The 57,671-nt window shown below is 69.0% G+C and carries 45 protein-coding genes, 1 tRNA gene and 1 pseudogene (2 of these 47 cut by a window edge); 26 read left to right on the plus strand and 21 right to left on the minus strand.

What is annotated here, in order from left to right; genetic code table 11:
• On the plus strand, nt 1-385 hold the end of the coding sequence (locus KEG57_RS25790; RefSeq protein WP_272427706.1) for a hypothetical protein. Its footprint begins 1,598 nt before the window's first position; the window shows 385 of its 1,983 coding nt (coding positions 1,599-1,983); the start codon falls outside the window, past its left edge; it ends in the stop codon at nt 383-385.
• On the opposite strand, the gene KEG57_RS25795 is transcribed toward KEG57_RS25790, so the two are convergent.
• From KEG57_RS25795 to KEG57_RS25805, 3 genes are all read right to left on the minus strand, one after another.
• The gene (locus tag KEG57_RS25795; RefSeq protein ID WP_272427705.1) at nt 386-550 is read right to left on the minus strand and encodes a hypothetical protein; all 165 of its coding nucleotides are present in this window, start codon (nt 548-550) and stop codon (nt 386-388) included. It abuts the gene before it with no gap.
• A gap of 899 nt (nt 551-1,449) precedes the next feature.
• A complete protein-coding gene (locus KEG57_RS25800; protein ID WP_272427704.1) occupies nt 1,450-2,571 on the minus strand; it encodes a hypothetical protein in 1,122 nt (373 codons plus the stop codon).
• 19 nt (nt 2,572-2,590) lie between these two features.
• Nucleotides 2,591-3,715 (minus strand): PEGA domain-containing protein, encoded by a 1,125-nt coding sequence (locus tag KEG57_RS25805; protein ID WP_272427703.1) that lies wholly within the window; start codon nt 3,713-3,715, stop codon nt 2,591-2,593.
• 199 nt (nt 3,716-3,914) lie between these two features.
• Here KEG57_RS25805 and KEG57_RS25810 point away from each other — a divergent pair, with 199 nt between their 5' ends.
• From KEG57_RS25810 to KEG57_RS25830, 5 genes are read left to right on the plus strand one after another with little or no spacing between them, the layout of a single operon-like run.
• Entirely contained in the window at nt 3,915-4,835 is a 921-nt protein-coding gene (locus tag KEG57_RS25810; protein WP_272427702.1) for a hypothetical protein, read from the plus strand.
• 43 nt (nt 4,836-4,878) lie between these two features.
• Nucleotides 4,879-5,424 carry a hypothetical protein gene (locus KEG57_RS25815; RefSeq protein WP_272427701.1) on the plus strand — a complete coding sequence of 182 codons (546 nt, stop codon included), beginning with the start codon at nt 4,879-4,881 and terminating at the stop codon, nt 5,422-5,424.
• A gap of 8 nt (nt 5,425-5,432) precedes the next feature.
• On the plus strand, nt 5,433-7,310 hold the full coding sequence (locus KEG57_RS25820) for a hypothetical protein (protein ID WP_272427700.1): 1,878 nt from the start codon (nt 5,433-5,435) through the stop codon (nt 7,308-7,310).
• Between the two features lie 39 nt (nt 7,311-7,349).
• Complete coding sequence (locus KEG57_RS25825; RefSeq protein WP_272427699.1) at nt 7,350-8,822, plus strand: sigma-54-dependent transcriptional regulator; 1,473 nt, start codon at nt 7,350-7,352, stop codon at nt 8,820-8,822.
• A 52-nt stretch (nt 8,823-8,874) separates the two neighbouring features.
• Nucleotides 8,875-10,239 carry a TolC family protein gene (locus KEG57_RS25830; RefSeq protein WP_272427698.1) on the plus strand — a complete coding sequence of 455 codons (1,365 nt, stop codon included), beginning with the start codon at nt 8,875-8,877 and terminating at the stop codon, nt 10,237-10,239.
• A 331-nt stretch (nt 10,240-10,570) separates the two neighbouring features.
• Here KEG57_RS25830 and KEG57_RS25835 read toward each other — a convergent pair whose 3' ends face one another.
• The 3 genes from KEG57_RS25835 to KEG57_RS25845 form a co-directional block, all read right to left on the minus strand.
• Nucleotides 10,571-12,196 (minus strand): putative metal-binding motif-containing protein, encoded by a 1,626-nt coding sequence (locus KEG57_RS25835; RefSeq protein WP_272458865.1) that lies wholly within the window; start codon nt 12,194-12,196, stop codon nt 10,571-10,573.
• Complete coding sequence (locus tag KEG57_RS25840) at nt 12,187-12,738, minus strand: hypothetical protein (protein WP_272424686.1); 552 nt, start codon at nt 12,736-12,738, stop codon at nt 12,187-12,189. The genes KEG57_RS25835 and KEG57_RS25840 overlap by 10 nt, the downstream gene beginning before the upstream one ends.
• 66 nt (nt 12,739-12,804) lie before the next feature.
• A complete protein-coding gene (locus KEG57_RS25845) occupies nt 12,805-13,629 on the minus strand; it encodes a peptidylprolyl isomerase (protein WP_272424684.1) in 825 nt (274 codons plus the stop codon).
• A 77-nt stretch (nt 13,630-13,706) separates the two neighbouring features.
• Between KEG57_RS25845 and KEG57_RS25850 the strand changes: the two genes are divergently transcribed.
• Nucleotides 13,707-14,339 carry a DUF192 domain-containing protein gene (locus tag KEG57_RS25850; protein WP_272424683.1) on the plus strand — a complete coding sequence of 211 codons (633 nt, stop codon included), beginning with the start codon at nt 13,707-13,709 and terminating at the stop codon, nt 14,337-14,339.
• On the opposite strand, the gene KEG57_RS25855 is transcribed toward KEG57_RS25850, so the two are convergent.
• The gene (locus tag KEG57_RS25855; RefSeq protein WP_272424682.1) at nt 14,336-14,824 is read right to left on the minus strand and encodes a hypothetical protein; all 489 of its coding nucleotides are present in this window, start codon (nt 14,822-14,824) and stop codon (nt 14,336-14,338) included. The genes KEG57_RS25850 and KEG57_RS25855 overlap by 4 nt on opposite strands.
• Before the next feature lie 167 nt (nt 14,825-14,991).
• Here KEG57_RS25855 and KEG57_RS25860 point away from each other — a divergent pair, with 167 nt between their 5' ends.
• The 4 genes and pseudogenes from KEG57_RS25860 to KEG57_RS25875 all read left to right on the plus strand — a co-directional run bounded on the left by KEG57_RS25860 (nt 14,992) and on the right by KEG57_RS25875 (nt 19,202).
• A complete protein-coding gene (locus KEG57_RS25860; protein ID WP_272424681.1) occupies nt 14,992-15,897 on the plus strand; it encodes a lysophospholipid acyltransferase family protein in 906 nt (301 codons plus the stop codon).
• A complete protein-coding gene (locus tag KEG57_RS25865; protein ID WP_272424680.1) occupies nt 15,894-17,273 on the plus strand; it encodes a hypothetical protein in 1,380 nt (459 codons plus the stop codon). Before KEG57_RS25860 ends, KEG57_RS25865 begins: the two co-directional genes overlap by 4 nt.
• Nucleotides 17,274-17,377: 104 nt before the next feature.
• A pseudogene (locus tag KEG57_RS25870) lies at nt 17,378-17,563 on the plus strand (Rdx family protein); the annotation flags it as partial.
• A 64-nt stretch (nt 17,564-17,627) separates the two neighbouring features.
• Nucleotides 17,628-19,202: a hypothetical protein gene (locus KEG57_RS25875; protein ID WP_272424678.1), complete on the plus strand. Its 1,575-nt coding sequence runs from the start codon at nt 17,628-17,630 to the stop codon at nt 19,200-19,202.
• A 121-nt stretch (nt 19,203-19,323) separates the two neighbouring features.
• Here the strand turns inward: KEG57_RS25875 and KEG57_RS25880 are convergent, their stop codons facing one another.
• Together KEG57_RS25880 and KEG57_RS25885 are read right to left on the minus strand one after the other, a co-directional pair.
• Nucleotides 19,324-21,834, minus strand: coding sequence for a DUF5916 domain-containing protein (locus KEG57_RS25880; protein WP_272424677.1), 2,511 nt, complete (start codon nt 21,832-21,834; stop codon nt 19,324-19,326).
• A gap of 77 nt (nt 21,835-21,911) precedes the next feature.
• A complete protein-coding gene (locus KEG57_RS25885) occupies nt 21,912-22,964 on the minus strand; it encodes an NAD-dependent epimerase/dehydratase family protein (protein WP_272424675.1) in 1,053 nt (350 codons plus the stop codon).
• A gap of 98 nt (nt 22,965-23,062) precedes the next feature.
• Here KEG57_RS25885 and KEG57_RS25890 point away from each other — a divergent pair, with 98 nt between their 5' ends.
• Nucleotides 23,063-23,995, plus strand: coding sequence for a lysophospholipid acyltransferase family protein (locus KEG57_RS25890; RefSeq protein ID WP_272424674.1), 933 nt, complete (start codon nt 23,063-23,065; stop codon nt 23,993-23,995).
• 33 nt (nt 23,996-24,028) lie between these two features.
• Here the strand turns inward: KEG57_RS25890 and KEG57_RS25895 are convergent, their stop codons facing one another.
• The 4 genes from KEG57_RS25895 to KEG57_RS25910 form a co-directional block, all read right to left on the minus strand.
• A complete protein-coding gene (locus KEG57_RS25895; protein ID WP_272458866.1) occupies nt 24,029-29,098 on the minus strand; it encodes a tetratricopeptide repeat protein in 5,070 nt (1,689 codons plus the stop codon).
• A gap of 28 nt (nt 29,099-29,126) precedes the next feature.
• On the minus strand, nt 29,127-30,146 hold the full coding sequence (locus tag KEG57_RS25900; RefSeq protein WP_272424671.1) for a serine/threonine-protein kinase: 1,020 nt from the start codon (nt 30,144-30,146) through the stop codon (nt 29,127-29,129).
• Between the two features lie 92 nt (nt 30,147-30,238).
• Nucleotides 30,239-30,514: a hypothetical protein gene (locus tag KEG57_RS25905; protein WP_272424669.1), complete on the minus strand. Its 276-nt coding sequence runs from the start codon at nt 30,512-30,514 to the stop codon at nt 30,239-30,241.
• A 67-nt stretch (nt 30,515-30,581) separates the two neighbouring features.
• Nucleotides 30,582-31,520, minus strand: a complete 939-nt coding sequence (locus tag KEG57_RS25910) for a DUF4190 domain-containing protein (RefSeq protein ID WP_272424667.1) — start codon at nt 31,518-31,520, stop codon at nt 30,582-30,584.
• A gap of 127 nt (nt 31,521-31,647) precedes the next feature.
• Here KEG57_RS25910 and KEG57_RS25915 point away from each other — a divergent pair, with 127 nt between their 5' ends.
• A complete protein-coding gene (locus KEG57_RS25915; RefSeq protein WP_272424666.1) occupies nt 31,648-32,826 on the plus strand; it encodes an AAA family ATPase in 1,179 nt (392 codons plus the stop codon).
• A gap of 92 nt (nt 32,827-32,918) precedes the next feature.
• Here KEG57_RS25915 and KEG57_RS25920 read toward each other — a convergent pair whose 3' ends face one another.
• Together KEG57_RS25920 and KEG57_RS25925 are read right to left on the minus strand one after the other, a co-directional pair.
• A complete protein-coding gene (locus KEG57_RS25920) occupies nt 32,919-34,280 on the minus strand; it encodes a hypothetical protein (protein WP_272424665.1) in 1,362 nt (453 codons plus the stop codon).
• Between the two features lie 140 nt (nt 34,281-34,420).
• Nucleotides 34,421-34,504, minus strand: a tRNA-Leu gene (locus KEG57_RS25925).
• A 358-nt stretch (nt 34,505-34,862) separates the two neighbouring features.
• Here KEG57_RS25925 and KEG57_RS25930 point away from each other — a divergent pair.
• The 9 genes from KEG57_RS25930 (at nt 34,863) to KEG57_RS25970 (ending at nt 45,928) form a co-directional block, all read left to right on the plus strand.
• Nucleotides 34,863-35,240 (plus strand): response regulator, encoded by a 378-nt coding sequence (locus KEG57_RS25930; RefSeq protein ID WP_272424664.1) that lies wholly within the window; start codon nt 34,863-34,865, stop codon nt 35,238-35,240.
• A complete protein-coding gene (locus tag KEG57_RS25935) occupies nt 35,240-37,525 on the plus strand; it encodes an amylo-alpha-1,6-glucosidase (protein ID WP_272424663.1) in 2,286 nt (761 codons plus the stop codon). Before KEG57_RS25930 ends, KEG57_RS25935 begins: the two co-directional genes overlap by 1 nt.
• Before the next feature lie 139 nt (nt 37,526-37,664).
• Nucleotides 37,665-38,492, plus strand: a complete 828-nt coding sequence (locus KEG57_RS25940) for a hypothetical protein (RefSeq protein WP_272424662.1) — start codon at nt 37,665-37,667, stop codon at nt 38,490-38,492.
• Between the two features lie 62 nt (nt 38,493-38,554).
• On the plus strand, nt 38,555-39,241 hold the full coding sequence (locus KEG57_RS25945) for a tetratricopeptide repeat protein (RefSeq protein WP_272424661.1): 687 nt from the start codon (nt 38,555-38,557) through the stop codon (nt 39,239-39,241).
• A 55-nt stretch (nt 39,242-39,296) separates the two neighbouring features.
• Nucleotides 39,297-41,669 (plus strand): efflux RND transporter permease subunit, encoded by a 2,373-nt coding sequence (locus tag KEG57_RS25950; RefSeq protein ID WP_272424659.1) that lies wholly within the window; start codon nt 39,297-39,299, stop codon nt 41,667-41,669.
• Between the two features lie 28 nt (nt 41,670-41,697).
• Entirely contained in the window at nt 41,698-42,402 is a 705-nt protein-coding gene (locus tag KEG57_RS25955) for a dienelactone hydrolase family protein (RefSeq protein WP_272424657.1), read from the plus strand.
• A gap of 1,024 nt (nt 42,403-43,426) precedes the next feature.
• Nucleotides 43,427-44,485, plus strand: a complete 1,059-nt coding sequence (locus KEG57_RS25960; RefSeq protein WP_272424656.1) for a type III polyketide synthase — start codon at nt 43,427-43,429, stop codon at nt 44,483-44,485.
• 55 nt (nt 44,486-44,540) lie between these two features.
• Nucleotides 44,541-45,494: an aldo/keto reductase gene (locus KEG57_RS25965; RefSeq protein WP_272424655.1), complete on the plus strand. Its 954-nt coding sequence runs from the start codon at nt 44,541-44,543 to the stop codon at nt 45,492-45,494.
• Entirely contained in the window at nt 45,491-45,928 is a 438-nt protein-coding gene (locus KEG57_RS25970; protein ID WP_272424654.1) for a nuclear transport factor 2 family protein, read from the plus strand. The genes KEG57_RS25965 and KEG57_RS25970 overlap by 4 nt, the downstream gene beginning before the upstream one ends.
• A 34-nt stretch (nt 45,929-45,962) precedes the next feature.
• On the opposite strand, the gene KEG57_RS25975 is transcribed toward KEG57_RS25970, so the two are convergent.
• On the minus strand, nt 45,963-46,658 hold the full coding sequence (locus KEG57_RS25975) for a hypothetical protein (protein WP_272424653.1): 696 nt from the start codon (nt 46,656-46,658) through the stop codon (nt 45,963-45,965).
• Between the two features lie 146 nt (nt 46,659-46,804).
• Here KEG57_RS25975 and KEG57_RS25980 point away from each other — a divergent pair, with 146 nt between their 5' ends.
• Entirely contained in the window at nt 46,805-48,091 is a 1,287-nt protein-coding gene (locus KEG57_RS25980; RefSeq protein WP_272424651.1) for a hypothetical protein, read from the plus strand.
• Here KEG57_RS25980 and KEG57_RS25985 read toward each other — a convergent pair.
• The 3 genes from KEG57_RS25985 to KEG57_RS25995 are packed head-to-tail and all read right to left on the minus strand — an operon-like array spanning nt 48,081 to nt 51,204.
• The gene (locus KEG57_RS25985) at nt 48,081-49,211 is read right to left on the minus strand and encodes a dipeptide epimerase (RefSeq protein ID WP_272424650.1); all 1,131 of its coding nucleotides are present in this window, start codon (nt 49,209-49,211) and stop codon (nt 48,081-48,083) included. The genes KEG57_RS25980 and KEG57_RS25985 overlap by 11 nt on opposite strands.
• A gap of 23 nt (nt 49,212-49,234) precedes the next feature.
• On the minus strand, nt 49,235-50,521 hold the full coding sequence (locus KEG57_RS25990; RefSeq protein ID WP_272424647.1) for a HAMP domain-containing sensor histidine kinase: 1,287 nt from the start codon (nt 50,519-50,521) through the stop codon (nt 49,235-49,237).
• Nucleotides 50,518-51,204 carry a response regulator gene (locus tag KEG57_RS25995; protein ID WP_272424645.1) on the minus strand — a complete coding sequence of 229 codons (687 nt, stop codon included), beginning with the start codon at nt 51,202-51,204 and terminating at the stop codon, nt 50,518-50,520. Before KEG57_RS25995 ends, KEG57_RS25990 begins: the two co-directional genes overlap by 4 nt.
• 401 nt (nt 51,205-51,605) lie before the next feature.
• Here KEG57_RS25995 and KEG57_RS26000 point away from each other — a divergent pair, with 401 nt between their 5' ends.
• The 3 genes from KEG57_RS26000 (at nt 51,606) to KEG57_RS26010 (ending at nt 54,392) form a co-directional block, all read left to right on the plus strand.
• On the plus strand, nt 51,606-52,181 hold the full coding sequence (locus KEG57_RS26000) for a hypothetical protein (RefSeq protein ID WP_272424643.1): 576 nt from the start codon (nt 51,606-51,608) through the stop codon (nt 52,179-52,181).
• A 136-nt stretch (nt 52,182-52,317) separates the two neighbouring features.
• On the plus strand, nt 52,318-52,833 hold the full coding sequence (locus tag KEG57_RS26005) for a hypothetical protein (protein ID WP_272424642.1): 516 nt from the start codon (nt 52,318-52,320) through the stop codon (nt 52,831-52,833).
• Nucleotides 52,830-54,392: a GMC family oxidoreductase N-terminal domain-containing protein gene (locus tag KEG57_RS26010; protein WP_272424640.1), complete on the plus strand. Its 1,563-nt coding sequence runs from the start codon at nt 52,830-52,832 to the stop codon at nt 54,390-54,392. Before KEG57_RS26005 ends, KEG57_RS26010 begins: the two co-directional genes overlap by 4 nt.
• On the opposite strand, the gene KEG57_RS26015 is transcribed toward KEG57_RS26010, so the two are convergent.
• Both KEG57_RS26015 and KEG57_RS26020 read right to left on the minus strand, forming a co-directional pair.
• The gene (locus KEG57_RS26015; protein ID WP_272424639.1) at nt 54,393-55,355 is read right to left on the minus strand and encodes an alpha/beta fold hydrolase; all 963 of its coding nucleotides are present in this window, start codon (nt 55,353-55,355) and stop codon (nt 54,393-54,395) included.
• 100 nt (nt 55,356-55,455) lie between these two features.
• Nucleotides 55,456-57,671, minus strand: the 3' portion of a protein-coding gene (locus KEG57_RS26020) for a hypothetical protein (protein WP_272424637.1). It continues 88 nt past the right edge of the window; only the last 2,216 of its 2,304 coding nucleotides appear in the window; its start codon lies beyond the right edge, outside the window; the stop codon is at nt 55,456-55,458.

The following is a 57,671-nucleotide window of genomic DNA, read 5'->3' on the forward strand; positions in this document are numbered from 1 at the left end:
GAATGGATACGCGCCGTACATCCGGGAGAACATGCTGCCGGGGACGCCGGCGCATGATCTTTTGATTCACGTGGCGATCGGGGACTACCAGGTGTCGCCGCTCGGAGCGCACATCCTGGCGCGGACGGTGGGCGCGAAGAACCTGGCCCCGGTGAATCGAACGATCTGGGGTGTGGACGAGGCGCCGGCGCCGCTGTCAGGGGCGGCGATCGTGGAGTACGATTTCGGTTTGCCAGAGGCGCCGAAGACGAATACGCCGCCGAAGGGGGAGGATGATCCGCACGGGAAGGTGAGGGCGCTCGATGCGGCTTATTCGCAGAGCGATGCGTTTTTCCGGACGGGGGTGATCAAGCCGTTCTGCGAGGGGGCGTGTAATCCGGAGTGATCAGGGGGCGCAGAGGCCGCTCTCGCATTTCTTGTTGTAACACTCGATGAGCTGGGTACACGGGTCGCCCGGCCCCTTGACGCAGGTTTTCTGACCATCGCCATCCGGATCTGCACATTGATTGCTTGCGCAGTTGCCGTTGACGGAGCACGGAAGGCCCAGCATGCTCTCGCAGCCTCCGCCTCCGTTGCACGCAAGGTTGTCGGCGTGCAGGCAAGATTCCCCGTTGCCGAAGGAGGGATCCTCTTCGTATTTAGGTGTCCATTCACAAAGGCCAAGCGTTCCGGGCCGATTGCAGCTTTTACAAGGGGCGTCGCACGCATTCGAGCAGCAGACCCCCTCCGCGCAGTAGCCGGTTAGGCAGTCGCTTGGACCGGCGCAGTATTGGCCCTGCGCACACCTGGGACAAAAGTTACCGCCGCAGTCGACATCCGTTTCGTCGCCATTCTTCTTGCCGTCGCTGCAGCGAAAGCAGCTCTTTGTATCGGGATCGCAGAAGCTGCCGCTCGGACCGCAATCGGCATGCGTCAGGCACTGGACGCATGCCCCTTCCGCGTCGCAGAGCTTACCGCTGTTCATGGTGCAAGGAGTGCCCTGCGCCTCGACGACAGAGACTTCCCCGCCCTTCCCATCACATTGCGCCTGCTTACAGTCCCCTTCGGGCTGAGGGGTTACCGATGTTCCTGCCGCAGCGAGGGTGCGCGTGCATATCCTTGCGGCACACGTCCACTTCTCGCATGCCGTGGAGGTTCCACAGTCGTCGACGCTGATGCAACCTACACACTGGCCGTCGCCGTCGCAGACGCCAAGGGGACACACTGCGTGCCCTGCAGAGGGGCGCTGCGTGCAGACGTTCGCCTCACAGGTCCAGAAGAAGCAAAGCGGTGATTCACCGCAGTCGGAAGGCACGACGCAGGCCCGGCAGTTTGCGTCCTCGCATACCTTCTCGTACTCGTCGATGCCAAGGGCGAGGCCGCATCCGACGATCATGCCGGCGAGAAGAATGGCCAGCGGGATCCGGATGGAGCGCATCGGGGCACCCTTCAGGGCAAGGGCTCACGCTCTCAAGGAGCGCATACGCCGTTCGTGCATGTATTATTGAAGCATTCACCAGGCTGATTGCACGAATCGCCGGGGGCCTTCACGCAGGTCTTTTGGCCGTTACCGTCAGGATCGGCGCAGCGGAGACTTGCGCAATCACCGTTACCGGTGCAGCTGGTATTGAGTGCCTGCAAGCAACTCGCCGCTGCGCTGCAAGCCAGACCATCAGCGTTCAAACAGGACATCCCGTTCCCGTAGGAGGGGTCCTCGCCATATTTGTCGATGGGGTTGCACTCGCCAATAAAGTCAGGCAGATCACACGCAAGACAGGGACCACTGCAAGGAGAACTGCAGCATACCCCATCTGCACAATTGGCAGTCGTGCAGTCTCCTGCGATATTGCAAGTTTTGCCCTGCGTGCATTTGGCGCATCGATCGCCCCCGCAATCGATATCACCCTCGTCCCCGTTCTTGATCCCATCCATGCAACTGAAGCATGTATTGGACTTCGTATCGCAATAGACCCCGGCGACCCCACAATCCGCATCCGTATTACACTCGACGCAATTCCCCTCGCCGTCGCAGCTCTTCCCACCCCCCACGCTGCAAGGCGTCCCCTGCGCGGCAGGCATGCTCATCGGCGTCCCGCCCACGCACGACGAAAGCTGACACTGCGTCGACGGCACGTCGCTATCGTCGTTCGCCGTCGTCTCCTCGCCGTTCCCGTCGCACTGGATCTGCTTGCAATCCCCCGGGACCTGAGCGGGTACCGGCGTGCCGGACGGCGCGAAGGTCAGGGTGCAGACGCCGCTGTTGCACGCGAACGGCGCGCAGTCCGACGGTTCCCCGCATTGCTCCGGGCTCGTGCAGCCGGTGCATTGGCCGTTCGCGTTGCATTTCAGCGCGTTGTTCACGCCGCACGGCAGACCCGCCACCTTCACATGCGCGTTTGGCTGGCCTTCGCAGCCCTCCACCGTGCACGGGTCGCCGTCGTCCGCCGCGAGCTTGCATTCGCCCTTCAGCGCCGTGCTCTCGCCGTTGCGTTCGATGTCCTCCGCCTCGTTCGAGCAGCCAGGGCCCTGCAAAAGGCCGATCATCGCCATCGGCAAGAGCAAGATCCACGTCGCGCGATTCGTTCGCCGCATGTCCCGGTTCTCCAGTCCCTCAGAACGAGCCGACCACCATGCCGCCCGTCTGGCCCGCGCCAAAAACCGGGACGACGTTCACGCCCATGAGCTTCCGGCCGAACGGCGTGCGCGGCAGCAAAAACAAGCCCAGCGTGCCGATCGCCGCCACGCCGCCAATGATGTACCCCGCCATCGCCCCGTTCGCCGCCGCGTCCTGCGACGACAACGTGTCCTTGAGCTTCGCGCACGCCCCCGCGTTCGGCGCAAACCCGCCCGCGCCGCACAGACCCGAGGTCGTCGGCGTCGTTCGCCGCAGGACATCGAGCTGCTGATCCGCCTCGTCGCTCTTGCCGTTCGCCATCACCGTCAGGCCCACGCCGAGCCCGAGCCCGAGCACCGTGAGCCCTGCGCCGCCGATCATCCCGTACGTGCGCCACTTCGGCGAGGGCAACGGCGGCGGCTTCGGCTCCTCCTTGGGCTTCTCCGGCTCCGCCTTCTCGGGCTCCGTGGGCAGCGGCGCCAGCGCGAACTCCATCTCGCTCTCGGTCGCCGGCGCCACCGCGAGCAGTTCCTTGCCCGGGTCGAAGCCGAACTTCTTCACCTCGATCTCGTGGCTGCCCGGATCGACGAAGATCGGCGCCGCGAGCGGCGTGCGGCCCGCGGCGCGCCCGTCGACGACCACGTCCGCGCCCTCGACGTTCACCTTGATGTAGAGCGTCCCGAGCTTGAGCTTCGCCTCGTCGAGCAGCTTCTGCGCCGCCTGCTTCTCGATCGCCGTCGCCGACTTCGCCTCGCGCACGTAGAGCTCGAGGTGCTCGGCCGCGTCACGCGGCTTGCCCGTCTGCAGCTCCGACTGGCCGAGGATCAGGCCGTAGGCCGGATCGGGCTTCAGCTTGAACGCGGCGAGCGCCGCGTCCCGCGCCTTGTCCCACTGGAAGGCCTTGTGCGCCTTCTTCGCGTCCTCGAACAGGCGCGTCGACTCCTTGTCGGCGTCCGCCGGCGACGGAGCCGGCGTCGGCGTCGGCGTCGCGGGCGCCGCGGCGCCTTTGTCTGGCGTCGCCGGCTTGCCCGGAGCGCCCTGCGCCCACGCGGCCGGCGTGCTGGTCCAGACGCCCGTCACGAGCAGGCCAGCTGCCCACCATCGCCCTCGTCGCATCGTCATCGCCCCTCGGCTCCTTGCTTCCGGCGCGCATTGGACCAAACAAGAGGCCTTTCCCTCAAGCGTAAAGTTTCGATCCGGACGCGGTCCGCGCCGCCCCGAGGGGGCCAGGCCCGCGCCCCGCGCGGAGGCCGAAGCCGGTATCGCCCCGGCGCGAAAAGTCGAGGCGCTCGGAAGGCGAGCCAACATCGTTGGTGCACCAATGAAAATGACCCCCGTGCAGCGAGAGACGTTGACCGACGGGACGGTGCGCTTGCGCGGCAGTTCCTGCGCGTATCTGTTCACGCGCCCGAGGCCGAGGGCCACGCTCGTCACCATCACCGGCCGCGACGTCGACGAGCTCGGGGACGCACCGACGGCCGAGGTTGACGCCGAGATCCAGCGCTTCGGCGCGCCCCTCCTGCTCTTCGTGGACCCGAGCGCGGCCACGAGCGTCGCGAACGCCGTGGCCGACCGCTGGACGAGCTGGTTCGCACGCCGCCGCTCGGTCCTCGAGCGCGTCGACATCCTTGTGAGCTCCCGCTACCTGGAGCTCACGGTCGCCTGGAGCCGCCATTACTCCGGCGCCGGGGACCTGATCCGCATCCACAACGACCCGGCGCGTTTCGACGTCCTGCTCGCGTCCGCGGCCCCCGGCGCCCAGCGCCCTGCTCCTTCGCGTTTCACGGAGCCGGCGGCGCCGATCCAGCGCACCCGCGCCGCGGACGGCGCCCTCGCGCTTTCGAGCCTGGGCCTCACGTTCGGCCTTTCGAGCCCCGGGGACGGCGCCCTCTACACGACGATCCGCGGCGTCGATCGAGGTCAGCTCGGCGGCATGCCCTTCGACGAGATCTTCGCGCGGATGCCTGCGTCCGGCGCGCCGATCACGCTCTTCGTCGACACGCGTGGCGCCTCCGCGCCGGCCGAGATCGTACGCGACAGCTGGAGCGCATGGTTTTCCGCGGCCCGCGCGCGGCTCCGGCGCGTCTTCGTGCTCGTCGACTCGGGCGCCGTGCGGTTCAACGTGGCCATGGCGAAACACGGCTCGAACACGGACGCACTCGTCGCCATCCATACCGATCCCGGGGATTTTGCGCGCGCGGCGCAGAGCCTTTTGCCCGGTTTCGTTCTTCCGCCGGTCTGACGTGAAACTAGCTCCCTCGGCAGGACCGTGTTCCAATCGTGGGATGCGCCGCTCGCTCCCGCTCGCGCTTGCCGGGCTTTTGATCGGCTCGTTCGCCTCGGCCGAGGAGTCGACCTCGAAGACGCCGCCCCCCGCAGGCGCGTCCGCGCCCGCCGCGCCCAGGGCGCCCGTGAAGAAGGCCCGGAAGGCGAAGAAGGCGAAGAAGCGTGATCCGAAGGCGCCCGTCGCGAGCTCGCCGAGCTTTCAAATTCTCGCGAGCGGCGTGAGCCGCGTGTGGATCGAGGTCAGCGAGAAGGTCGACGTGACCGAGCACAAGGCCGAAGGGCGGATCGCGTACCGCTTGAAGGGCGTCGTGGTGCCCACGCGGACGAACCGCCTGCCGCTCGAGACGATGTTTTTCCAGACGCCCGTCGGTCGCGTGCTGCTCGTCGAGCTCGACGACGGCGACGTGGATCTCGTGGTCGAGCTGAAGCAGCCGAGCACGCCGAGTTACAAGCTCGTCGAGACGGAAGGCGGCGTGACGCTGCAGGTCGATTTCCCGGCGTCCGCTACGTCGAAGCAAGCTCCCGCCGAAGGGGCGACGCGCTGAACCGACGCGTGGTCGCCGCGGCGCTCGGGTTCGCCGCATGGATTTCGGGGACGCCTTCGCGCGGGCAGGACAAACCCGGCGTGCAGCGCGAGGTGCAGTTCCGCGCCGACGAGGCGCGCGCGGATCCCGAGCGTGGCGAGGTCGAGCTCGAAGGCGGCGTGGTCGTGACGTACGACCGCTTCCGGCTCACGAGCCGCAAGCTCGCGATCACGCTCGGCCCGAGCGCGGTCGAGATGCGCGGGACGGCGAAGATCTTGCACTGCCCTTGCAAGGATCCGCCCGTTTCGCTGGAGATCTCGGGGGCGCGGGCGACGGGGCAGGGGGACCTCGAGCTCCGATGGCCGCGGCTCTACTTCGGGCCCATCCCGGTGTTCATTCTGCCGTGGCTCCTCGTGCGGCCCGCGGATCGCGTGGGGCTCTTGCCGCCGCGGTTCGCGATGCGCGGCGACGACGGCGCGCTCCTCGGCGCAGGCGCACGGTTTCCCTGGCGCGGCGCGGACGGGAAGTTGCGCGCGGTCGAGCTCTACGCGTCGGGATACGTGCAGGGAGGCGTGGAGCTCGGCGCGCGGATCGAGGGGCCCACGATGACGGGGCGGTTCACGTGGGATCGGCTCCGGCAGGATCGGTTCGTCGCGGATACACACGGGTTCGTCCGGACGGACGCGCGGCCGGACGTGCGGATCGCCTGGGATCTGGATGCAATCCGGGGTGCGCGGGGGCTCGTGGCGACGCCCTCGCTCACGGCGGCGGCGCAGCCGTTCGACGTGGGCGCGGCCAGCGTGACGATGCAAGTCTCACCGGGTCGAGGCGTGGGCGCGATCCTCGGGACCGGGCTCACGGCGAGGGCGCGGCGTGGGGAAGGGCCGATCGTTTGGGGTCCAACGGCGTTCGCCGGGGCCTCGGGCGCAGTGGGGCGACGCGGGAGCTGGGAGGCGAACACGGCGCTGGCGATGCTTTCAGGGCAAACGAATGCGCCGTATGCGCGCGCCGAGGCGGGGATCGAGGTCGCGCCGCGGCTCGGGCCGCTCTTCACGCGGGCGCGGCTCGGGACGCGGGCGCGGCTCGCGGGGCCCGAGGGCGCGCCGATGGCCTGGGACGCCGTGGCCGAGGCGCGGGGCGAGGCGTCCGTCACCCTGGAACGGTCGTTCGGCGAAGCGAAGGACGCGGCCCCGCTCGTGCACCGCATCACGCCGCGGCTCGAAGCGCGTGGCGCGGTCGCGCAGGGCGCGGGAACGTTTTTCCAGGCGATACGGCCGGATCTCGGGCCCGTGCTCGGGCTCGCGGCGCTCTCCGTGTCGAGCTCGATCGGGAGCGCATTCGGCAGCTCGCTCGAGGCCGAGGTCAAGGGCGGGTTCGTCGCGACGAACACGGGCACGAGCGCGGTCGGGTGGGCGAGCGCGGAGGGCACGTACGGGGCCGTGAGCGCGCGGGTCGAGGCGATCGCGAGCAAGGGGAGCGTGGAGCTCCCGGACGAAGCGGGGGATGGAATTTCTGCGCTCGCGGAGCTACGCGTGGGCCTGGAGGACAAGACCACGGTCCTGCTCGACGTGTACGGGCGCGCGGCGGGAACGGGCGCGCTCGCGCGTTCGCTCGGCGGCGGGCTCCTGCTCGGCGACACGATCGGGATCGTGGCGGAGCGCGGGCTTCTTCTGGGCCTGGGTTATGCGAGGCCGCTCTTCGGCGGCGTCACCGGGAACATCCGCGCCGACGCCGACGTGTGGACGAGGGCCCTCGTGGGCATGGGCGGCGCGCTCGCGTATCGGCATCCGGACGGGTGCGTGGCAGTCGAGGTCGGCGGGAGCCGTCGCGCGGGGCGAAAAGGCACGGACATCTGGGTTTCGGTCGACCTCGTTCCCCCGCTGCCGACGCGGCCCGTGCCGCGTTGACTTGCACGCGGAGGATTCGAGCGCGACCATGGCAGCGACGTGCCGAGCGAGACGACGCAAGGGGCGACCAAGGCGCCGAAGGCGCACGTGATGGTGGTCGACGACGAGCCGGCGCTGCGTCGCAGCCTGGCGCGCGTGCTCCTCGCCGAGGGCTTCGACGTGATGACGGCCGAGGACGGCGCCGCCGCACTCACGCTGCTCTCGACGGCGCGCGCGGTCGACGTGGTGCTGCTCGACGTGATGATGCCCGGTCCGAGCGGCATGGAGGTGCTCGCGCGGATCAAGGAGCAGCACCCCGAGGTCGAGGTCGTCATGATGACGGCGTTCGGCGACATCGACACGGCCGTCGCGGCCGTGCGGCAAGGCGCCTACAACTTCCTGACGAAGCCGTTCGGCCCCACGGAGACCGTGGCGCTCGCGCTCATGCAGGCCGCGGAGCACAAGCGGCTCGTCGATCGAACGCGCGTGCTCGAGCAACGCCTCGTGGAGCACGAGCGGTTCGGCGAGCTGATCGGCCGCTCGTCGCGGATGCAGGAGGTCTACCGGATCGCGCTCGGCGCAGCGCCGACCACGTCGACGGTGCTGATCCTCGGGGAGAACGGGACGGGCAAGGAGCTCGTCGCGCGCGCGATCCACCAGCACAGCCTGCGGAGCGACAGGCCGCTCCGCGCGATCAACTGCGGCGCGATCCCCGAGACGCTCGTGGAGACCGAGCTCTTCGGCAGCGTGCGCGGCGCATTCACCGGCGCGCAGGATCGGCCGGGGCTCTTCGAGCTCGCCGACAAGGGGACCGTGTTCCTCGACGAGATCGGCGATCTGCCGCTGAGCGCGCAGGCGAAGCTGCTCCGCGCGCTCGCCGAGGGCGAGATCAAGCGCGTGGGCGCGACGCAGCCGAAGACGGTCGACGTGCGCGTGATCGCCGCGACGAACGTGGACCTGAAGGAGCGGATCGCGTCGGGGCGTTTCCGGGAGGACCTTTATTATCGGCTCGCCGTGATCCCCGTGCATTTGCCGCCGCTCCGGCAGCGAAAAGAGGACATCCCGCTGCTCGCGTACCACTTCTTGCACAAGTACGCGCGGCGGAGCGGGCGCGACATCAAGCGGATCGGTGTCGAGGCGCTCAGGCTCCTGCGCGAGCAGCCCTGGCCGGGGAACGTGCGGCAGCTCGAGAACGCGATCGAGCACGCGGTGGTGATGGCGCGCGGGGACTCGATCCTGCCGACGGATCTGCCGTTCGGGCGAGACGAGGCGCACGTGGAGGAGGACGGGGCGGCGGGGGATACGCGGGCGTTCTGGGGCGATACGCTGTCGGAGCTGCCGTTCACGCAGGCAAAGGAGAAGGCGGCGTTCGCGTTCGAGCGCGCCTACGTGGAGCGGCTGCTCAAGCGAACGGGCAACAACGTGAGCGAGGCGGCGCGGCAAGCGGGGATGGATCGCTCGAATTTCCGGCGACTCATGAAAAAGGTCCGCACGGCCTCGGACGACGGCGTGGGCGAGGATGACGACGTGTGATGTCCGCGAACACGGTTGCAGCGAGCGAGCCCCTGTGAAAAAGAGCGCGGACATGGCGCAGCGGTCGATCCGGCGATGGCTTCTCGGGGCGGCCCTTTCCCTGGGCGTCGCCGCCTTGCCGGCGCCCGCGGAGGCCAGAGAAAAGGTCGTCTACGACCTGCGGCAGATCCTGGAGATCGCCGAGCGAAACCATCCGAACGTGCTCGCGGCCCGGGCGCGTCTCGCGCAGGTGCGCGCGCAGCTCGACGAGGCCCACCGCGCGCCGTTCAGTCAATTCCGCATGAGCGGCGGCGTCGGTCTAGCGCCGACCGTGCTCGGCAACAACGTGTTCAGCCCGAACACGGACGTGTCGCTGACGAGCAGTCTCGGGCTCGCCTGGAGGGCCAGCGTCGACGGGGTCGTGCCGCTCTGGACCTTCGGCAAGATCACGAACCTGTGGGACGCAGCCGAGGCGAACGTCGAGGTGAACAAGGCAAACGTCGAGAAGGAGCGCGACGCCGTGCGCCTCGACGTGCGCCGCGCCTATTTCGGCCTGCAGCTCGCGCGCGACGGCGCGCTGCTCCTCAAGGACGTGCGCAGCGCGATCGACAAGGCCATCGGCAACGTGAAGAAGTCGATCGAGGAGGACGAGGGCGATCCGATCGAGCTCTTCAAGCTGCAGACGTACACGGCCGAGCTCGAAGTGCGCGAGGCCGAGTCCGCGCGATACATGACGGTGGCGCTCGCAGGTCTCCGGTTCTTCACGGGGATCGCAGATCTCGACATCCCCGACGCGCCGCTCAAGCCGCCGAAGCACAAGCTCGGGCACGTGTCGCGGTACCTGACGGCAGCGCGGCTGCATCGGCCGGAGCTCGCGATGGCGCGGGCCGGGGTGCAAGCGCGGCGCGCGCAGGTCGAGGTCGCGCGGGCGCAGCTCTTTCCCGATATCGGGCTCGGTCTCAACGCGGGCTATGCGCGGGCGCCCGAGGTGGCAAACCAGATCAACCCGTTCGGCGGGGATACAGCGAACTTCTTCTGGTACGGCGCAGCCGTCGTGTTCCAGTGGAAGCTCGATTTCCTGCCGCAATCGTCCCGCATCCAGTTCGCCGAGGCGCAACTCGAAGAAATGCGCGCGACGGAAAAATACGCGCTCGGCGGCGCAGGGGTCGAGGTGGAGACGGCCTACGCCGAGGTGATCGACTGGCAGAAGCGCGTGGACGCGTACGCGAAGGCCGTGTCGTACGCCCGGAAGTGGCTGGTCACGGTGCAGCAGGGGATCGACGTGGGAACACGCGAGGAGAAAGACGTCCTCGACCCGGCGAAAGCATTCGCGACGAACCGCTTCAGCCTGATGAACGCAACGATGGAGCTCGATCTCGCGATGAGCCGGCTCGCCAAAGCAACCGGCTGGGACGCGATCGCGCCCGACGGGCTCTGAGGCGCTTCGCTGGGGCGTTGCCCCAGGCCCCACCAGGGGCTGTCCGCCCCTGGACCTGGACCAGCGCAAGCGCTGGACCCGGGGTCGATGAACTGCGCGATGCGCAGTTCATCGAACAGGCCGAGTAAAGACCACGAACGACGCTGCCGACCAAGACAGCGTCATTTCGATTGGCAACGCTGTTCCTGGTCTTGCCACCGGCTCGTGGAAGAACCGCGCATCGCGCGGTTCTTCCAACCCGAGTCCAGGGCTTGCCCTGGTTCGGGTCGAGGGGCGAACAGCCCCCGCGGGGTCCGGGGCGGCGCCCCGGCGCGGCGGCCCAAGCATCGCGCTAAGGCACGATGCAGCCGAGCCGTGTGAAGAACACGTGCTGCTGGCCTTCGCGGTCGTCGCGGAAGAGGATGCCGACGTTGCCGTCGGGGCCGAACGTGGCGATCGGGTAGATGCTGTCCTTCTTGCCGAACGTGACGCGTTGCTCGGTGCCGGAAGGGTTTAGGTTCCCGTCGAGCATGAGCGCGTAGAGCTCGTAGCCGTCGTTCTGGTCGCGATCGTCGGCGTAGACGAGCAGCACGCGGTCGCCGAGGGCCTTGATGCTCGGGTAACGCGAGCGGAAGGAGCCGGGGTTCGTGAGTGCCTTGGGCTCGACGAGGATGTTGCCGTCCTCGTCGACGACGGCGCCGTAGATCGCCTTGGGGTTCGCCGTCTTGTCGAACCATGCGACGACGTACCGATCCTGGTTCCAGGCGATCGTGGGGTAGACCGAGTCGCTGGTGCCCTGCGTGAGGGAGACCGCCGGCGATCGCGGCGTGAGATCCTGGTTGAAGACCTGGAACTGGATGAAGTGCTGGAGCGCGTCGCCGGGCGCCCACGCGACGCCGATCGACGAGAGGCCGGGCGCCATCTGCGGCGCTTCGTTGCCCACGTTGAAGGCCTGCGTGAGCTTGACGTTGCCGCCGATCGGCGCGCCGTCGATGGAGAGGCGCTGCGCGTAGAGGTCGAAGAGGCCCTCACGCTCGTCTTGCCACGCGACGATGAACTCGCCGCCGGTCCAGCCGAGCGAGACGTTGATCGAAAAACCCTCGGCGAAGGAGAGGCGTGTGTCGGGCAGGACCTTCGCGCCGCTCTCGTCGAGCAGCGTGAAGTACACCTCGTAGTCGCCGCTGCGACGATCCTGCCACGCGATGCCGTACCGATCGCCGACCCACACGATCGGGCCGCCGGCGTTGTCGCCGTTCTGGAAGACGATCGGCGCCTCGGGGCCGAGCGGCACGCCGGTCGGCGCGAGCATGTTGAGGCGCATCGAGAAGCCGGAGACGGTGCCCGTGTACGCCGCCGCGTACGAGGTGCCGCTCCACGCGAGGCCGCCGGGGCCCGCGGGCGCGATGTCGCCTGAGAGGCGGATGGGCTCGTTGAGGAGCGGGATGTACGTGGCGCCGTCGTCGACGACGCCGTTGCAGTCGTTGTCGACGCCGTCGCAGACCTCGGTACCGCCCGGATACGCGAGCTCGCTCTTGTCGTCGCAGTCGTCGCCGCACGCGTTCGGATCACCCGGCAGCGTGCCGGGCCGCGGGCCGCGGAAGCCGTCGCCGTCGTTGTCACGCGTGGCGACCTCGTACGTGCACTGCCCCGTCTTCGGGACGCACGCGTCGTCGGTGCACGGATCGTTGTCGTCGCAGACGATGGGCGGGAGATCGACGCAGAGGCCGCCGTTTCGCGGGGCGCCTGCCTCCGCGCCTGCTGCGAGGTCGCAGTAGACGGGCTCGCAGAGGTTCTTGTGGCCGGGACAATCCGAGTCGACGAAACAAGGGGGCTGAGGCGGGCCGACATCGAGCGGCGTGCGCGCGCCGCAGCCGCCCGCCACGATCCCCGCGGCCACGAACATGCCCGAGAGCGCGGCGAGTGAGAGTCCGATCAGGCTTCGTCCGCCGCGCGCCTTCCGCAAACGCTTCACAGGCATCCGCCGAACCCTTCGACGTCGATCGGCTCGCACACGAGCCCGGACGGGCAGCCATCGTTGCCATCGAGCGGACAGAGCTGCACACACTGCGTGCCGGAGCCGGTCACGACGCAGGCAAACCCCGCCGCGCACCAGAGGCCCGTGTTGCTGCCGCACGGATCACCTTGCACGCCGGAGCCCGCGGGCGCGCAGAACGCGCCGTAGACCTCCTGGCCGCAGGGTTCGCTCGGGTATGAGACGAAAATGAAGCACCCGTCGCCGGGGAAACAGCCGCTGTTCAGTTGATCGAAGGGATCACACTGGAAGTCCTCGATCGGCGGCGGCGTGGAGGGGCAGCCGGGATCGATGTACTCGTCGAACGCGTCCTTGCCCGCGTCCCAGATGGGGCCTGTTGCGGTGCTGCTCGACGAGTCCCCACCCTCGCCGCCGCCTCCGCCCTGGCCCTCCGTCTCCCGCACGATCGAGCTGCCGCACCCGCCGAGACCCGCGGCCGGGACGATGAGGCCAAGCGCGGCGGCCACCAAGATAAGCCGCTTCTGCATGCCCGAAGCGTAACCGAATTTTTTCGCGCGCGCCGCGAGGGAGAGGAGGATCCGGCGCAGAAAAGGTCACTTGCGGGTGACGGTGACCTTCTGGATGACGGGCGGGGTTTCCGGCTTCTCGCGGACCACGGGAACGGAGGCGATCTTGTGCACGACGTCCACCGGCGCGCATTCGCCGAAGATCGTGTAGCCGCCGTCGAGGTGGAACGCCGCCTCGTCCGTGATGAAGAACTGCGCGCTGTTCGTATTCGGCCCGCGGTTCGCCATGCACAGGAGGCCGGGACGATCGTGGTTCGCGTCCTCCCAGACCTCGTCCGGGATGACGTATCCGGCCTCGCCCGAGCCGTTCTTCTTGGCGTCGCCGCCCTGGATCATGAAGCCCTTGATGATGCGGTGGAAGATCGTGCCGTCGTAGGCGGGCTTCTTCTCCCACTTGCCTTCGGGCGTCTTCCACGGGCGAACGCCGCGCGCGAGGCCGACGAAGTTGGCGACGGTGATGGGCGCCTTGTCCTCGAAGAGCGTGCACTCGAGACTGCCCTGATCCGTCTCGATCGTGGCCACGAGGCTCTTGCCCGCGGGCAGGCCTTTCGTGGCGTCGGCGAGGGTCCACTTGCCCTTGACCGGATCGTCCTCGCTCGGCTTGACCTCGGCGACGGGCTTGGCCGAGACCTTCTTCTTCGTGGGCTTCGGCAACTGGATGCGCGGCCGGGCGCTCTTCTCGGGCTGGCCGGGCGCTTCCTTGTTCTGGGTCTGGGCCTCGGTCTTGCGTTCGGGGGCCGCCGTGGGCTCGGGAGGGCTCGACTCACAGCCGCTCGCGAAGGCGGTGACGACCAGGGCAGAAGCCGCGGCGAAGGCGGTGAAAGCAGGGCTTTGGATCGCGGGAAGTTTCATAGGAGGTCTTTCCCTTGCGGCGAGGCGCGGCGAAGGTCAAGCGCCGGCTCGCATCGTGCTACGAAGGGGCCCGAGCCATGGCCGTCACGAAGCTCAGCATCGCCCTGTCGCTCGGGTTCCTGGTCGTCGCCTGCGAGCCGCGCGTGGAGGAGCCGGTACCGCCCCCGCACGACGCGCGCCCCGAGCCGATCGGGCAAGAAGCCCAGGCCTCGGAAAATCGCCCCTCGAAGACGCGGTGCATCCACCCGACCGAGGACAAACCCAAGCGCACGCTCGCGCAGACGGGCCCCGATCCGGCGTGTCCGCCCGACGATCTCGCCAAGCCGCCCGTGCTGCGCGAGGGCAAGGTGGTGTTCGCCGACGCGAAGGACGAGACGGTCACCGTGGAGATCGCGCAGCGTGATCACGAGCGCGCCCGCGGGCTCATGTACCGCAAACACATGGACGAGCAGCGCGGGATGATCTTCGTCTTCGATCGGAACGAGGTGCACCAGTTCTGGATGCACAACACATGCATCCCGCTCGACATGCTGTTCGTGGATGCGGACGGGACGATCGTGGGGATCGAGGAAAACACGCCGACGATGAACGACTCGACGTTCTCGGTGCCGTGCCCGTCGCGTTACGTGATCGAGGTGAACGCGGGGTACTGCCGGCGGCACGGGGTGCGCGCCGGCCAGAAGGTTCGTCTCGAAGGGATCGCGGGCTAGCTGCAGGAGTTCGCGCCGTCACAGCGCACGTAGCAGTCGTTGCAGATCACGCACGAGGCGTACTGGTTGAAGAGGTCCGCCCCGGTCGGGTAGGCCGACTCGCAGTTCGTGTAGCAGGCCGTGTCGCCATCCGTGCACCCGTCGATGCACGTGACGAAGTCACCACAATCGAGGCTGTCGGCGCAGGCCGCGAACTCGGACGTGCAGAGGCCGTCGGCGGTGTTGCGCGAACACTCGGAGCACGTGGAGCAGTCGGCCGTGGTCATGTCGCAGGTGGTCATGGCGACGCCGCCGCCGCTGCCGCCGCTGCCGCCGCCGCCCGAACCGCTACTGCTCGAACTCGATCCGGGTCCTGGACCCCCCCAGTCATCGCCTCCCTCGCCGCCCCCGCCGCCGACGCCGCCGGTCGAGCCTTTGGCGCAAGCGAACACGTTGAGCGCGAGAAACGAGCAAGCGACGGCGAAGATCGAACGCGCGGACATCATGAATCCTCCTGCCGCGCGATGGGGCGCGGCGCCGGGGTATCGACGAGCCATCGTCGCACGAATTCGAGGAAAAAAGGACGCAGGGGCAAGGCGCGCGACGCCTTTCGAGGCCGACGCAAGGCGCGGGTCTTGGCACGCTTTTGTTGGTTTCGGTATACGAGGAATGCGTGGTTGCTTTCGTCGTTCCACATGAGCCAGTCCCTCCCGTCGACGCGCTGAAAGACGGGCTCGCCGCGCTCGCGGAGAAGGCGCGCGACAAGGTGCGCCCGAATGATCTCGAGGCTCGCGATCCGCGCTTCATCGAGCGCGCGATGCCGCTGCTCGGGATGCTCTACGACCACTACTTCCGCGCCGAGACCGAGCTCGAAGAGCCGTTCGCTCCCGGTCCCGCGCTCGTGGTCGGCAACCACAACGCGATGACCGGGACGCCGGACATGTTCTGTCACATGCTCGCGTTCTGGAGGCTTTACTCGCCCGCGCGTGTCTCGTACGGGCTGATGCACGACGTGCCGTTCCGCTTCCCCGGCGCGGGCGCGTGGCTGAACGCCGCGGGCGCGATCGCGGCGAACCCCGACAACGCGGCGCGCGCGCTCGATCGAGGCGCGGCGGTGCTCGTGTTCCCGGGCGGCGACATCGACGCGTGCAAGCCGTTCTCGCGACGGTACGAGATCGAGTTCGGCAAGCGCCGCGGCTTCGTGCGCACGGCGCTCAGGCACCAGGTGCCGATCGTGCCCGTGGTGAGCGTGGGCGCGCATCACTCGCTCTACATCTGGACCGACGGGCGGCGCATCGCGGAGGCGCTCAAGCTGCCGATGCTCGCGCGATCGAACGTGGCGCCGCTCGGCGTGGCGCTGCCGTGGGGGATCATCGCGGGAATCCCGCTGCCGCATCTGCCGCCGCCCGTGAAGATCCACACGCGGATCCTCGCTCCGATCCGCAGCGATCTACCGCCCTCCGCGGCCGACGATCCCGACGCGGTGGAGGATCTTTTCGAACGCGTACGAAGCGCGATGCAGCGGACGATGAACGATCTGAAGCAGCAAGGCCGCCACGGCTTGTTCCCGGCCTCATGAAGACGCTCGCGCCGCTCGTCGCGCTCTCGATCGTGGCCGTCGCTTCCCCGGCGAGCGCGGTGGCCGTGGGCGGCGCGACGCCGTCGCCGGTGGTGCACGAGGATTACGTGATCGTGAGCCACGACGAGGCGAGCGGTCGTGAGCACGTGCTCTTCGCCGCGCGCCTCGCGCCCGCCGCGCCGCGCGTGCTCCTCGGCTTGCCGACGCCGAGCACGCCGACGATCGAGCCGCGCCCGTTGCTCGATCCCGCCGCGCTCGTGCACGCGCTCGTCGAGCCGTACGAGCGACGCACCCGCGGCCGCGCGCCGGCGCCTCCGGCCGCGTGGGTGATGGATCGATCGACGCTCTCGGGCTTCGTCGTCGGCCCCTCCGCGGGCGAGCAGCCGTTCGACGCCGCGTGGACGAAGAGCTACGTCGATCGGAATTTTTCGTTCGCCGTGCTCGACGTGGTCACGCCGCCGGGAAGCTCGCTGGAGATCATGACGCCGGCCGCGCACGTCTCGTTCGACACGCCCCGCGTGATCCTCGCGCGTCGCGAGCCGCCGCGCGCGGAGCCACCTCCGGACGAAGCGCAGGAAGGCGCGGTGCTCCCGCTCGTGGTGGAGTCGGTGCGGGCCGAGCCAAAGGCCGTGGCGCCGAGCAGCGAGGTGATCGCGCGTATCCTGCGCGCGCGGAGCGGGCCGATCCTCGATTGCTACGAGCGTTTCCTCGAACATCGCCCCGAGGCTACGAAGGTGACGATCGAGGCTTCGATCCGGCCGAAAGGCGACACGGCTTCGTTGCGCTCCCCGGGCGAGCGTGACGGCGATGAGACGACACGCGAGCTCGCGAGGTGTGTCGTGACGATCCTCCGCGCGCGGCAGTTCCCGCGGACGGACGAGGGCTGGAAGTTCTCCGCGGATCTCGCGTTCAAGCCGCCACGCACGCCCGCGCGCCGCACGCACGTCGTGCTCGTCGGGCCCTCGCGGTACGTGTGGAAAGATCCGCCCGCATCGGCGCGCCTGCTGCACGATTTCGAGGCCAGACCGGAGGATGTCGCGCGTGCCATGACGCCTGATCTACGCCGCGCGCTCGGGCTTCCCGAAGGCAAACGCCTGTGGATCTCGCACTGGCTCGACCGGGACGTGCGGCGCGCGCTCGCCGAGGACGCGCTCTTCGATCGCGAGGCTCTACCCGCGGACGGCGAGCCGGGCACGCTCTCGGCGCCCACGCAGAAGCCGCCCGAGATTCGTCCCACGGCGGAAACCGCACGCGAAAAACCGCGCGCACGTTCACGCGGCAAGCGCACCCGCGGCGTCCTCGTCGCGGCCACGGCGCTCCTGTTCACGGTCGCCCTCGCTCTCTGGCTCGCGCGGGACGAACGTCCTTCGGCGTGAAGCGCGTTGCCCCTTGCGCTCGCCCACGCCGGCATCCATGGATTTCCGAGGAGGCCTCCATGAACGTCGTGATCAAGTACTGCCACGTCTGAAACTACAAGCCCCGGGCCGTGAGTTTCGCGGCCGCCATCAAGGATGCGTTCGACGTCGACAGCAAGCTCGAGATCGGCAAGCCCAGTCAGTTCGACGTGATCGTCGACGGCGAGCTGATCTTCTCGAAGCAGTCGGCAGGCCGTTTCCCGGAGATCCAGGAGGTGCTCGACGCCATGTCGAAGCGCGCGGCCGGCTGACCGCCGCGAGCGACAAACCGGCCGCAGCTTGACGGCCGTGCGTCGATGAGGTCCCCTGTCCTGGATGCGCCGCTCCCTCGCGCTTCCCTTCCCTGCCCTGCTGCTCCTCGCGCTCGCCGGGTGCGGCGATCTCGACACCTTCGTCCCGGATATCCCGGGGTTCAGCGGTCCGGCGGGCGTCGTCGAAGGAACGCTGACCTACACGGGCCCGCCGCCGTGCACAGAGAAGGGCCACATCGTCGGCGCGGCCATCGTGCTCGCCTTCGACAAGCGCCTCTTGCCGCCGCCCTCGGGCCTCGGCACGGGCGCCGCGAGCCTCGACGCGATCCCGGGGGACGTGCTCTTCGCGAGCATCCGCGACAAACTCGTCTTCGACAAAGACGGCGCGCTCCGCTGCCCCGATCCTTCGGCGCCGAACATCACCGCGAGCGGGACGTGGACAATCGCGCCGCTGAGCGGCGGGACGTACCAGTTCCGCGGGTTTTACGATCGCGACGGCGACTTCAACCCGGCTTTCTCGATCTCGAATCTGCCGACAGCGGGCGACGTGGGCGGCGGCGCGATCGACAACGCGGCCGAGGTGCTCATGGGCGCGGCGCCAGCGTACACGGAGGTCAACATCGGCGAGCCCGACGGCAAGGGAAACCTCGTGATCCCGCCGGTCGGCGTGCACGTGCTCGGCGTCGGCGTGACGCTCGGGCAGGTGCTGCCGCTCGAACGACCCGTGTTCTACCCGTCGGCCGTGAACGACAGCGTCGCGGGCAACACCGATCCGCACAAGGTCGTGGTGCCGTCGGACTTCGAGTTCGCCACGTTCCCCCCGAACGACGCGTCCTTCATCCGCATCACGTTCTCGGCAGGCGTCGATCCAACCGAGATCGACGCAGCCGCAGTCACGCCGTTTTTCCTACCCGTGAAGGATCCGGCCGCGACGCTCTACATGGCGGTCGAGGACGTGAACGGCGACGGCCTGCTCAACAACGAGGATCACGTGGTCGAGTCGGCAAACGTGCCGCAGCTCTACCCGACGTCCGTGTTCTCGAAGATCAACGCGCCACGGCTCGCGAACGACAAGCGCATCGAGACGCAAGCGCGGCCGCGCGTGATCATGCAGGGGCTGACGCTCTTGAAGAACCTGCTGCTCACGGCGACGAAGCTGCCGCCCGCAATGCCCGATCCGATGAACCCGCCGTTCCAGTCGATGGAGTCCGAGGTGACGGTCGCGGTGCGGCCGGCAGCGATCTGCATCGATCCGGTCGATACGTCGAAGAACGGCGTGTTCGTGCTGAGCCGCAAGACGGCCGCGGACGGGACAGCGATCATCGCCGATGAAGAGGCGTTGAAGCAGAGCCTCGCGGCGCGCTTCGGGCGCCCATTCGACATCGTCTACGGTTGTCTGCCGGAAGGGCAGTACTCGATGAACCTCGTCTATCCGACGGGACAGGCGTGGAGCGTGCCGAACGAGGCCGGCATCTGTGCACTCGCCGAGCCGCAGACGTCCGACGGCAAGACGTGCAAGGCCGTGACGAACTCGCGCCCGAGGCTCGTGTCGCAAGACGCGATGCTGATCGTGGGCGCGCCAAAGGACGACGCGTACTGCAAGGCGAATCCGACGCCCTCGGCGTGTACCGGGCTTTGAGAGCGTAGCGCCGGGGTTTCACCCCGGGCCCGACCAGGGGCTGTTCGCCCCTGGACCCGAACCAGGGCGCAGCCCTGGACCTCAGGTGCATCGACCGCGATGCGGTCGATGCAAGAGGAGCTCAGCCCCACCAGTACGATAGTTTGGCCAGCAACGTTTCTTCGGAGGCGCGCGGGCCGAGCCATCCGAAGTCGAAGCCCGTGGCGCGCCGGCCGAGGGGCGCTCGTCCGTCGCCTTGCGCGTGCGTGCACACGAGGAACAACGTCGAGCCGAGCCGGTACTCCCAGCGCAGGACGATGTTCGCGTTGATCGATCCGCCCTCCCAGTCGGGATCGTCGTCGAGCGGCAATCCGAACGGCAGGAGCTCCGCGAGGCGCGCGACCTTGCCCGGTCCACGCGCCTTCGAGAACGTGAAGCCATCGAAGCTCTGCGCTTCGAGGAAGGCCTGCGCGTAGGCCTGAAGCGAGAGCCGCGGCGTGAACGTGTACGTCGCGCGCATCGTGAGCCCGAGGCTCTGCGCCCGCAGCCGGCCGAAGACGTGGCCCGCGCCGATCGTCGTGACGTACCGCGGCTCGCCGCGCGTGTAGAGGAAGGTCGGGATCAGATCGAGGTCGAGCTGCGGCAGGATACGCACGGACAAACGGCCGTCGGCCTCCACGTTGAGGCCCGTCTCGATGCCCTGCACCATCACCCACGCCTCACCGTTCACGAGGCGTCGGCCATCGGTCGCGACCCAGAGCTCGCCGCCGAAGAGGGGCGCGCGCTCGAGCGCCGTGCCGTCGCCGACCTCGCGATCGTCGAAGCGCGAGGGTTTGGCGTGGATCGCGACGAAGCTCTCCCAGAAGTTCGCCCAGCGCGTGTAGTTGCCGAGCACGAGCATGCGCTCCTGCGTGAGCCAATCGAGCGTGTCGCGCTCGACCGCGTCGACGAACGTCTCCGTTTCGAGCGTCACCCACCACGGATCGAGCCTCCGATAGCGGACGGACGCAGTGAACGCGTGGAGGTTCTGCCGCTGCATGTAGCCGACGTCGTTGTAGTCGACCTTGCGGCCATGCCCGGCGTACTCGGCATTGAAGGTCCAGTGCTTGCCGCCCTCCTTCGCGACACGCGCCTGCACTGCAGGGCCGATGTCGCCGGAAGAGATGACGGTGCCGTCAGGCAGGGTGCGCGGCGGGCCGTCGTGCACGAGCGAGGCGACGACCTGTCCGCTGATCACGTAGTCGCCGCCGGGCGAACGCCAGCGACCGTCGATGCCCGCGACGTAGGCGTCGTGAAAGCACCGCGCGCCGTGCGCGACGAGTTGTTCCTTGGGGCAAAGCACGCGCGTGCGGCCATTGCCGGAAGCGGTCTCGACGGTGGGGTACACGGACGGCGTCTCGAAGCGGCTCTTCGCCGTGGCCATGAAGCCGAGCGAGGCGCGAGGGCCGAAGTCCTTGCGGAGGCGCAGGACCTTGAACGCGGCGAGTGGTTCGGCGACGCGCGAGACGAAGCTGCCGTCGCCGCGCTTCACATCGACGAGGACGGGCGCGGTGACGCCGAGCAGCTCGAACGCCGACACGCCCTCCGCGAGCTCACCCGAGAGCTTCGCCGCGGCGTACACCGTGGCCGGCGTCGAAGATCCCACGGTCTCCTCGTCGTCGCGCACGGCCGGCGTCCCTGGCGCACGGCCGATCCTGCGCGTGTAGACGAGCTTGAAGGGCGTCGCGAGGTTGTCCGCGCCCTCCAGGAAAAACGGCCTGCGTTCCGGGAAAAACCGTTCGAAGTTGCTGAGGTTGAGGATGACCTGATCGGCCTCGACCTGGCCGAAGTCCGGGAAGATCGTGGCGTCGAGGGTGAGGCTCTGCGAGGGATGCCACTTGAGATCGAGGCCCGCCGAGCCCGTGGGGAACACGCCCGCTCCGCGGCTCTCGGCCTCACTCTCGCTGTAGCGGAGGGCGCCGACGAGGAAGGGTCGTAGCTCGAGCGCGGCCTTGGGCCGGAGGCCGGAGAGGCCGTCGAGTTTGCCGTAGCGCGACACTTCGCCGCCGGCGTCGCGCGGGATGAACGTCCACTCGTCGACCTCCTGCAGCATGGAGACGCGGCGACGAACCTGCAGGCCGAAGCTCTGCGTGGGTAGATCGCGGAAGCGCAGGATCCGGAGCGGGATCTTGAACTCGGCCGACCAGCCGTGCGTGGTGCGCGTGGTGCGCGCGTCCCAGATCTCGTCCCACTCACGCGAGATCTCGGTGTCGTTGAAGCGGAGCGCATCGGAGAGGACGCCGGCCGCGTTGACCTCGAACTCGAGCGCGCTCCGTCCGTCGCCGCGTGTGTCGAGCGTGACCGTGACGGCGTCTGCCTCGACCTGGCGATCGCGCCGCGTGAGGCGCGCGATGATCTCGTCGTCCGTCTGCTCGCAGTCGATGCCGACGTAGACGGCCTCGTCGTCGTACACGACCCGAACGAGCGTGCGATAACGCGGCTTTTCACCGGGCGTGGGGAGCTTCTGCGTGAAGGCGTCGCTGCCCTTGGCGCGCTTCCAGGTGAGCTCGTCGAGGCGGCCGTCGAGGACCGGCGGGGTGGAGACGCGCGTCGCGGTGAGGTGCGGCGTGGCCACCTGGGTGGTCACCGCGAGGAGCGCGGACAGGAGAGACATGGCGGGAGATGGACGCCGAGCGTATCACCGCGTGACGCACGGACGGACGGCGGAAGCTTGCGGAGAGCCGCAGCGCCTCAGAAGACGTCGTCGATCGCGGCCACGGTCTGCGCGAGATCGTGCGTTGGCGCGTAGCCGAGATCGTTTCGCGCGCGCGCGTCGTCGACCATGCACACGTAGCGGATGTGATCGATCTCGGGCGCGGGGAACGACGTGGCCCGGTACTGCCAGAGCTTACGGACGACGTTCTGCGCGATCCCATGCGGGATGGCGATGCGCGAGCGTCCGGTCATGCCGACGAGGCGCGACAAGGGCAGCGGCGGCGGGCCCGCGAGGTTGTAGATGCCGCGCGCGCCGGGCGTGAGCGCGCGGGCGATCGCGCTGACGACGTCGTCCTGGTGGATGACCTGCACCATCGGATCGAAGCCGAGCAGCGTGGGGATCACGGGCAAGCGCAGGTAGTTCGAAGGCGCGTTGCGCACGGCGCCGAGGATGTGCACGGGCCGGAGGATCACGGTCTCGGTGCGTGGCCTCTTCCAGAAGAACGACTGCGCGAGCATGTCGACCTCGATGAGATCGCGGATCTCGCTGAACGAGGCGCCGCCGAGGAGCGGCGCATCCTCCGTGAGGAACTGCGGGTTGTCCGGGCGAGGGCCGTACACGTTGGCGCTCGAAAGAACGACGAGCTTGGGGATGTCGTAGTGCGCGACGTACTCGAGGAGGCGCTGCAGACCGACGACGTTCCAGCTGTGGTGCTCGGCCTGGCTCACCCGCGGATCGTGCATGACGCCGAGGTGCACGACGGCGGCGAGGCGCTCGTGGCGAAAGACGTCCTGCGTCTTCTTGCGGCGGATGTCGAGCTGGTGATGGACGATGTCTTTCGGTTTGCCCTCGAACGATCGCCGATCGATGCCGATCACCGGCCGCTCGCGGTGCAACTGCCGGGCGAGCCTGCGCCCGAGCCGCCCGCAGATGCCCGTGATGAGCACCGGCAAATGCGAACGATCACTCTCCACGCTCGGCTCGCGTGAAGAATCCCCATCCACGCTCACGCTCGCCCTGCGCGGCGGCCGCATCGTGAGCCGCGGCGCGACGCGCGTCGCTTCGCCTCCCCCGTTCGTCACGTTCATCCCCCCGATCCCCGACGCTCACCGTGAAGCTCGGAAGCACGTCACGTCAAGCACTTCGCACCGTGCTGTGTTGCCCTCGATTTGCTACGTTCGCATGCATGCTGGATGCAGCAGCGCGCACCCTCGGCAGGCTCTCGACCTTCGCGACGCGCGAGGCCTTCCCGATCGCGCGCTCCGCCCTCGGCGTCGCCCAAGACGGAATCGGCGAGCTCGGGATCAAGCTGCTCGGCCGCGACTTCGAGGAGCGCCTGCGTCGTGTGCCGATCCCCTTGGGAGGCGGCGGCGTCGACCCCTTCGGGCTCGATCCGGAGTGGGCGAAGTACGCGATCGGCGTCGCGGCGTTCTTCCACCGGTTCTACTTCCGCACGATCGTCAGCGGGATCGAGCGCGTGCCCGCGTCACGCGTCCTCTTCGTGGCGAACCACTCGGGGCAGATCCCGATGGACGGCGTGATCATCGCGGCCTCGATGTTCCTCGACGCCGAGCCTCCGCGCATCGTGCGGAGCATGGTGGAGAAGTGGTCGCAGACGCTCCCGTTCGTCTCGACATTCTTCTCGCGTGTCGGGCAGGTCGTGGGCGTGCCCGAGAACGCGCGCCGGCTGCTCGAGCTCGGCGAGGCGATCCTCGTGTTCCCCGAGGGCGTGCGTGGCGTGACGAAGACGTTCGCCGAGCGCTACAAGCTCACGGACTTCGGGCTCGGCTTCATGCGCCTTGCGCTCGAGACGAACACGCCGATCGTGCCCGTGTCCGTGATCGGCGCGGAGGAGCAATACATCTCGCTCGGCAACTTCCGTCGCGTGGCGAAGACGCTGCATTTGCCGAGCTTTCCGATCCTGCCGCAGCTCCTCGTGCCGGGCGGGATCCTCCCCTTGCCCACGCGCTACAGGATCACGTTCGGCGAACCCATGCGCTTCGACGGCGATCCCGACGACGACGACGCGATCATCGAGGAGAAGGTCCTCCGCGTGAAGGCGACCATCCAGTCGATGTTGAACCGCGGGCTGAAGGAGCGGAGGTCGGTGTTCTGGTGAGGCGGGGGCGGCGGGACCGCCCCCTCGGGCTCATCAGGATTCGTCGTCGAGAAGCTCGGCCTCTTCGAGCTCTTCGCCCTGGGCCGGCTGCTGCGCGGCTTGCTGGTGCGCGTACGCCTGCTGCTGCTGCGCATAGGCCTGCTGCTGCGCGTAGTACGCCGCGTACGCCTGCTGCTGCGCGTACGCCTCCGGCGTCTGCGCGGCTTGCTGCTGCGCGTACGCCTGCTGCTGCGCGTAGTACGCCGCGTACGCCTGCTGCTGCGCATACGCCTCTTCCGGCGTCTGCGCGGCTTGCTGCGGCTGCGCCTGCGGATCCACGTACGCAGGCTGGGGAGCCGGCTCGGCCTGGACGTACGCCGGAGGCGCCACGACCATCGGCGGAGGCGCGGCCAAGGCCGCCGCGGGCGCGATGGGCGTCGGCTCGTTGTCGTTCGGGGGCTGCCACGTCGGAGCCGCAGGCGGCGGCGCGGACGGCGTGGGGACCGCAGCAGGCGGCGGCGTGGACGGCCCCGCGTACGCAGGCGGCGGCGGCGTGGATGCCCTCGCGTACGCAGGCGGCGGCGGCGGCGTGGATGCCCTCGCGTACGCAGGCGGCGGCGCGGACGGCCCTGCCGCGGTCGGCGGCACCGAGGGCATCGACGCGCGCGCCGGCGAACGCTTGAGTTTGCCGGTCTTCGCGCGTTCGAGTCCCTGGGTCGCCTCGGCGTCGCCGGCCTTCATGCGCAGCACGCGCCGCCAGGCGTCGGCCGCCTCGCGCGCGTCGCCGAGCTCTTCCTCCCACAGACGCGCGACCTTGCGCGCGAGCTCGGCGCGGATCGCGGGATCACGGCCGCGGAGGATCTGATCCTCGTAGAGCTGGATCATGCCGCGGTGATCACCGAGCTCGGTGAGCAGGTTCGAGAGCTCGTTCATCACGTCCTGATCGGCAGGCGACAGGTCGTGGAGCTTCTTGAAGTCGACGCCCGCGCCCTTCTTGTCGTTCAGCGCGTCGCGGCGCAGGCGCGCGCGGCGCTGCAGGAGCTTGCGAACGAGCGGGCCGTCGAAGACCTCTTCGAGCGCGCGCGTGAGCGTGGCCTCGACGCGCGGCAGATCGTTGAGCTCGCGGCCGAGCGCTTCGAGCGCGTCGAGCGAGGCGTCGTCGACGTGCGTGACGAGCGCGTCGCCGAGCCACTTGAAGGCACGCTCGACATCGGCGAGCGCGCGGTGCGCGATGGTCGCGGCGCGCCGGAGGAGCGCACTCTTCGTGCGCCCGCCGTCACGCGACCCCTGACCGCCGCCCGCGAGCGCCTCGGCCAGGATGCGGCGCAGGCCCGTGCCGCCCGAGCGCTCGTCGCCCGCAGTGGCCGCAGCTTCGAGCGCGACGAGCGTCTCTTCCTGGACGCCCGCGCTGAGCGCGAGCTCGAAGAAGCCACGTGCGCGATCGTTCGCGCCGCGCTCGGCCGCGACCTGCGCCGCGCGCGCGAGCGCCGTGAGCCGATCCGCCGGCAGACGGCAACGCCCGACCTGACGCTCGTACACGTCGATCACCTGCGCGACGTCCGGCGCGAGCACCGCGAGCCGCGCGAGCAAGGGCTCGACCTCGCCCGGCGGGACGCTGGCGAGCGCGCCCTCGCCGTGCTGGATCGCCTCGTTCGCGGGCACGGACGCGGCGATCTGCACCTCGGCTTGACGCACCATCTCGGCCGCGCGCGCGGGGCCCGAGACGTCCTTTGCGAGCAGGTCGTGCGCGACGCCGAGGGCGTCGAGATCCTTCAGCTTGATCGCGAGCTGCTCGAGCCGCTCGGCGAGCGCACGATCGGCGCCGCGCGAGCGCGCGAGCTCCATCGCCACGCGGGCAGCATCGGCGTCACGGCCGACCTCGATGAACCGCTCGAACGCGCCGCGCAGCGCCTCGTTCCGTGCCGGGCCCGAGCCCGACTCGTTCCACGAGACGAGCTTCGTCGCGACGAGCCCCTTCCACCCGAGTTTGTCGCCGAGCTCGACGTACGCGCGCCGGCACGGCTCGTCGCCCGTCTCGGCGATCTTGTCGAGCGCCGCGAGCGCCTCGTCGCCACGGCCGAGTTTGTCGAAGAGGATGTCCGCGACCCTTCGGGTCATGCGGGACAGCTCCTCCTCGTCACCCTCGACCTCGACGAGGATCTGCAGGAAGTGTGCGACGCGCGGCCAGTCCTCGACCTCGGCGCAGAGCCGCTCGAGCCGACCGATCGCGTCGAAGTCCTCCGAGTCGGCCGCGTGCACGATCTCGAGCGCTCGGATCGCGCCGCGCGGATCGGAGAGGCGGGCCTCATAAATCTGCGCGAGGCGCTGCGCGAGCTCGACCTTCTGATCGCCTTCGGCCAGCGCGACCTCGCGCTCGAGCGCCGCCGCCGCGCCTTGCGGGTTGTTGCGCCGCTCTTCGAGATCCGCGATCGCCGCGAGCGCAACGCGGCTCTTCGGATCGAGCGTCTTCAGGATGCCCTCGTACCGCTCGATCGCGCCGTCCACGTCGTCGAGCCCCTCGGCCAGGATGCTCGCCTCGCGCAGCGCGTGGTTCAGCTTGTCGGCCGGCGCCTTCGTGATCGCGCCGAGCCGTCGGAGGAGCTCCACGCACTCCTGGTGATCGCCGCGCTGCGCCGCGTCCTCGACGAGCAGCGCGAGCGCGCCCTCGTCGTCGCCGTCGGACAGCACGAGCAAGAGGCTCTCGCGCGCGCCCTCGTTGTCGCCGAGCGAGCGCTGCACCTCGGCCGCCGCGCGACGCGAGGCCACGCGCTTGCCACGATCGGAAAGTTTTTCCGCGCGCCCGAGGAGCAGGTGCACGAGATCCGAAAGCCGCCCGGCCGCGCGGTACTGCTCTTCGAGCGCCTGCACGTACGCGTCGTTCGTCGGATCGATCTCGGAGGCGCGCTCGAGCCGGATCATCGCGCCCGGCGCGTCGCCCGCCTTGACCAGGAGATCTGCGGCCTGCGCGAGGAGCGTCGCCTGCTGCTTGCCGTCCGCGAGCTCGGCGCGCTGCTCGATCGCGTTCGCCGCGTCGGACATGCGACCCGCGGCCGTGTACGCCTTCTCGGCCTGCTCCCAGATCTTCGCTTGCTTGCCGAGCTCGGCGGCCTCGGCGAACGCGTCGCCCGCGGCGCCCGGATCGTTCAGCTTCAGCCGCAACTCGCCGAGCTTCTGCAGGAGCCCGGCGCGCGTGTTCGGGTCCGTGAACCCGGTCATGTTGTCCGCGATGGCCTGCGCCGCGAGGTCGAGCCGCTCGCCCTTCTCGTAGAGCTTCACGGCCGTGTTCACGGCCTGCTCGTCCTCGGGCATGAGCGACGCGATCCGCGTCCACACCTCGGCCGCGGCCACGGGATCCTTGCGCTTCGCCTCGTGCAGGCTCGCGAGCTTCTTCTCGATCGCGAGCTTCTGCTCCGTGTCGGGCGTGCTCATCGCGTCCTGCTCGAGCACGGTCGCGAGGTCGTCCCACTTCGTCGCGCGCTCGAGCAGCCTGCGGAGCTGATCCCGCGCCTGCTCGTCGCCGCGATCGATCTGGCAGAGCTGCTTCCACGCCGCGATCGCCGTATCGATGTCGCGGAGCTGCGACTCGCACATGCCAGCCACGTCGCGGAGCTGGGCCTTGCGCGTCTCGGTCGAAACCGTCGGCACGCGCGACGCCGCGAGCAGCACGTCGCGCAGATCCGCGAACATGCGCTTCTGTCGCAGGTACTCCTCGACCCACGAGAGCGCCTCGGAGTTCGCCGGATCGATCTTCAGCGCCTCACGGTACTTCGTGTACGCCTGCGGCTTCCGTCCCTTCTGCGCCTCGGCCGAAGCCTCCTCCAGGAGCGCGTGCACGTCGCCTGCCGGGACCGCCGGCTGCGCCTGCATCGCGACGACCGAAGGCGAAGGCGCGCGCGGCTCGGACGCGGGCGCCGCCGCGGGCGCGGCTGCCGGCGGCGGCGACGGCTGCGGGGCCGCGGGGGGTTGCGAGGGCTGCGCGGGCTGCGCGACGGGCGCGGGCTGCGCGGCTTGCACTGGCTGCACCGCCTGTGCGGGCTGCGCCGGCTGCGGCGCGGCTTGCGCGGCGGGCATCGGCGGCGGCGGAGGCTGCGCGTTGCCCGCCTTCATCCGCGCCACGTTCGCCATGAACCCGTTCGGGTTCGCCTTCAGGTACGCCGCGTACTGCGGACCGAGCTCGCCCGTGCGGCCGAGCAGCGCCGCGAAGTGATCCGCGAGCTGCATCGCGCGATCGTGCCCCGGCGAAGCGCCGAGCGCCGACAACGAGTACGAGAGCCCATACTCCCCGTCGTACGTCTCCGCGAGCTGCACGAAGATCCCGGCGGCCTCGTCGCGCTCCGGCTGCGGCACGTTCTCGCCCGCGTTGATGCGCTCGAGCACGCTCACGCCGAGCTCCTGCGTGAGCGCGACGTCGGTCGGACGCACCGCGCGCGCCGAGCGCAGCGCCTGCGTCGCGCCCGCCATGTCGCCCGCGCGCTTGCGGATGTCGGCCTCGTCTCGATAGAGCGCGAGCTTGCGCTCGGGATCCTCGGCGATGGCCTGCTCCATCGCGAAGTACGGGATCGCCTCCGCGTACTGCTGCTGCGCCTTCAGGATCTCGCGCGCCGCGTAAATCGCGTACACGTTGCGGGGATCGAGCTCGGCGACCTTGCGCCAGTTCTCCACCGCGCGATCGGGACGCGCGAGCTGCGGCTCGCTCCACATCCGTCCAAGCTCCTCGTGAAGCTTGAGGAGCATCGTCCGCACCTCCGGCTTCGCGGCCGCGGGCGCGAGCCCTTTCGCTTGCCGCTCGTAAAGCTGGATGAGCGACATCGCGTCGCCCTTCTCGCGGAAGATCTGCGCGAGCCGCTCGGCCGAGCGATGCATCGGATCCCTGTCGACCGCGAGCAGCAACGTGCGCACGGTATTGTTCATGTCGCCGAACGCCGCTTGCCAGACGTTCGCGGCCTCGCTCAGCCAATGGGCGCCGTAGGCGGGATCCGGCGTCTGCGTCCCGACGCGCTCGAGCAGCATGGCGTACGAGCGAGGGTCCTGCGCGCCTGCACGATGCGCGTACGCGAGCGCCTCCTGGTCGTGGGGGTTCGCGAGGAGGCGCTGGACGAGCATTTCGATTTCACGAGGATCCATCGTTGTCCGTGCGCGAAGGTACACGGCTCTACGGGCGCCGTATAGTCGCCTCGCGCCCGCCTGCTGCATGCCGCGCCGCGCCGCCCCCTGGCCCTCCGGCGAGCGCCTCCTCGATCGCCGCGATGAACACCCGCGCGCTCGAAGGCCGATCCTCCGGCCGCTTGCAGAGCGCCCGCACCACGAGCTCCACCAACGCCCGCGGGATCCCCGCTTCTGGCGCCGCATCACAAGGCGCGATCGGCGGCTCGTGCACGTGTTTGGCCATCACCCGCGCCGCATCCCGCTCGACGAACGGGGGCCTGCCCACGAGCATCTGGTAAAGGAGCGCGCCCACCGCATAGAGGTCGCTCCGCGCATCCACCGGCTCGCCCCGCGCCTGCTCCGGGGACATGTACCGCGGCGTACCGACGGGACCGCTCCCCCACCCGAGCGCCGCCTCCTTCGGATCACGCGGCGGAAGCCCCAGGTCCGCGAGCCCGAAATCGAGCAGCTTTCCCGCCTCCGCGCCGCCTTCGAGGCGCGCGATGAACACGTTGTCGGGCTTCAGATCCCGGTGAACGATCCCCTTCTCGTGCGCCTCGGCCAGCGACGTGAGCGCGTGTGTCGCGAGCCGCGTCGCCTCCGCGATCGAGAGCCGCCCTTCCCGACGCAGCCGGACGCCGAGCGGCTCGCCTTCGAGCATCTCCATCACGAGGAACCGCGACACCGTCGGCGAGACGAGCGCGTCCTCGCCGCCGTGCACGATCTCGCCCACGTCGAGCACCTGCACCGTGTGCGGCGAACGCAGCATCGAGAGGACCCGCGCCTCTCGATCGAGCCGCGAAAGCGCCCGCGTGCCGAGCCCTCGATCCCCACGAAACACCTTCACCGCGACGTCCTGCCCCCGCGTCACGTCCCGCGCCCGGTACACCGCCCCCATCGAGCCCGCGCCGATCCGACCGAGCACCACGTACCGCCCCGCGATCGTCATCCCGAGGAACGGATCTCCATCCGCGTCGGCGAGGACCGACGCGGCGACGAGCGCGAACCCATCGCGCGGGCAAAACACGAGCGGAGTCGTCCCTTTGGCCGCCTCGGGTTTCGGTTCCCGGCAGCGCGGGCAAACGAGCCCGGTCAAAGACCGCAGCGCGGGCCTCCCCATCAGCGGAGCTTGCAGGCGTACTCGCCCACCAAGACGAACGCACGCCGGCAGACCACGTCCACGGTCCGCTTCGGCGTCACCATCTCGAACGTCTGCCCGAACGGCGTCCGCTCGAGCCGCGTCACCTGCGCGCGGCAGTTCGGCCCCTGCTCCCCGCACGCCACCGCCGCGGCCGCGCGCTCGACCTCGCTGTTGTCCGCCATCACGTTCACCGCGGCGGAGACGCTGAACAAGACGCAGAGGACGAAGATCGTGATCTGCCCGGCGCGCTTCATGACCGCGCATCCTAGCAGCGGATGGACACGCCGCGCCCGGGATCCGAGCCCTCGGCGCGCCTCTCTCTCAGAGCTTGATCCCGCCGTTTTGAATCGGCTCGAAGCTCTGCCGCCGCGTCTCGTACTTCCCGCGCACGAATGCGCCGAGCACGGGTGCCATGTTCGCCGGCACGTCCTCGTCCCACTCGCCGCCGTCGATCGCGTCGCGCGGATAGAGATCCGGCGCGAGCAGGAAAAAGCCCGGCACACGCTCGTGCGGCATCTTGAGCCCCGTCAGGTCCTCGTCGAACGCGTCGATGTCCACGCGGACGAGCCGCACATGCGCGAGCGCCGTCTGCATGAGCGGATTCCCGAGCGACGACGACAAGCTGCGACACGAGACGCACTCGTTCTTCGTCGTCATCACGACGATCGTCTCGCCCGCCGCGGCCGCGGCCGCGCGCTCCTTCGCGAGCTCCTGCGAGAGCGACGACACCGACACGCCCACGTCCACGACCGTGACCGTGCCCTCCTTGCGGACCATCGTCTCTTTCTGGAAAACCGGCACGGCCTTGGAGGGCGGCGACGCGGGATCCGTGGTGTCCACCGCTCCCTCGGGCGGCGACGCGGTGTCCCCGACCGTCACGACGTTGGCGATCGACGCGAGCTGCGCCTCGTGGCTCCGCTCCATCGTCCACACGCCAAACGCGATGGCCGCGCCCCAGGCCACCGTCAGGCAAATCCCGAGCCCCATTCCCAGCGTTGCCAGGACATACCCGCGGCGCTCGGCGCCCACGCCGGCGTGCTCCCGACGCGCGGCCCAGCCGAAGACGATGGCGGCGACCGAGCCCAGCGGTCCGCCCACGAACGGCGCCAGGATCGACGTCAAGGCCAGCGTCGAGAGCGGCTTTTTTTGGGGTGGCCTCGGCCCCCGCAGGTACGGGTCCGAGAGCGGAGGGAGCTCCGTCGGGCCCTCGGCTCGGGCGACGCGCGAAAGCGCGGACCTCGGGGAAATGGCCTCGCTCACCCACGAATTCTAGCGCCTAATCTCGCTTACGCTTGCAAACCAAGGATGGACGGAATGAAGCGTCCCGCCCGTGCAGAAGGGATACGCCAACCCCCCACGCAGCGTGGTAGGAGGAAGGTGCGCTCTCATGATCGAACCGGCCCGCTCCTCCGTCTTTCCCCGAGCCCCGGCCGCCCGGCTCGTGTCCGTGACGATCGGTGACTACCAGGCGCTCGGCAACAGCACGATCGAGCTCGCGATCGCCGCGCGCCGCACCGTGCTCCACGCGAAGGGCGGATCCCTCGCGTCCTTGCTCGTGCAGGGCATCGCCGAAGGCGCGCACATCGCCGTCCACGCCCTGAGCGACCCGGAAAAACCTCGCCACTTCCGCTGCGAGTTCGAGGGCGACGCCGGCGAGCACCTCGTCTACGCCTACGACCGTCGTTTCCACGATCTCGAGGACGACGACGAGCCCTTCCCGCCCTCGATGCGCTGGGAAGAACACGCAGCCCGCACGGACGAAGCGAACGTGGATCTCTGGACGGTGCGCGATCGACGCGCCGTCTTCGGCGACGGCAGCCGCATCTCGCTGCCCTCGGGCGTCGGCGCGCTCGCGCTCGCGGGCGAGTCCGCCGATCGCGTGCCCGAGGACGCACGCCGCATCCGCGCCTACCTCGAAGGCATCCGCTGGCTCGGCCTCGCCCTCTCGCGCCCGCCGATCGAGGATCGCGCGGTCGTCACGCTCACGGGTCGATCGGGCGTCCTCTGGACCTCGCGTGGCCTCGACGCGCGCCTGCTCTCGCTCGCGTCGACGCTCGTCATCTGGTTCGAGCTCTACCGCGAGCGGTACAACAAGGTCGTCGAGCTCTGCCAGCGCATCGGCGCGGCGGGCGAGCTCGCGGTACAGATCACGCGTGACCCGTCCGCGCGCACGGACGTCGCGCCGCAGGATCGCGCCAGCATCACGTTCGAGGGCGTGGATTTCGGACGTCTGTCCGACACCGTGATCCGCAGACTCGAGCTGCTCGTCGCGCTCGTGGATCCGGAGTCGACGGCGCTGCTCCTCGAGGAGCCCGAGGTCTCCGCGGTCCCCGGCAAGATCGGCGCGCTGCTCGAGGTGATCGAGGCTTGCGCCGATCACCGGCAGATCATCGTCTCGACGAAGTCGCCGCACGTGGTCGACTGGGCGCGCCCCGAAGAGCTCCGGCTCGTCGAGACAAACCGGTATCGTGACCTCTCCGTGCGCAGCCTCGACTTCACCGAGCTCAGCGCCGCGCAGGCCCACGTCGCGGCCGGCGGCAAGCTGTCGGCGTTCCTCGCGTCCTGATCGATCACGCGCGTCGACGCGTCCGAACGCTCGTCACGTGCGTGTGCAGGGCCCGCCACGCGCGTGCGCTCGAACGACACGTTCTGCCGCGCTCAGGGGATGCAGCTCGACTCGAGCGTGCGCAGGACCGCGCGCTTCGTGCTCACGCCACCACTCATCGGCTCGGCCCACAGGAAACCCATGCGCGGGCCGGCCGGCGTGACCGCTGCCGGATCCTTCACCGCGCCCGTCCCGTCGCTGACCCGCATGCCCGTCGCCGACGGCTCGCCGCTCTCCGAGAGCTTCACCGCGAGGACCTGATCGTCCTTGCCGCCCTCCTGACCGAGGAACACGACGAGCGCGCCATCGCCGATCGGCGCGAGCGCCGGGGCCCGGCCGCGCCCGACCAGCCACGTCTTTTCGCCGGGACGCGCCGCCGCGTCGACCGCGCGCGCGAGGATCTTGTCGCCCTCGATCCACACGGCCATCGCGCCTTTCGTCGTGGCCACGAGGTTCACGCGTTCGCGCGCGGGCGCGCCGGCCGGCGGGGCTGCCGCGAGGGTGTAGGCCTCGTCGATCTCCTTGCCCGCGAGATCGAAGCGCGACACGACGATCCGCCCGTCTCCCTCGTGCCAGGCGAGCGTGTAACCGGTTCCATCCGCGGCGACGGCGGGCCTGCGCGGCTCGTGGGCGTGGTGCGTCGCGCCGAGCGCCTGCACGGCCGGCGCGGCAGCGTCCGTCGGGGCGAACTGGAACAGTCCGAGCTGCGCCTTCTCCATGTTGAACGGCGCCACCGCCACGATCGCTCCTGCGGGCGTCGCGGCGAGCGCCACGTCGTCCGCGTTCGCGGCGTTCACCGTGCTGAGGTGCTCGATCACGGGCGCGGGCGAGGTCTCCCAGCGCGGCTTCGTGTACGCGAGGCCGTCGGCGTCGAACCACACGAGCGTCCAGCCCGCGCCGTTTGCGAACATCCGCGGCGCCGTCTCGTTCGCCGTCCCGATGCCGCGCGCCCGCGCCACCTGCTTCGCGTCGAGGGCGAACCCTGCGAAGGCGAGCTGCGCGCCCGGCTTGTTCGCGGCGAGCTTAATGAGCCAGGCGGCGGCGATCGCCCCCTCTTGCCCTGCGGCCGTCACCTCGCCGCGCTGCAGGTACGTCGCGATCTCCCCGGTCTGCGCCTTGCACGCCTCGGTCTGCGCGGCTGCGACGAACGAGGACACGCCGGAGCCCACGGGCTCGCTCGGCGGAGGCGGAGCTTGCACCGAGCTCGCCGAGGTCGTGGGCGGATCCGCGGCGGCGCTCGTCGCGACCGACGCACTCGGCGCGACCGAAGCGCTCGGGGCTGGCGTGGCGCCGCCTTCCGTCTTCCGTTGCCCGCACCCGGCGGGAGCGAGGCCGAGGACCAGGCTCATCGTGACGCCGACGAACCCGAGGGGCCACGCGCCGGTCGCGATCTCTGGGGAGCGAATCTGCTTCATCCCCGCCGAGCCCCCCGGCGCGCCATGCGACATTGGATCAACCTCGACAAGGCCGGCACCTGATCCACGAAGAGGGACCACGGCAGCCTATCCCATCAAGCGAAGTCGCGATCCCTCAATGTGTTTTCGCTTACGAACAGTGCGAAGAAGAGGACTTGAACCTCCACGCCCTTGCGGGCACTGGAACCTGAATCCAGCGCGTCTGCCAATTCCGCCATCTTCGCGTGATGCCTTCCCGTGAAGGACATCGATCCGCCGGCCGTTCGGCCAGCGGGGGCGTATAGATAGATCGGCTGAAGCCCTGTGCGCAAGGACGATTTTCGCTTTTCGTCTCCATCACGCCGGGCGCCCCGAAGCGCCGCGAAAAACCGCACTGCGCGCCCCTCCAGAGCGCTCGCTCCTTGCCGAGCACGCCTGCACGTGCGCGTCCGCCACACGGGCGCGGCACCGTACGTGCTCCGCGAAACCCCGATGGCGAGGCGCGAGCACCTTGGGTCTCCGGCGGTCGCTCGTGCTGCGACCGGCGGTCCGCTCGGTGTTGCGAGCGTCCCTGCCTCACCCCCCGATCGGAGGAGCCTCTTCGTGCCGAGGAAGAAGATCGTCGTCGTGGAGGACGACCCCGAGCTCCGGGATCTCGAGACCTTCCTGCTCGGCGCCGAGGGCTACGACGTCGTCGGCGTCGCCGATGGCATCGATGCCGCTGCGATCGTCAAGCGCGAGCATGCCGACCTCGTCCTGCTCGACCTCATGCTGCCGGGCAAGGATGGCAACGCGGTCCTCGAAGAGCTGGCGGCCGAGCCCGAGACGCGGCCCACGCCCGTGATCGTCGTCTCCGCGTTTCTCGCGCAGCTCCGCCTCACGCCGCAGGTCCGCCGCGTCCTCTCGAAGCCGTTCGACGTGAGTGATCTCCTCGACGCCGTCGCGCGCGAGGTCGAGCGTCCCCGCGAAGAGGTGGTTTGATGAACGGTCCTCACGACGCCGGATCTGCGCGCGGCCTCGCGCTCCCCGTCGACCTCGACGCTCCTGCTCCCTCGCCCGCGCCGCAGCCGAACAAGCCTACCGGCATCGTCTCGCTCGACGCACCGCCGTCTGCGCGTGACATCCGCGACGCCACCCTCCTCAAAGAAGGCGACCTCTTCCTCCTCACGGACGCCGAGGGCAACGTCCCGCGCAAGAACCGCGAGGGTTACGGCCTCTACCTCGGCGACACGCGTTTCTTGAGCAGCTACGAGCTCGCCATCCAGGGCCTCCGTCCGACGATCCTCCTCTCCAGCGACCACGCGCACTTCCTCGGCGCGCAGGTCCTCACGAACCCGAACCTCGTCACGCCCGAGGGCCAGGCCGTCCACGAGCAGACCATCCAGATCCGCCGCTACCGCCTCGTTCGACCCACCGAGGTCAGCGAGTCGCTCACGTTCCAGAACTACAACCGCTTCCCCGTCACGCTCGACGTCGAGCTCCACTTCGAGGCCGACTTCTCCGACATGTTCGAGGTCCGCGGCATCGTGAAGGGCGCGCGCAAGGGCAAACCTCACGCGCCCGAGCACATGCCGAACGTCCTCAGCTTCCGCTACGACGGCGCCGACGGCCTCGCGCGTCGCACCGAGGTCCGCTTCGATCCCACGCCCGACAGACTCGCGTCGTGCACCGCGAGCTACCGCATCGAACTCCGCCCGGGCGGCTCCACGTGCATCACGATCGGCGTCAGCGTCGACGCCTCGCCGATGATGAACACGAACGGCCCTTCGGCTCCGCGCCGCGCACTCACGGGCTACAAGCAGTGGCTCGCGGGCCAGGTCGGCGTCGAGACGAGCAACAGCCTCTTCAACGCGGTCTTCGCGAAGGCGCGCAGCGACCTTCGTGTCCTGCTCTCCGGCGATCCCGACGCGCCCTTCATCGCGGCGGGCATCCCCTGGTACGCGTGCCTCTTCGGGCGCGACACGATCATCACGGCGCTCCTCTACCTTTGGATCTCCGCCGAGCCTGCGCGCCAGGCGCTCCGCTTGCTCAACCGCCACCAGGGCAGCCGCGACGACCCCGCGCGTGACGAGGAACCTGGCAAGGTCATGCACGAGCTTCGCCGCGGCGAGCTCGCGCGCCTCGGCGTCGTCCCCTTCTCGCCGTACTACGGCACCGTCGACGCGACGCCCCTCTGGATCATCCTCCTCGCCGAGTACTACCGCGCGACCGGCGATCTCGATCTCGTCCGCGAGCTCCGCCCGAACCTCGACGCCGCGCTCCTCTGGATGGATCGCTACGGCGATCACGACGGCGACGGCTTCCTCGAGTACGCGTGTCGCTCCGACGCAGGCCTCGTCAACCAGGGCTGGAAGGACTCCACCGACGCGATCACGCATCCCGACGGCACCCTCGCCGAACCTCCGATCGCGCTCGTCGAAGTGCAGGCCTACGCCTACGCGAGCCGCCGCGCCGCGGCCCGCATCTACCGTGCGCTCGGCGATCCCGCGCGCGCCACCTCCGAGGAGCTACGCGCCGCCGCGCTCCGCGACGCCATCGACGCGGCCTTCTGGATGCCTGCGGAGAACACGTACGCCATCGCGCTCGACCGCGACAAACGGCAAGTCGCGACCGTCTCTTCGAACGCGGGCCATGCGCTCTGGGCCGGCGCCGTCCCGCACGCGCGCGGCGAGCTCATGGCGCGACGCCTCATGGAAGAGGACCTCTTCTCTGGCTGGGGCATCCGCACCCTCTCCACGCGCGCGGCTCGGTACAACCCCACGGGCTACCACCTCGGCACTGTCTGGCCGCACGACAACGCCCTCATCGCGCTCGGCTTCAAACGCTACCGCCAGGAGCCTCTCGCCCTCGAGCTCGTCACCGCGCTCTTCGAGGCTGCGCAGCACTTCCCTGCGTACCGCATGCCCGAGCTCTTCTGCGGCTTCGCGCGCAGCGCCTTCGCCGTCCCCGTCCGTTATCCCGTCGCGTGCAGCCCCCAGGCCTGGGCCGCGGCTTCTTGGGCGACCCTCCTCGCCTCTCTCCTCGGCCTCTCTCCCAACGCGCCGGGCAACGAGCTTCGGATCGTCCGCCCCACCCTTCCTCGCTGGCTCCACTGGGTCGAGGTCAAGCGCCTCTCGGTCGGCCGTGGGGAAGTCGACCTTCGGTACCAGCGTGTGGAAGAGCATACTGCCGTGGACGTCGCTGCGATGCGGGGAGATGTACGGGTGACTTTCGTGGACACCTGGGAAGAGGACGGGACGTACCCACCCAACCCTTCGAATCCGTGAGGTTTTCCGGCCTTGGCGCCGCTCCTCCCACCTTCACGCACCCGAGCAAGCTCCCTCCCTTCATTTTTTCCGATGTCCGTACAGCCTTCGATGCATACCTTCCCGGCTCCCTCGTCCAAGTCTGCCAGGAGGTCTACCCGTGCGAACGACTGTCATTCGCTCCCTGCTCGCCACTTCTGTGATCGCTTCCGCCTCTGCTTTCTTGTGCGCGGACGCGGCCGCGGAGGGGACGGTCGGGGTCCTCGTGCTCCGGGAGCACGGGGTGGGGAGCGCGGCGCAAGCCCAGCCTTATGTCGACAAGTTCGTGTCCGTCGCGGCCAAACAGAACGGCTGGGGCGGCGCGAAGGGCGAGTATCACACGAGCCGCGGCAACGCCGAGGCCTTCATCTCCGCCCAGAAACCCCACTACGGGATCCTCTCGCTCGGCGCTTTCCTCGGCCTCAAGGCCAAGCACAACCTCGACATCATCGGCCAGGTCGCGGTCAATCGCGCCGGCGGCCAGCAGTATCACCTCATCAGCAAGACCGCCTCGGACCTCGCTGGTTGCAAGGGCAAGGCGCTCGCCAGCGACCACGCCGACGATCCCAAGTTCATCGACAAGGTCGTCTCGAAGGGCGCCTTCAAGCTCGGTGATTTCACGTTGGTCACGACGACCCGCCCCATCCAGACCATCAAGAAGGTCGTGAGCGGCGACGCCGCGTGCGCGCTCATCGACGACGCCCAGCTCGCCGAGGCCACCAAGATCGACGCGGGCATCAAGTCCGTCTGGGCGAGCGACAAGCTCCCGCCCATGGTCGTCGTCGCCTTCCCCTCCGCGCCCGCGGACGCACGCAAAGCGTTCCAGGCAAACCTCGGCAAGATTTGCGAGGGCGAGGGCAAAGCGACGTGCGGCGAGGTGGGCATCCTCGCCCTCAAGTCCGCGACGTCCTCCGATTATGCGGGCGTCATCGCTGCGTACGACAAGTAGCGCCTCTTCGCTCGCCTAACGCGGGGCGCTTCTCCCCCCAGGCGGTGTTATTTCTCCCCCCCGTGCGCTGGTCCTTTCTCCTCCTCGTCGCTGCCCTGGGCGTGTTGCCCGCGTGCTTTGGCGGCGTGACCGGCGCGCAGGGCCCCGCCGTCAACGCTGCGCTCAAGACCGCCGTCGCCACGAAAGACGCGCTCGTCATCGCCGACGCGCTCGAAGACCTCATCGCCGCGGGCGCGGACACGCCGGAAGATCGCCAGCTCGCCTACGCCGAGGTGCGCGCGCGTGCTGTCGACACGGCCGCGTACACGTACGCGCGCGCCGTCGTCACAGGAAGGCTCGTGCAGCTCAAGGGCTTGCTCGGGGCCGACATGATCGGCGAGGTCGAGCACTACGCGCGCCGCAGCCGCCAGCTCGATCCGAACTTCCGCAGCGGCGCCGCCACGCGCATGCTCGGCACGCTCTACGTGGTCGCGCCCGCCGCGTTGCTCCGAAATGGAGACTCGGAGACGGGGCTCGAGCTGCTCGAAGGCCTCGTGAACAAGGATCCCGACGTCATCGAGAACCACCTGCGCGTCGCCGAGGCCTACATCGCGCTCGGCGACGTCGATCCTGCCAAGCCCCACCTTTGCCGCTGCTCGGCAGACCGCGCAAAGCTCCGGCGCGACGATCAGGCGCTCCTCGCGCAGCTCCTCAAGGACGCGGGCAACCCCACATGCCCGAAGCCTGCGGCGACCGCGCCCACGCCTTGAAACGCCGCGCGGGATCGACGGGCGGCCTGCGCGGGATCGTGATAGCAGCGTGGCCGTGTCGACTTCTTCGAGCTCTTCGAACGGCCCCGCGAGCCCGAGCCACGACGCGCCCGGATGGCTCGTCCGGCTCTTCTCCCGCATCATCGCGGCCCGCTGGATCATCATCGCCCTGTATGCGCTCGTGCTGCCGCCGGCAGCCTGGTTCGCGGCGCGCGTCCAGCAGGACAACGCGATCGAGCGCCTCATCGCGACGAGCGACACCGACTTCGTCAAGACACGCGAGTTCGAGAAGATCTTCGGCGCCGGCGAGTTCGCCGTCCTGCTCGCCGAGGCCGACGATCCGTTCGCGCCCGCGGTGCTCGAGCGTCTCGACAAACTCGAGCGCGCGCTGAAGGAGATCCCGCACGTCGAGCCGAACTCCGCGCTCTCCATTTATCGCCGCGCCAAGGCCGGCTTCGATCCGACCCCCGAGCAATCCGAGGCGCTCCGCAAGTTCGTATCGGGCACGAAGCTCTTCCAGGATCAGGGCCTCGCTGGCGACGGCTACCTCGCGATCGCGCTCATCCTCGACGTGCACACGAGCCAGGAGCGCCGCGAGACCCTCGCGGCCGTGCGTCGCGCCATCGAGACGACGGGCGGCGACGGCGCCCCGCTGAAGACCTTGCGCCAGGTCGGCCAGCCCTACGTCAACATCTACCTCGACGAGGACATGCAGAAGACCGGGCCGAAGTACTTCGGCCTGTTCGCGGCGTTCATCATCGGCCTCTGCCTCTTCCTCTATCGCTCTGCGCGCACGCTCGCGGCCTTCTTGATCACGCTCGGCGTCTCGATCGCCCTCTCCATGGGCTACATCGGCCTCACGGGCGGCGTCCTCACGATCGTCTCGCCGATGGTGCCGATGACGATCCTCGTCACGACCACGGCGACGCTCGTCTACGTGCAGTCGCGCTTCGTCGAGCGCCCTGCGGATCGCAGCGTCGACGAGCACCAGGTCTTCTCCTTCGCCAACAAGTGGCTCGCTTGCACGGCCTCGGTCTTCGCGACGGCCGTCGGCTTCGCGGCGCTCGTCGTGTCGAGCATCCAGCCCATCCGGCAGATGGGCGTCTGGGTCGCGGTTGGCCTCGCGCTCAGCTACATCGTCTGTTTCACACTCTTCCCCGCGCTGCAGAAAATCCTGAAGACCCCGACCGCGATCGAGCAGAAGGTCGCGGCCGCGTGGTTCGTCCGCCTCACGGAGGCGCTGCCTCGCTGGAGTTATCGTTATCGCTGGCCGCTCGTCCTCGGCTCGATCCTGCTCTCCTTCGCGGGCGGCGTCGCGCTCTTCGGGCTGCCCGGCGTGGTCAAGCCGATGCGGCTGCTCACCGATCCCGTCGAATACATCAATTCGGGATCACGGCTCTATGCGGACACGAAAGCCATCGAGTCGAAGATGCCCGGCCTCTCGATCACCGAGGTCTGGCTCAAGGGCGGCGTCGGCAGCGTCTCCGAGCCTGACGCGCTCAAGGGGTTCCAGGCGTTTCACGAGGCGCTCGTCGCCGACCCCGAGGTCGGCGCGGCGATCGGACCGACCACGATCCTGCGCATGATGCAGTACCTCGGCGGCGCGGGCGACGCGTTCCCCAAGGACGCCGAGGCGCTCGACGAGCTCGCGGGCACGCTGGAATCACTCGCGCCCGTGGACCCGCTCCTCGGCCGGTTCGTCCAGAAAAACGGCCTCGGGCAGACGCATTTCACGGTCATGTCGAAGGCGACCGAGCACGAGGCGTTCCAGAAGCTCCAGGCGAGCATCGACAAGCACTGGAAGGCCGCGGCCGAGGCGAACCCGGCGCTCAGGGAGTTCGAGCTCCGCACCGTGGGCATGGCGCCGCTTCAGGCGCGCGTCTCGCAGAGCCTCGTGCCCACGCTGGTCGAGAGCTTCGAGCTCACGGTCGGGATCATCTTCGTCACGTTCCTCGTGGTCTTCCGCAGCGGGGCGGCGCGGCTCATGGCCATGATCCCCTCGCTCTTCGCGATCCTCGTCATGTTCGGCGTGATGCGCATCTCCGGCATGACGCTGAACGTCGCGACGATTCTCATCGCGTCGACCGTGCTCGGGACGAGCGAGAACGACCAGATCCATTTCTTCTATCACTTCCAGGAAGGCCGAAAGACGGGCTCCGTGGAGCAGGCGCTCCGGCACACGCTCTTCGTGTCGGGCCGGGCGATCTTCTTCGCGACGCTCATCAACGCGGGCGGCTTCGTGGCCTTCGGAATGGCGGATCTGCCGCCGATCCGGCAGTTCGGCATCCTCTCCGCCGTGGCCTTCGTCCTCTCGATGATCGCGGACTTCACCGCGCTCCCCGCCGCGCTCTGGCTCGTCTTCCGCACGAAGCCGGACGCCGAGCTCTCCCCGGCGAAGGCGCCGGGACAAACCCCCGCGGCGAGCTAGCCCTGCCAAACCCTCGAAGGAGAAACCGATGACCATTCGCACCGAGCATGTCCAGATCCCCGTCGCCGACGGCACCACGATGGATGGCTACCTCTGCCGGCCCGAGGGCGACACGCCGCGCGCCGCGATCCTCGTCCTGCAGGAGATCTTCGGCGTCAACGCGCACATCCGCGACGTCGCCGAGCGCTTCGCCCGCGAGGGGTACGTGACGCTCGCACCCGACCTCTTCCACCGCACGGCGCCCGGCTACGAGGGCAGCTACGAGGACTTTGCCCCGAGCATGAAGCTCGCGACCCAATACAAGGCCGAAGAGAGCGAGGCCGACGTGCGCGCCGCCGTCGAATACCTCGCCAAGCACCCGGCCGTCGAGGCGGGCCGCGTCGCCGCGCTCGGTTTCTGCATGGGCGGGCGCCTCGCGTTCGTGACGAACGGCGTCGCCCCGCTCAAGTGCGCGGTCTCCTTCTACGGCAGCATCGCGCCCGACAAGCTGCCGTATGCCGCGACGCAATCGGGAAAGATTCTGCTCCTCTGGGCCGGCAAGGATCCGTTCATCCCGAACGAGAAAGCGCAGAGCGTGGTGGACGCGCTGCGGAAGCACGAAAAGCCGTTCGTGAACATCGAGTTCTCCGAGCACGACCACGGCTTCTTCTGCGACGCGCGCAGCAATTACAATGCGGCCGCTGCGTCCCAGGCCTGGGCGCTCACGCTCGCGTTCTTGAAGTCGCACCTCTGATCGGCGAATCCCGCCGGCTGCCCCGCGAGCGCCCTTCCCCCGAAGGGCGCTCGCAATTTTGTCGTCATTTTTCGCCTCCGCATGGATGAAAGCGCCGCGCTGGAGCATCGGCCGGACCGCGCGGACGTACGGCCGTCCATGACTTTCGACGCGTGCATGGCGTGGACGAGGGTTTGCCCCGTGATCACGTTGCCGACCCCGACAGCGCGTCTGCGGGGAGGAGGACGGCGTCGTTCGACGCGGCTGAGGGGGCGGGCGTAGTGCAGGGGGCGGCTCCCGACCGTCGACGTGGGCGCCGCGCGGAAGGCCTCCCGGCGCGCGCGTAGGGTGCCTACGACGCCGCTCCTGACGAGCCGGGGCCTTCCTCCTGCAAAACGAGGCGCCGCGCGTTCCCGACATTGCGTTTCGATTCGGCCATGGCGGCAACGCGGGCCGGGCAAGGCACACCCATATGCCGCGAATGAAACCGGGCAGCATTTACCCGGCCGACGCATGCGGTATCCCACCTTGCCGCACCAGACATAGCCGAGCTCGTTTGCATCGATGAATGCGCGGCAACGCTGGAGTCTGGCGACCGCAATTTCATGAATGCTCGGTGAGCGCTCGCGTGGTCTGGAGCTTGCTCGGTCGTGCAATCGACGGCTCTTCCACGAGCGGAGAAATCGGAGAGCAATGCCATGCCGCCGGCGGACAGTCAGAAACCGCCCTCCGTACGAGTCTCGACGACGGGCACGGAGGTCTCGGTCCTCGCGAAGACGATGTTCCGTGATTTGATGAGCTCCGGGTACGGATCTCGCGACGTCATCACGTTCGCGACCGAGCTTCTGGAGCTGGTCCTCACGAGCCTCCGGTGTGCGAAACCGGATGCAGCCGCCCTGAGGCAGCCGCAAAGCGCTGCGGATGAAGAAAACCAATGAGCCGCATGAACGTGCCCGACCTCCCATTTAAATAAAACCATCGCTGCCGCACGAACATTTTTCTTCGAGCGAGACGTTCTCGGGCGTCAAACCACACGGAGGGGATCATGGCCATCTTGTGCAGGCCGGAAGTCGCGGTTCCGGAGTACATCGTCACGATGGAAGATACGCTGAAATTGGCCGAGCGATTGCACGCGGGCAAACCGCAGCTCAAGCTCGCCATGCGGCTCATCAGCAGCACCGGGGTGCGGAAGCGGCACATCATTCAGCCCCTGGAGCAGACCCTCGCGCACCCCGGGTTCGAGACCCGCAACAAGATCTACGAGATGGAAGCCAAGCGCCGGGTTCCGCCGGTCATCGAGCGAGCGCTCCAGCACGCGGAGCTCTCGGCGCGGGACATCGACGCCATCATTTATGTCTCGTGCACGGGCTTCATGATGCCGGCCATGACGGCCTGGCTCGTGAATACCATGGGATTCCGTCACGACACGCGGCAGATCCCGATCGCGCAACTCGGCTGCGCGGCCGGCGCGGCGGCCATCAATCGCGCCCACGATTTCTGCACGGCGCATCCCGGCACCAACGTGCTCATCGTGGCCTGCGAGTTCTGCTCGTTATGCTATCAGCCGCCCGACGACGACGTCGGGTCGCTCCTGTCCGACGGGCTCTTCGGAGACGCGGTGGGCGCGGTCGTCCTCCGGGGACGCGGAGGCACCGGCATCCGGCTGGAGCGAAACGCGGCGTACATCATCCCGGACACCGAGGAATGGATCTCGTACGTCGTGAAGGAAACGGGATTCCATTTCAGACTCGACAAGCGGGTCCCCGGGACCATGAAGCCCCTCGCCCCCGTGCTGCGCGAGCTCGCCGAGCGCCACGGCTGGGACGTTGGCCATCTGGATTTCTACATCATTCACGCCGGCGGGCCGCGCATCCTCAACGATCTTTGCAAGTACCTGGGCGTACCGCTCGAGTCGTTCCGGTACAGCAGAGCCACGTTGACGGAATACGGCAACATCGCCAGCGTGGTGGTGCTCGACTCCATCAGCCGCCTGTTCGCGGACAACCAGCTCAAGGACGGTGGCAAGGGAATCATCGCAGGGTTCGGCCCCGGAATCACGGCGGAAATGAACGTCGGTTCCTGGAGGACCAAGGAAGGCCAGTAGGGACGGCGCGCATGCTGCCGCTGTCGTGATCGAGAAGGACAGGAGGGGGACTATAATGAATAAATCGCTGAAAGCTCCGTCGTCGACGTTCAACCTCGGCGGCGACCTTCGCGTGCGGCGACTCGGTTATGGCGCCATGTATTTGACGGGGCCCGGCATGTGGGGCCCGCCGAGCGACCCGGACGCGGCCATCCGCCTGCTCCGCCGCGCCGTCGACCTGGGCGTCAATTTCATCGACACCGCCGATTCCTACGGTCCGGCAGCCAACGAGCAGATCATCCGCCGCGCGCTCCATCCCTACCCCGCGGGGCTCGTGATCACCACCAAAGGCGGGCTTTTGCGTTCCGGACCGGAGGACTGGACGAATAGGGACAAACCGTACATCGTCCCCTGCGGACGCCCCGCATACCTCCGCCAGCAGGTGGAGCTGAGCCTGCGCAACCTCGGGCTCGAGCGCATCGAGCTCTATCAACTCCACCGCATCGATCCGGCCGTCCCGCTTTCCGATCAGCTCGGCGAGCTCGTCCGGCTCCGCGAGCAGGGCAAGATCCGCCATATCGCGCTCTCCGGCCAGCCCGAGGTCACCATCGAGCAGCTCGAACAGGCGCGCGCGATTACCGAGATCGTCGCCGTGGAGAACCTTTACAACGTCGCGGACCGCGCCGGCGAGCCGGTTCTGCGTTATTGCGAGGAGCGCGGCATCGCCTTCATTCCGTGGTTCCCCATGGGCCACGGCGCCCTCGCCGGGCCGAACAGCATCCTCGCCGGGTTTGCCAAGAAGCGCGGCGCCACGCCCGCCCAGCTCGCCCTCGCCTGGCTCTTGCACAAGTCGCCGGCCATTCTCGCGATCCCCGGCACGTCCTCCATCACCCACCTGGAGGAAAACCTCCGCGCCGCTGAGCTCACGCTGGACGAGAAGGAAATGGCCGAGCTCGCGTACCTCGCCGCGAGCGTGCCGACGTGGCGTCCGTCGCCCCCCACGTCTTCCGCCACGAAGGAGGTCGCATGAATACCACCGCCATTCACCCGAACGTCCGGATGCTGCGCACCCTGTACGCCAATCTGGCGCGCATCGGGGAGTTCGTCACCGACGATATGATCCTGCACAAGGCCGATCGGGCGTTCTTTCGTGATGCCATGGCCGGCCGCGTCGTCGGCAGGGAAGCCGCGGTCGCCCACGAGCGCGAGCTCATTGCTCTGACCGGCAACACCCTGGTGATGGACGTGGAGCACATCACCGCGAACGACCATTTCGGGGCCGTCTTCGGCATCCTCAGGGCCCATCGCGACGGGGCGAAACTCGCGGTGCCGTTCTGCGGCGTGTGGCGCTTCCGCGACGGTCGGATCACGGAGCACTGGGAAAACGCCTACGACGTGGTGACCGTCCAGGCCTTCCTCTGCGGCAACGAGATCAGCTCCGCGTTCGTGCACAACGAGGACTGATTCACCACGTCGTTCGAGCCTCGGGCCTCGCCGGTCAATGGCCGGCGGGGCCGAGGTCGACTTCGCCGCCGGGGTAGACGAACGAATCGCTGGGCGAATAAAAACAGGCGCCCGGCACGACCTGGAGCGGCGAGGCGGGGCGCAGCGCATACACGGGGTGATCGGGGGCGAGCATCTCGATCGAGAGCACCTCGAACGGGGTCACGAGATCGCCGATGTACGGATATCGGCCGCCCAGGATGCGGTGACCGAGCCGCGTCAAATAAAAGAGATGGCCACGGGCGACCACGCCGATCTCCTTGCCCACGCGGGCGCGGGAGCGGATCACGGGGACGCCGTCGACGGTTGTCGTGGCCGTGAGGATGTCGTTCTCGATCTCGAGCGTGGTCTCGCCGGACGAGGCCGGGACGCCGCGCTCGCGGGCGTAGGCGCGGACGCGCTCGGACGAGTTCAGGTAATGCGTGAAGAACCGGCCGGGGGTCACGCCGTCGGGCGCGACGTGGCCGTCGAGATCGAGGCCGAGGTACGTGAGCGAATACGCGCCGAACCCCGTCGTTTGCTCGGGCGTATCGACCACGTATTGGTTCATGTAGATGGCATTGTTCTTCGCCGGGCGGAGCGTGGCCGGCAAGAGGCGCGCACAAGCCTTCGGATCGGCGGGGATGAAGCTCGTGTAGAGCATGCGACTGTGGATGACGAGCTGCGGCGAGACGAGCGGGCCTTCGGACATCCATGCCTCCAGGAACGAGATCAAGAGGAGCGTACACGGGACGCGCGCTCTCACAAGACGGCGCGGAGGGCGGAAATTTGCCCAGACGGCACGCGTCAATACGCTCTCGCGCTTCACCTGTTCAGGGCGGTAGACTGACGCATCGCGTGCGAAACGATCTCGAAAAGGCCTGCGCCTCCTGCGAGCTCCGCCTCCCGGCGACGGATTCGGTTTGCCCCCGTTGCCGCGCCGCGACCATGCCCGTCGCGGACGCGCTCCGGAGCTTGCGTGGTCGCGTCGGAAAGGACACGTGGCTCGACGTCCCGCGCACGCTCGCGCTCTACGTGCCCGCGGCCCTCGGCCTCGTCGCCGCGGTGGTCGTCGACGCGCTTTTCTTGTGGGAAGAGGTGATCGGCGCGCCGTCCTTTCAGAAAAACGCCCTCGGGGTCGGGCTGATGATGCTCGCGGGCCTCTGCTTCTTCGGCATCTGGTGCCTGGTCCTCGCCTTGCCGTGGGGCCTGTGGGCAGGGCTCGTCACCCTCACGTTCGCCGTCTACCGACACATTCGCGGAATCCCCGCGCCCCCGCCCCGCCTTTTGCCGCTGCCCCTGCCCGCGCCCCTTCGCCCGAGCCTCCTGCGTCGGGCCACCGAGCGCCTCGACGACCTCTCCAAGAAGCTCGACGCGTGGCATGACGGAAAACAGAAGCCGAGCCAGCGCATCCCGCTGCTCGTGCTCCTGGCCGCGATGGTGCTCGCCGAGGTTTTCGCGAAAGAACCCGCAATCGAGCTCACGAGCTTGAAGGCATTCGCGAACTCCGTCGGCCCCCTGCTCATCATGATGATCCCGATCGCCGTCGTGGCGACGATCACCTCGATCTTCCCGCTTTATGCCGCGAACCGCACCACCAAGCGGCTCGTCGCGGCCCTCCGGCGGATCGATGAACGAAAAAGCGCGCGTCTCGAGGACGAACCCTCGGTCGAGCCCCTCCGCGCCGGGCGCGCCTCGGCGCGTGGTCGTGTGTCGCAAGGCCAGAAGCCAGCGCTCGTCGCCCCGCTCTCGGGCAAACCCTGCCTCGCATTCCGGCTCGTGGGCCACATCGACGATATCGCCCTCGACGACGGCGACGCCGTTCCCATGACCGTCGTAAACGGCGCCGAATCCGTGGAGATCCGCGGCGAACGTTTTGCCATTGCGCTCGGGAAGCCCGAGGAGAAGGCCGGGTCCCTCGATACCGAGGCCGCCGCGCGCGTCGCGGCATTTCTCACCGCGCGCGGAATCCAGGCCGAGCCACGATTCGTGGAACTCGGCGAAACCTGCCTTCGAGAAGGCGACGACATCGAGGCCTGGGGGATGGCCGGGCAAGAACGGACAGCAGGCGAAGGCTATCGGGACGTGGTCCTCGGCCGCGTGCTCGACGACGGGGACGGTTTGCCCGTCCTGATCACGCGATAGCCGTCACGCCGAGCCCCGGCGCCGCCGGCAGATCGTAGCGCGGGCCGTCCGCTTCGTATCCGCCCCGGTAGGGATCCCCGGCGAGCAGCCACGCCGTATCCAGATCGACGAAATCGACGCCCCCGAGCGCCGCCGCAACGTGCGCGCCGGCCGTCATGCCGAGCCGCGTCTCCACCATGCCGCCGATCATGATCGGCATCCCCGCCTCTTTCGCCGCCCGCCCGATCGCGAGCGCCCCGAGCGGCCCACCCGATTTCACGAGCTTCAAATTCACCCCGTCCGCGGCCCGCGCCGCCCGCACCCGCCCGAGGTCGGCGAGCGTCTTCACCGACTCGTCCGCGATCACCGGCGGCGCGAGTGCGGCGGCGACCTCGGCCATGCCTTCGAGGTCGTCCGCGGCGCAAGGCTGCTCCCAGCATTCCACGACGAGCCCTTTCGCCTCGACGGCGCGCCCCATCGCAATGGCCTGCGTCGCGGAAAACCCCGCGTTCGCGTCGATCCGAAACCGCGCGTCGGGCACGGCGTTCCGGATCGCGAACAGCGCCGCGAGGTCCTGATCCATGTCCTTGCCGACCTTCACCTTGAAATGGCGAAAACCTTGCGCGGCCCAGCCCTGCGCGAGCTCGGCCATGCGCGCGGGCTCCGCGATCGGGATCGTGATGTCCGTCGTGAGCGTGCGCGTCGCCTCGCCCCGCGCTCCGCCGAGCAGGCGCCGGAGCGGCATCCCGAGAAGCCGCGCCCACGCGTCGAGGATCGCCGTCTCCAGCGCCGCCCGCGCCACCGGCTTGCTGGAAAGCACGCCGTCGAGCGCCGCCCCGAGCTCCACGAGCCCCGCGAGCAGCACCCCGTGCGCCTCGTCCACCGGCGGGAGCACAATCGTCTGCCCGGACAAACGCTCTGCGGCCGCCCCGAGCGCCGCGAGCACGTCCGGCTGATCCTCGACCGTCACCGGCCAGAGCGCCGCGCCCTCGCCAAGCCCCTCGGCCCGCGCGCCGCCTGCCGCGAGCGTGACCCGCACCTCCGCCGAGCGCGTCACGGTCACGCGGCCCGTCGCGATGACGAACGGATCGTGGAGCGGGACCGACAAAGGGCGAACCGAGATGGCCTCGACGTAAAACATCGGCGCCACGCTTAGCACACCCGTCACGCCGTTTGGCGCGAGGCGACGGGCAACTCGAGCCCGATCCGCGCGCCGCCTTCCTCCCGGTTCGCCGCCCGCGCGCGGCCACCGTGCGCCTCGGCGATCCGCGAGACCAAGGAGAGCCCGAGCCCGAGCGAGCCCTGCTCCCGCGCCTTCTCGTCCGGACGCCGGTAAAACGGCTCGAAGATCCGCCTCTCTTCGCCCGGCTCGAGGCCGCGGCCCGCGTCCTCGACCTCGAAGACGACCGCATCGGCAAGGGCCGTGATCCGCAGCGCGACCACGCCGCCGCCGTGCTTCTTCGCATTGTCGAGCAGGTTCGCGAGCGCGCGCGCGAAGAGCGTGGGTTCGGCGAGGACGGGTTCCGGTTTGCCCTCGACGACGAGCGCCTCCGCGCCGACGCCCGCGCGATCGAGCGCGCGCAGGCCCGTCTCCACCGGATCGAGCTGCTCCTTCGCGAGCGCCGTGAAATCGAGCCGGCTCTGCGCGAGCAGATCCCCGACGAGCGCGTCGATCTCGAAGACCTCGCGATCGAGCTCGTCGAGGTTCTTCTGCGCGTTCACCCCGTCCCGCGTGAGCTCCGTGAGCAGGCGGATGCGCGCGAGCGGCGTGCGCAGCTCGTGCGAGACCGCCGCGAGCAGCTCCCGCTGATCACTCATCTGCCGCTCGATCCGCGCGGCCATCTCGTTCATCGCCATCGAGAGCACGACCGCCTCGCCGTGGACGTGCCGCCCCATCCGCGCCCGTGCGCCGTAGTTGCCGCGGCCGATCTCGCCCGCGACGCGCGCGAGCTCCTCGAGCGGGCGCGAGAGCCTGCGCGCCACCGTCCCCGAGAGCGCCCACAGGATCATGCCCGCCGCCACGAGCGGCGCGAACCAGCGCAAAAGGCCTCCCGTGCGCGTACGCTCGGCGCAGATCGAGACGACCCCGAGCCTGTGTCCCTCGCGCACCGCAGGCGCGTCGAGCGTCCACGCCCTCCGCCCGCAGCCGTGGCCGAACGCCTGGAACGCGGCGCCGTTCGGGTCTCGCAACGTCACGCTCACGTCGAGGTCGTCCGCGATCGCGCGGGCGAGTGACTCGCGTGCGCGATCGTCGTGCCACACCTCGCCGAAGCGCGCGCCGAGGAAGGCGCGCGCGCGGCCCATCTCGCGCGCCCAGGCTGGGCCGCCCGGGGCCGAGACGAGCAGCATCACGATCGAGAACGCCACGCCCGAGAGGAGGATGGCCACGCCGAACCACAGGAAGAGGCGGCGCTGCAGCCGGTCGCGCACGTAACACGACAGTCGATTCACGACTTTTCTTTCGCGAGAACGTACCCCACGCCGCGCACCGTCTTGATGAGCCGCGGCGAGCGCGGGTCGTCGCCGAGCTTCTGCCGCAGGTGCGAGATGTGCACGTCGACCGTTCGTTCTCCAACGATCACGTCCCCACGCCCTGCCTCCGAGAGCATCGCGTCCCGAGCGACCACGCGTCCCGGGCGCCTCGCGAGCGCGCAGAGCAGATCGAACTCCAGGCCCGTGAGCTCCACGAGCTCTCCCGCGCGCGTGACCACGCGGCCGGGGACGTCGATCACGATGTCGCCCGCGACGATCCGCTCTCCGGCGACCTCGGGCCGGGCCCTGCGCAGGACGGCCTTGATCCGTGCGAGCAGCTCGCGCGGGCTGAAGGGCTTGGCGATGTAGTCGTCGGCGCCGATCTCCAGGCCGACGACACGATCCGTCTCGTCGCCGCGCGCCGTGAGCATGAGGACCGGGATCGTATTTTTCTGTCGGATCCGGCGGCAGACCTCGATCCCATCCATCCCGGGCATCATCACGTCGAGCAGCACGACGTCGAAGATGCCGGTCTCCAGCGCGGCGAGCCCGCGGGGTCCGTCCGGGGCTCCGGTCACGTGAAACCCGTTCTGCTCGAGGTAACTCGACAGGAGGTCGAAGAGTCGGACGTCGTCGTCGATGAGGAGCACGCGGAGCGCCATGGCGTTGGCAGAGTACCAGGGCCACGGAAGCGGCCGTCACCCGAGCTTGCGCGCGCCTCGTGAAGCGCCTGCGCGGCCTTCCGTGAAGAAATGCAAAAGGGGTCGCGCGGCGAGAACGAAACCCACCATGATGCCCGCACGAAAACGCTTTCCGGAAGGAAAAAACGTACGGAACGGGCCGGCGCCACATTCCTGCTCCCTGGTCATGGAAGAGGGCGCTGGAAAACGAAAGTCCTTGCTCTTCCGGGAGGTCGGCTGGTAAGTAGAAGAGTCATCGCGGAACTCCGAATTGGGCTCCGCAGGTATTCGGATTCACAGCTCGCCGCGCTGTTGCTCGGGGAACGTGTATCCGACGTTTCTGGTCTCATGACGCGCGAGAGAATGCGCGTAGGAGTCGTCTCATGAATACGCTTCGTTCGATCACCGGGCTCTTTGCGATGGCTTCTCTCTTCGCGTTCGCCGCTGGGTGTAGCGTCAGCGAGAAAGAGGAGCTGATCGGGCAGAGCAAGCAGTCGCTTGCCGAGCCGCCTTGCGAGTGCCCGACGGTCGTCGCCAGCTCGTCGAACATCGTGGCGCCGCCTTGCGAGTGCGAGCCTCCGCCGGAGGAGCCGCCCGTCGAGGAGCCGCCCGTCGAGGAGCCGCCGAGCTCGTGCCCGCCTGGCGAGCACGAGGAGTGCAGCGTGATGGCGCCGGGCGGCGTTCAGTCGATCATCGCCCCGCCGGAGTGCGTCTGCGTTCCGGACGACGAGCCCCCCTGCCCGCCTGGCGAGCATGAGGAGTGCAGCGTGATGGCGCCGGGCGGCGTTCAGTCGATCATCGCCCCGCCGGAGTGCGTCTGCGTTCCGGACGACGAGCCCCCCTGCCCGCCGCACGCCGTCCCGGTCACCACCTGCGGCGGCATCATCGCGCCGACGGGTGCTTCCCAGATCTGGGGCGGTGGCAGCGGCTGCAGCACGCAGTGCGTCCTCCCCTACTGATGGTCTGACACTCGGCGAGTACACCCCGCCGAACGCCCCGGGAAACCCCGGGGCGTTTTGCGTTTGTCCACCCCACAACGCAATTTCGTCGGACCTGGAGCATGTATCCTTCCAAACAAGTGCTAGGCTTCGCCCGATGTCGGACGTCGCTTCGGGTCAGCCGTCGGGGACCGAAGTCGCGCTCGATCGGCTCGATTGGCCCGTGCGGGGCCTCTCGGCCCGGGCGCGTCGGGTGGTCTTCGCCTACGCGGAGGCCATGTACGCAGACGAGGACGAAAAGGGCGCAATCGTGCCGGCGAACCCGGCCATTTGCGAGCGCGCCACGGCGTGGCTCGACCACTCCGTGGGCCGCGCGAGCAGCGATCTGCGCCGCGGCTTCGCGGTCCTCACGTGGCTGCTCGAGCTCATGCCTCTCTTCGTGATCGGCGCATTCTCCCGCATGAGCCGCCTGCCCATCGCGCGGCGGGTCAGCTACCTGGAGGCGCTCGAGCAGAGCCGGTTCGGGTTCTTCGCGCTGCTGCTCGTGGCCTTCAAGGTGCCAACGAGCGTGGCCGTGTTCGAGGAGGGCGAGGAGCTCGTGTCGACAGGTTTCGATCGGCCGAGCACGACGGCACGAAGGCGGCTCCCGGTCGCGCCGGAGCGGGCGCCATGAGCGACGTTCCATCGGGCGAGTCCGTCGTCCACGGGCGGGATTTGTCGGGGCCGTTCGAAGCGTCGTGCGACGTGGTCGTGGTCGGGTCCGGGGCGGGCGGCTCGGTGGTCGCGACGCTGCTTGCCGAGGCAGGCCTGCAGGTGATCGTGCTCGAAGAGGGGCCGTATTACCGGCCCGAGGAGTACCAGCGGTTCCGGCCGAGCGAGGCGCTGCGCCGGCTGTTTCGTGAGTCGGGAATGGCGACGGCGTTCGGGATCGGGCAGACGCCGATCATCGCGATCACGATGGGGCGGGCCGTGGGCGGCTCGTCGCTGCTGACGGGCGGCGTTTGCTTCCGGATCCCGAGCGACGTGCACCATCACTGGGTCACCGATCTCGGGCTCGACGCGCTCTCCGAGCGCGCGCTCGAGCCGGCGTACGAGGACGTCGAGCGCAGGCTCTCCGTGCGCGAGGTGCCGGCTGCGTTGCGCTCGCGCTCCACGATGAAGTTCGTCGAGGGCGCGGAGAAGCTCGGGATCACCATGAAGCCCATGCGCCGCAACGCCGAGGCATGCGAGGGCAACGCGCGGTGCAACTTTACATGTCCGGCAGGCGCGAAACGCTCGGTGGACGTGTCGTATCTGCCGAGCGCGCTCGCGCACGGAGCGCGCATCGTATCGGACGCGCTCGTGACGCGGGTGCGCGTCGAGGACGGGCGCGCCGCGGGCGTCGAAGGGTGGCTGCTCGGCGGCGAGGGCGGGCGGCCGTCGTTCCGGTTCGTCGTGCGCGCGCCGGTCGTCGTGGCCGCCTGCGGGACGCTGCATACGCCGCTCTTGCTCGGGGCGAGCGGCGTGGGGCGGGCAAGCGAGAAGCTCGGACGGCGGGTGACGTTGCATCCGGGCGTGCGCTGCGTGGCGATGTTCGACGAGGAAATCGGCGGCTGGGACGGCGCGATGCAGAGCGTGTACTCGGACGATTTCGCGTCCGAGGGGATCAAGCTCGTCGGCGTGTACAGCAGCGTGAACGTGCTCGCGGCGAGCATGCCGGGCGTGGGCCCGCGGCTCCGGCGCATGGCGCGCGAGGTCCAGAGGATCGCGGTGTTCGGCGCGATGGTGCACGACGAGGGCGGCGGCACGGTGCGGTCGGGGCCAGGGCGCGAGCCCATCCTGACGTACGAGATGGCGCCGCGGGACCTCGCGCGGCTGCGGCGGGGGATCACGATCGTGTCGGAGATGGCGCTCGCGGCCGGCGCGCGTGAGGTCTACACATCGGTGACGGGCGCGGATCCAGTACGCACGATGGACGACGCGCTCGCGCTCGAACGGTTGAACTACGACGCGCGACGCCTCGAATGCATGGCGTTCCACCCGCTCGGGAGCGCGCGCGCCGCGAACGATCCCCGGCGCGGGGTCGTCGATCCGGACGGCCAGACGTACGAGCTGCCGGGGCTCTTCGTGGCCGACGGCTCGATCTTGCCGACGAGCATCGGTGTGAACTCGCAGGTGCCGATCATGGCCATGGCGACGCGCATCGCCTGGCGCATCGCCGAGAGGTTCCGGCGGATCGCGCGCCCTTCCTGATCACTCCATCGAGGGATCGCGGAGGTCGCCGAAGAAGTCGATGAGGATGTCCGAGACCTCGGCGGGCTTCTCCTGCTGCGTCCAGTGGCCGCAATCCGCGACGCGCTCGATGCGCAGGTTTTTCACGTACGGCCTCGAGAGCTCGGCCATCTCCGGCCGCAGGACGGGGTCCTTGTCCGTGACCACGAGCAGCGCGGGGAGATCGATCTCGTGGGACGGGAGCGAGCGATCCTCCTCCCACGAAAGATCCATCGCGCGGTACCAGTTGAGGCCGCCCCGGAAGCCCGTGCGCTTGTAGATGCGCACGTACGTGTCGAGGTCGATCTTCGAGAGGAACGTCTCGCCGGGGCCGATCTTCCCGAGCAGCGAGCTGCCATCGCCGACGGTCATGAACGTGCCGAGGGAGTCGGAGTACTTCGACGGGCGCATGATCTTCTGGAACGTGTCGCGCACGTCGGCCTCGAGCTCGCGCTCCGCGATGCCCGGCTCCTGGAAGTGACGCATGTAGAACGTCCTGTCCGTGAGGCCGAAGGCGTCGCGGTACATGACGCTCGGGGCCACGGGGCCCGGCGGGATGTACGGCGTGTTGAGGCTCGCCACGCGCTCGGTGCGCTCGGGATGGCGCAGCGCGAATTGCCACGCGAGCGAGCCGCCCCAGTCGTGTCCGACCACGCCCGCTTTGTCGATGCCGAGCGCGTCGAAGAGACCGTGGATGTCTTCGACGAGCTCGCGCATCACGTAGCTCTCGATCTCCTCGGGCGCGTCCGTCCCCCCGTACCCACGAAGATCCGGGCAGAGGACGCGGAAGCCCACCTCGGCGAGGGCGTGGATCTGGCGGCGCCAGGAGTACCAGAGCTCGGGAAAGCCGTGGCAGAGGAGGATCGGATAGCCGCGGCCCGCATCGGTCACGTGCATGCGGATGCCGTTCGAGTCCAGGAAGGTGTGGCGGATGATCGTGCCCATGCGGTGAAGACTCCGGTCTCGCGCTGCTCTCCTCCCGTCTCCCCCGGGACCGAGCGCGCGTCAACGCTGGGCAGTGACAAGATGGTGCGTCCGGGTCCGCTCAGGGGCTGGAGTCACCCGAGCAGGTGACGAAGAGGGTGGCCCCCTTGGAGGGCTCGCCCTCACCCACGAGGCGGATCATGCGGCGCTCGGAGTCGGCGCAGCGGGCGACCAGCGCCGGGTTTCCGATGGCCGGGTCGGTCGAGGCGTCGACGTAGCAGAAGCCACTGACGGGTTCGCCGGCGGGCGTGACCGGGTCGTCCGAGACGTCGTTCTGGCAAATGGTGAGCTCCTCGTCTTTGAGCTGCGGGATCTGGCAGAAGCAGTCCCAGCCCGCCTCGGGCGAACGCGCCTTGGCCTCGTCGATCGCGGCGGCGTGCGTGTCATCGACGGGGAGCCGGGCATGCTCGGAATCGCACGAGCAAGCTCCGCCGGTCGGGCGCGCCTCGATGAGGAGGCAGTTCACCGCGCCCTCTTTGTCGCGGTCGAGCGTGCGCGGCAGGCACGGGCCGCCGATCTTGGCCTTCAGCCGATCGACGAGCGCGCCGATGGCGGGGCGGTAGCCGTAGTCGTCCTTGGTGCGATCGTTGACCTGCTTCGGACAAACCGAGCCGACGATGCCCTGATCGCCGAGGCCGCGGAGCACGTCGAGCTGGCGCAGGCCGGGGTAGGCCTTGGCGCGCACGCGCATCGTGGGCGTGGCCGGATCGCAGAGCGGGTTGGCCGCAGTGCCGTCGCGGCACTCGGCGCACTTCGGATCGTTCGGACAATCGGTCGCCTCGGGCAGCTCGAAGATGCACGCGTACTGGAGGTCTTCGCCGAGCGTGTCGTACTCGTGCCCGTTGATCGAGTTGCCGAGCGGCGAGCTCGGGTCCATGTCGGTCTGCTCGCCGGTGATCGGGTGCTTTCCGGCGCGCGGATCGGGCGACTCGTGCATGAGCGGATCCGTCGGCAGGATGCCCTTCGCGGGGTCGCCGACGATCACGTCCCAGGTCCCGTCCTCGCCCATCTCGCGCGCATTCTTGATGCCCTTCGTCAGGTCCGCCGGATCGCGGGCGATGTCCTGCCACGGCACGCCGACGATGCCGGCGAGGAAGACGAGGTCCGGCGTGCGCACGACGGGCACGCCCCCGGCGGGATTCGCCTTCGGGAAGAGCGGGTTCTCCACGAGCTCACCGCTGCGCGTCGTGATCTCGGGGCTCGAGAACGCCTTCACGTAGCGATCCGTCGGGTAGAGGAAGTTCACGCCGAAGCGGCGCTTCTGGTCGAAGCAACGCAGGTCGACGGGATCTTCGGATTGGGTCAGCACCATGACGTTTCCTTGGGCGTCAAAGCATCCCGGATCCTCGGGGCACCCTGCGGGCGGGGTCATGCCGCAGGAGGTGCAGCATTTGTCGTTCGGATCGATCGCGCACTCGGCGCGCGGGCGCGGCAGTGCTGCGGTGTGCGAGGCGCGGAAGTTGAAGCCCGACTCTTTGATCGAGCAGTCGTTCTCGTCGCTCAGCATCAGGATCGCCACGAGCGAGTCGGGGCGGAGGAAGTCCTTGCGCTGCTTGAGCAGGACGTCGTCCGTGTCGCTGACCTTCACGTTCCCCGACGAGGCGTCGATGGTGCCGTAGGGCTCGGGGTCGACGAGGAAGCGGTAGATGCTCTCGAGCTGCGACTCGTAGCCGCAGCCGACCTGGCCGGTGCCGCGGACCATGTCGGCGAGCGCGGGCACGAGGCCGGGCTCGGAGCCGTCGAGCGTACCGAGGTTCGTCTCGCCAGGCGGGCTCAGTTGCTCCTTCGGATCCCACGCGAGGAAGCCCTTGTTGGCGTACGTCGGCACGACCTCGCTGGCGACGCAGGGATCGGCGCGCGAGAGGAGGTGACCACGGTCGTTCTTCGAGACCTTCTCGTCGCTGCAGCTCGGGTCGGTCTGGAGGTCGGGGCAATGCCCGCCGCCGTGGCCGCCGAGGCTCGACGAGACGATGCCGATGTGGATGTCGAGCACGGGCTCGAACTCGCGGCGCGAACCCGTGGGGCAGTCCTCGCTGGGGCCCTTCGGCTGCTCGGCGCTCGGAAGGGGCGCGCCCGCTTCGTTGATGCACGGCGGGTTCACGAGGCTCTCGACGAGATCGGGGATGGCCTGGGCGAGCATCTGCTGCTTGTCGGCCATGGAGGCCGAGTTATCGATGCCGAGGACGAGGTCGATCTTGTCGACGCCGCTGTGCGGGACGACCTCGACGATGGTCGACGTGATGCGCGGGTCGACGACGTCGATGGGTCGGTCGAGGC

The organism is Polyangium jinanense (assembly GCF_028435365.1).

What these genes read in the sequence shown, in the direction of transcription:
- KEG57_RS25795 (WP_272427705.1), bottom strand. Translation starts at nt 550, where the DNA reads ATGCTGGGCCTTCCGTGCTCCGTCAACGGCAACTGCGCAAGCAATCAA.
- KEG57_RS25800 (WP_272427704.1), bottom strand. Translation starts at nt 2,571, where the DNA reads ATGCGGCGAACGAATCGCGCGACGTGGATCTTGCTCTTGCCGATGGCG.
- KEG57_RS25805 (WP_272427703.1), bottom strand. Translation starts at nt 3,715, where the DNA reads ATGACGATGCGACGAGGGCGATGGTGGGCAGCTGGCCTGCTCGTGACG.
- KEG57_RS25810 (WP_272427702.1), top strand. Translation starts at nt 3,915, where the DNA reads ATGAAAATGACCCCCGTGCAGCGAGAGACGTTGACCGACGGGACGGTG.
- KEG57_RS25815 (WP_272427701.1), top strand. Translation starts at nt 4,879, where the DNA reads ATGCGCCGCTCGCTCCCGCTCGCGCTTGCCGGGCTTTTGATCGGCTCG.
- KEG57_RS25830 (WP_272427698.1), top strand. Translation starts at nt 8,875, where the DNA reads ATGGCGCAGCGGTCGATCCGGCGATGGCTTCTCGGGGCGGCCCTTTCC.
- KEG57_RS25835 (WP_272458865.1), bottom strand. Translation starts at nt 12,196, where the DNA reads ATGCCTGTGAAGCGTTTGCGGAAGGCGCGCGGCGGACGAAGCCTGATC.
- KEG57_RS25840 (WP_272424686.1), bottom strand. Translation starts at nt 12,738, where the DNA reads ATGCAGAAGCGGCTTATCTTGGTGGCCGCCGCGCTTGGCCTCATCGTC.
- KEG57_RS25845 (WP_272424684.1), bottom strand. Translation starts at nt 13,629, where the DNA reads ATGAAACTTCCCGCGATCCAAAGCCCTGCTTTCACCGCCTTCGCCGCG.
- KEG57_RS25850 (WP_272424683.1), top strand. Translation starts at nt 13,707, where the DNA reads ATGGCCGTCACGAAGCTCAGCATCGCCCTGTCGCTCGGGTTCCTGGTC.
- KEG57_RS25855 (WP_272424682.1), bottom strand. Translation starts at nt 14,824, where the DNA reads ATGATGTCCGCGCGTTCGATCTTCGCCGTCGCTTGCTCGTTTCTCGCG.
- KEG57_RS25865 (WP_272424680.1), top strand. Translation starts at nt 15,894, where the DNA reads ATGAAGACGCTCGCGCCGCTCGTCGCGCTCTCGATCGTGGCCGTCGCT.
- KEG57_RS25875 (WP_272424678.1), top strand. Translation starts at nt 17,628, where the DNA reads ATGCGCCGCTCCCTCGCGCTTCCCTTCCCTGCCCTGCTGCTCCTCGCG.
- KEG57_RS25880 (WP_272424677.1), bottom strand. Translation starts at nt 21,834, where the DNA reads ATGTCTCTCCTGTCCGCGCTCCTCGCGGTGACCACCCAGGTGGCCACG.
- KEG57_RS25885 (WP_272424675.1), bottom strand. Translation starts at nt 22,964, where the DNA reads ATGAACGTGACGAACGGGGGAGGCGAAGCGACGCGCGTCGCGCCGCGG.
- KEG57_RS25890 (WP_272424674.1), top strand. Translation starts at nt 23,063, where the DNA reads ATGCTGGATGCAGCAGCGCGCACCCTCGGCAGGCTCTCGACCTTCGCG.
- KEG57_RS25895 (WP_272458866.1), bottom strand. Translation starts at nt 29,098, where the DNA reads ATGGATCCTCGTGAAATCGAAATGCTCGTCCAGCGCCTCCTCGCGAAC.
- KEG57_RS25905 (WP_272424669.1), bottom strand. Translation starts at nt 30,514, where the DNA reads ATGAAGCGCGCCGGGCAGATCACGATCTTCGTCCTCTGCGTCTTGTTC.
- KEG57_RS25915 (WP_272424666.1), top strand. Translation starts at nt 31,648, where the DNA reads ATGATCGAACCGGCCCGCTCCTCCGTCTTTCCCCGAGCCCCGGCCGCC.
- KEG57_RS25920 (WP_272424665.1), bottom strand. Translation starts at nt 34,280, where the DNA reads ATGAAGCAGATTCGCTCCCCAGAGATCGCGACCGGCGCGTGGCCCCTC.
- KEG57_RS25935 (WP_272424663.1), top strand. Translation starts at nt 35,240, where the DNA reads ATGAACGGTCCTCACGACGCCGGATCTGCGCGCGGCCTCGCGCTCCCC.
- KEG57_RS25955 (WP_272424657.1), top strand. Translation starts at nt 41,698, where the DNA reads ATGACCATTCGCACCGAGCATGTCCAGATCCCCGTCGCCGACGGCACC.
- KEG57_RS25960 (WP_272424656.1), top strand. Translation starts at nt 43,427, where the DNA reads ATGGCCATCTTGTGCAGGCCGGAAGTCGCGGTTCCGGAGTACATCGTC.
- KEG57_RS25965 (WP_272424655.1), top strand. Translation starts at nt 44,541, where the DNA reads ATGAATAAATCGCTGAAAGCTCCGTCGTCGACGTTCAACCTCGGCGGC.
- KEG57_RS25970 (WP_272424654.1), top strand. Translation starts at nt 45,491, where the DNA reads ATGAATACCACCGCCATTCACCCGAACGTCCGGATGCTGCGCACCCTG.
- KEG57_RS25975 (WP_272424653.1), bottom strand. Translation starts at nt 46,658, where the DNA reads ATGTCCGAAGGCCCGCTCGTCTCGCCGCAGCTCGTCATCCACAGTCGC.
- KEG57_RS25985 (WP_272424650.1), bottom strand. Translation starts at nt 49,211, where the DNA reads ATGTTTTACGTCGAGGCCATCTCGGTTCGCCCTTTGTCGGTCCCGCTC.
- KEG57_RS25995 (WP_272424645.1), bottom strand. Translation starts at nt 51,204, where the DNA reads ATGGCGCTCCGCGTGCTCCTCATCGACGACGACGTCCGACTCTTCGAC.
- KEG57_RS26000 (WP_272424643.1), top strand. Translation starts at nt 51,606, where the DNA reads ATGAATACGCTTCGTTCGATCACCGGGCTCTTTGCGATGGCTTCTCTC.
- KEG57_RS26005 (WP_272424642.1), top strand. Translation starts at nt 52,318, where the DNA reads ATGTCGGACGTCGCTTCGGGTCAGCCGTCGGGGACCGAAGTCGCGCTC.
- KEG57_RS26010 (WP_272424640.1), top strand. Translation starts at nt 52,830, where the DNA reads ATGAGCGACGTTCCATCGGGCGAGTCCGTCGTCCACGGGCGGGATTTG.
- KEG57_RS26015 (WP_272424639.1), bottom strand. Translation starts at nt 55,355, where the DNA reads ATGGGCACGATCATCCGCCACACCTTCCTGGACTCGAACGGCATCCGC.